This window comes from Ciceribacter sp. L1K22 (genome assembly GCF_017599385.1).
GTDB lineage: Bacteria > Pseudomonadota > Alphaproteobacteria > Rhizobiales > Rhizobiaceae > Allorhizobium.
Genome location: NZ_JAGFPK010000001.1, coordinates 3,402,213 through 3,459,629 on the forward strand (window position 1 = coordinate 3,402,213; position 57,417 = coordinate 3,459,629).

Annotated in this window: 53 protein-coding genes and 1 pseudogene (2 of these 54 running past the window's edge); 28 read left to right on the forward strand and 26 right to left on the reverse strand. The window is 59.9% G+C overall.

Annotated elements, in window-relative coordinates:
- The 8 genes and pseudogenes from J5J09_RS16830 to J5J09_RS16865 form a co-directional block, all read right to left on the reverse strand.
- On the reverse strand, positions 1-1,698 hold the 5' portion of the coding sequence (locus J5J09_RS16830) for a hypothetical protein (protein WP_208552509.1). 165 nt of this gene lie to the left of the window's left edge; the window shows 1,698 of its 1,863 coding nt (coding positions 1-1,698); its start codon is at positions 1,696-1,698; the stop codon falls past the left edge of the window.
- A gap of 144 nt (positions 1,699-1,842) precedes the next feature.
- Positions 1,843-2,238: pseudogene (locus J5J09_RS16835) on the reverse strand (helix-turn-helix transcriptional regulator); the annotation flags it as partial.
- A gap of 220 nt (positions 2,239-2,458) precedes the next feature.
- Entirely contained in the window at positions 2,459-4,390 is a 1,932-nt protein-coding gene (locus tag J5J09_RS16840; protein WP_208552513.1) for a beta-galactosidase, read from the reverse strand.
- Positions 4,390-5,481: a sn-glycerol-3-phosphate ABC transporter ATP-binding protein UgpC gene (gene ugpC, locus J5J09_RS16845; protein WP_208552515.1), complete on the reverse strand. Its 1,092-nt coding sequence runs from the start codon at positions 5,479-5,481 to the stop codon at positions 4,390-4,392. The genes J5J09_RS16840 and ugpC overlap by 1 nt, the downstream gene beginning before the upstream one ends.
- Positions 5,474-7,582, reverse strand: a complete 2,109-nt coding sequence (locus J5J09_RS16850) for an alpha-galactosidase (RefSeq protein ID WP_208552517.1) — start codon at positions 7,580-7,582, stop codon at positions 5,474-5,476. Before J5J09_RS16850 ends, ugpC begins: the two co-directional genes overlap by 8 nt.
- On the reverse strand, positions 7,579-8,430 hold the full coding sequence (locus J5J09_RS16855; protein ID WP_113458995.1) for a carbohydrate ABC transporter permease: 852 nt from the start codon (positions 8,428-8,430) through the stop codon (positions 7,579-7,581). Before J5J09_RS16855 ends, J5J09_RS16850 begins: the two co-directional genes overlap by 4 nt.
- The gene (locus J5J09_RS16860; RefSeq protein WP_208552519.1) at positions 8,430-9,338 is read right to left on the reverse strand and encodes a sugar ABC transporter permease; all 909 of its coding nucleotides are present in this window, start codon (positions 9,336-9,338) and stop codon (positions 8,430-8,432) included. Before J5J09_RS16860 ends, J5J09_RS16855 begins: the two co-directional genes overlap by 1 nt.
- Positions 9,339-9,424: 86 nt before the next feature.
- The gene (locus J5J09_RS16865; RefSeq protein ID WP_208552528.1) at positions 9,425-10,657 is read right to left on the reverse strand and encodes an extracellular solute-binding protein; all 1,233 of its coding nucleotides are present in this window, start codon (positions 10,655-10,657) and stop codon (positions 9,425-9,427) included.
- A 263-nt stretch (positions 10,658-10,920) separates the two neighbouring features.
- Between J5J09_RS16865 and J5J09_RS16870 the strand changes: the two genes are divergently transcribed.
- Entirely contained in the window at positions 10,921-11,730 is an 810-nt protein-coding gene (locus J5J09_RS16870) for a helix-turn-helix domain-containing protein (protein ID WP_246745864.1), read from the forward strand.
- A gap of 64 nt (positions 11,731-11,794) precedes the next feature.
- On the opposite strand, the gene J5J09_RS16875 is transcribed toward J5J09_RS16870, so the two are convergent.
- Both J5J09_RS16875 and J5J09_RS16880 read right to left on the reverse strand, forming a co-directional pair.
- Entirely contained in the window at positions 11,795-12,622 is an 828-nt protein-coding gene (locus J5J09_RS16875) for a transporter substrate-binding domain-containing protein (RefSeq protein WP_208552533.1), read from the reverse strand.
- 160 nt (positions 12,623-12,782) lie between these two features.
- The gene (locus J5J09_RS16880; protein ID WP_208552535.1) at positions 12,783-13,712 is read right to left on the reverse strand and encodes a LysR family transcriptional regulator; all 930 of its coding nucleotides are present in this window, start codon (positions 13,710-13,712) and stop codon (positions 12,783-12,785) included.
- A gap of 149 nt (positions 13,713-13,861) precedes the next feature.
- Here J5J09_RS16880 and J5J09_RS16885 point away from each other — a divergent pair, with 149 nt between their 5' ends.
- From J5J09_RS16885 to J5J09_RS16920, 8 genes are all read left to right on the forward strand, one after another.
- Positions 13,862-15,037, forward strand: coding sequence for an FAD-binding oxidoreductase (locus J5J09_RS16885; protein WP_208552536.1), 1,176 nt, complete (start codon positions 13,862-13,864; stop codon positions 15,035-15,037).
- A complete protein-coding gene (locus J5J09_RS16890) occupies positions 15,034-15,288 on the forward strand; it encodes a 2Fe-2S iron-sulfur cluster-binding protein (protein ID WP_208552537.1) in 255 nt (84 codons plus the stop codon). Before J5J09_RS16885 ends, J5J09_RS16890 begins: the two co-directional genes overlap by 4 nt.
- Entirely contained in the window at positions 15,281-16,624 is a 1,344-nt protein-coding gene (locus tag J5J09_RS16895; RefSeq protein ID WP_208552538.1) for an FAD-dependent oxidoreductase, read from the forward strand. Before J5J09_RS16890 ends, J5J09_RS16895 begins: the two co-directional genes overlap by 8 nt.
- A 4-nt stretch (positions 16,625-16,628) precedes the next feature.
- The gene (locus J5J09_RS16900; protein ID WP_208552540.1) at positions 16,629-18,029 is read left to right on the forward strand and encodes an aldehyde dehydrogenase family protein; all 1,401 of its coding nucleotides are present in this window, start codon (positions 16,629-16,631) and stop codon (positions 18,027-18,029) included.
- A gap of 168 nt (positions 18,030-18,197) precedes the next feature.
- The gene (dapA, locus tag J5J09_RS16905; RefSeq protein WP_208552543.1) at positions 18,198-19,115 is read left to right on the forward strand and encodes a 4-hydroxy-tetrahydrodipicolinate synthase; all 918 of its coding nucleotides are present in this window, start codon (positions 18,198-18,200) and stop codon (positions 19,113-19,115) included.
- Positions 19,116-19,303: 188 nt separating this feature from the next.
- On the forward strand, positions 19,304-19,969 hold the full coding sequence (locus J5J09_RS16910; protein ID WP_208552547.1) for an amino acid ABC transporter permease: 666 nt from the start codon (positions 19,304-19,306) through the stop codon (positions 19,967-19,969).
- An 18-nt stretch (positions 19,970-19,987) separates the two neighbouring features.
- Positions 19,988-20,770, forward strand: a complete 783-nt coding sequence (locus J5J09_RS16915; RefSeq protein WP_208552549.1) for an amino acid ABC transporter ATP-binding protein — start codon at positions 19,988-19,990, stop codon at positions 20,768-20,770.
- Positions 20,767-21,855 (forward strand): saccharopine dehydrogenase C-terminal domain-containing protein, encoded by a 1,089-nt coding sequence (locus tag J5J09_RS16920; protein ID WP_208552551.1) that lies wholly within the window; start codon positions 20,767-20,769, stop codon positions 21,853-21,855. The genes J5J09_RS16915 and J5J09_RS16920 overlap by 4 nt, the downstream gene beginning before the upstream one ends.
- 79 nt (positions 21,856-21,934) lie before the next feature.
- Here the strand turns inward: J5J09_RS16920 and J5J09_RS16925 are convergent, their stop codons facing one another.
- Genes J5J09_RS16925 through J5J09_RS16950 form a run of 6 tightly spaced genes read right to left on the reverse strand, consistent with a single transcriptional unit; the run spans position 21,935 to position 26,177 of the window.
- Positions 21,935-22,735, reverse strand: coding sequence for an IclR family transcriptional regulator (locus J5J09_RS16925; protein ID WP_208552552.1), 801 nt, complete (start codon positions 22,733-22,735; stop codon positions 21,935-21,937).
- A gap of 18 nt (positions 22,736-22,753) precedes the next feature.
- The gene (locus tag J5J09_RS16930; protein WP_208552553.1) at positions 22,754-23,143 is read right to left on the reverse strand and encodes a RidA family protein; all 390 of its coding nucleotides are present in this window, start codon (positions 23,141-23,143) and stop codon (positions 22,754-22,756) included.
- An 18-nt stretch (positions 23,144-23,161) separates the two neighbouring features.
- On the reverse strand, positions 23,162-23,932 hold the full coding sequence (locus tag J5J09_RS16935; RefSeq protein WP_208552554.1) for an amino acid ABC transporter ATP-binding protein: 771 nt from the start codon (positions 23,930-23,932) through the stop codon (positions 23,162-23,164).
- A gap of 13 nt (positions 23,933-23,945) precedes the next feature.
- Positions 23,946-24,611, reverse strand: coding sequence for an amino acid ABC transporter permease (locus J5J09_RS16940; RefSeq protein WP_208552555.1), 666 nt, complete (start codon positions 24,609-24,611; stop codon positions 23,946-23,948).
- A gap of 2 nt (positions 24,612-24,613) precedes the next feature.
- The gene (locus J5J09_RS16945) at positions 24,614-25,276 is read right to left on the reverse strand and encodes an amino acid ABC transporter permease (RefSeq protein ID WP_208552556.1); all 663 of its coding nucleotides are present in this window, start codon (positions 25,274-25,276) and stop codon (positions 24,614-24,616) included.
- A gap of 55 nt (positions 25,277-25,331) precedes the next feature.
- Positions 25,332-26,177 (reverse strand): transporter substrate-binding domain-containing protein, encoded by an 846-nt coding sequence (locus tag J5J09_RS16950; protein ID WP_208552557.1) that lies wholly within the window; start codon positions 26,175-26,177, stop codon positions 25,332-25,334.
- Between the two features lie 184 nt (positions 26,178-26,361).
- Here J5J09_RS16950 and J5J09_RS16955 point away from each other — a divergent pair, with 184 nt between their 5' ends.
- Entirely contained in the window at positions 26,362-27,441 is a 1,080-nt protein-coding gene (locus J5J09_RS16955; RefSeq protein ID WP_208552558.1) for a D-TA family PLP-dependent enzyme, read from the forward strand.
- A 22-nt stretch (positions 27,442-27,463) separates the two neighbouring features.
- Here J5J09_RS16955 and J5J09_RS16960 read toward each other — a convergent pair whose 3' ends face one another.
- The 4 genes from J5J09_RS16960 to J5J09_RS16975 are packed head-to-tail and all read right to left on the reverse strand — an operon-like array spanning position 27,464 to position 32,021.
- Complete coding sequence (locus J5J09_RS16960) at positions 27,464-28,303, reverse strand: alpha/beta hydrolase fold domain-containing protein (RefSeq protein ID WP_208552560.1); 840 nt, start codon at positions 28,301-28,303, stop codon at positions 27,464-27,466.
- Positions 28,304-28,316: 13 nt separating this feature from the next.
- Complete coding sequence (locus J5J09_RS16965; protein WP_208552561.1) at positions 28,317-29,780, reverse strand: NAD-dependent succinate-semialdehyde dehydrogenase; 1,464 nt, start codon at positions 29,778-29,780, stop codon at positions 28,317-28,319.
- Between the two features lie 13 nt (positions 29,781-29,793).
- Positions 29,794-30,993 carry an iron-containing alcohol dehydrogenase gene (locus tag J5J09_RS16970; RefSeq protein WP_208552563.1) on the reverse strand — a complete coding sequence of 400 codons (1,200 nt, stop codon included), beginning with the start codon at positions 30,991-30,993 and terminating at the stop codon, positions 29,794-29,796.
- A gap of 23 nt (positions 30,994-31,016) precedes the next feature.
- Complete coding sequence (locus J5J09_RS16975) at positions 31,017-32,021, reverse strand: Ldh family oxidoreductase (RefSeq protein ID WP_208552567.1); 1,005 nt, start codon at positions 32,019-32,021, stop codon at positions 31,017-31,019.
- A gap of 105 nt (positions 32,022-32,126) precedes the next feature.
- On the opposite strand from J5J09_RS16975, the gene J5J09_RS16980 reads away from it, so the two are divergent.
- The 5 genes from J5J09_RS16980 to J5J09_RS17000 all read left to right on the forward strand — a co-directional run bounded on the left by J5J09_RS16980 (position 32,127) and on the right by J5J09_RS17000 (position 37,013).
- Entirely contained in the window at positions 32,127-32,813 is a 687-nt protein-coding gene (locus tag J5J09_RS16980) for an FCD domain-containing protein (RefSeq protein WP_208552570.1), read from the forward strand.
- Positions 32,810-34,402, forward strand: coding sequence for a sugar ABC transporter ATP-binding protein (locus tag J5J09_RS16985; RefSeq protein WP_208552572.1), 1,593 nt, complete (start codon positions 32,810-32,812; stop codon positions 34,400-34,402). Before J5J09_RS16980 ends, J5J09_RS16985 begins: the two co-directional genes overlap by 4 nt.
- The gene (locus J5J09_RS16990) at positions 34,368-35,363 is read left to right on the forward strand and encodes an ABC transporter permease (RefSeq protein WP_208552574.1); all 996 of its coding nucleotides are present in this window, start codon (positions 34,368-34,370) and stop codon (positions 35,361-35,363) included. The genes J5J09_RS16985 and J5J09_RS16990 overlap by 35 nt, the downstream gene beginning before the upstream one ends.
- A 30-nt stretch (positions 35,364-35,393) precedes the next feature.
- Positions 35,394-36,362, forward strand: a complete 969-nt coding sequence (locus J5J09_RS16995; protein WP_208552575.1) for a substrate-binding domain-containing protein — start codon at positions 35,394-35,396, stop codon at positions 36,360-36,362.
- A gap of 63 nt (positions 36,363-36,425) precedes the next feature.
- Positions 36,426-37,013 (forward strand): DJ-1/PfpI family protein, encoded by a 588-nt coding sequence (locus J5J09_RS17000; protein ID WP_208552577.1) that lies wholly within the window; start codon positions 36,426-36,428, stop codon positions 37,011-37,013.
- A gap of 145 nt (positions 37,014-37,158) precedes the next feature.
- Here the strand turns inward: J5J09_RS17000 and J5J09_RS17005 are convergent, their stop codons facing one another.
- From J5J09_RS17005 to J5J09_RS17015, 3 genes are read right to left on the reverse strand one after another with little or no spacing between them, the layout of a single operon-like run.
- On the reverse strand, positions 37,159-38,160 hold the full coding sequence (locus J5J09_RS17005) for a LacI family DNA-binding transcriptional regulator (protein WP_246745865.1): 1,002 nt from the start codon (positions 38,158-38,160) through the stop codon (positions 37,159-37,161).
- Positions 38,161-38,210: 50 nt separating this feature from the next.
- The gene (locus J5J09_RS17010) at positions 38,211-39,200 is read right to left on the reverse strand and encodes an ABC transporter permease (protein WP_208552579.1); all 990 of its coding nucleotides are present in this window, start codon (positions 39,198-39,200) and stop codon (positions 38,211-38,213) included.
- Positions 39,201-39,214: 14 nt separating this feature from the next.
- On the reverse strand, positions 39,215-39,955 hold the full coding sequence (locus tag J5J09_RS17015) for an ATP-binding cassette domain-containing protein (protein WP_208552581.1): 741 nt from the start codon (positions 39,953-39,955) through the stop codon (positions 39,215-39,217).
- Positions 39,956-40,102: 147 nt separating this feature from the next.
- Between J5J09_RS17015 and J5J09_RS17020 the strand changes: the two genes are divergently transcribed.
- From J5J09_RS17020 to J5J09_RS17040, 5 genes are all read left to right on the forward strand, one after another.
- Positions 40,103-41,083, forward strand: coding sequence for an NAD(P)-dependent oxidoreductase (locus J5J09_RS17020; RefSeq protein ID WP_208552583.1), 981 nt, complete (start codon positions 40,103-40,105; stop codon positions 41,081-41,083).
- Between the two features lie 42 nt (positions 41,084-41,125).
- Positions 41,126-42,118 carry a sugar-binding protein gene (locus tag J5J09_RS17025; RefSeq protein ID WP_208552584.1) on the forward strand — a complete coding sequence of 331 codons (993 nt, stop codon included), beginning with the start codon at positions 41,126-41,128 and terminating at the stop codon, positions 42,116-42,118.
- A gap of 126 nt (positions 42,119-42,244) precedes the next feature.
- On the forward strand, positions 42,245-43,192 hold the full coding sequence (locus tag J5J09_RS17030; protein WP_208552585.1) for a sugar-binding protein: 948 nt from the start codon (positions 42,245-42,247) through the stop codon (positions 43,190-43,192).
- 69 nt (positions 43,193-43,261) lie between these two features.
- A complete protein-coding gene (locus J5J09_RS17035) occupies positions 43,262-44,767 on the forward strand; it encodes a sugar ABC transporter ATP-binding protein (RefSeq protein WP_208552586.1) in 1,506 nt (501 codons plus the stop codon).
- An 11-nt stretch (positions 44,768-44,778) separates the two neighbouring features.
- Positions 44,779-45,789, forward strand: a complete 1,011-nt coding sequence (locus J5J09_RS17040; protein ID WP_208552587.1) for an ABC transporter permease — start codon at positions 44,779-44,781, stop codon at positions 45,787-45,789.
- Positions 45,790-45,886: 97 nt separating this feature from the next.
- On the opposite strand, the gene J5J09_RS17045 is transcribed toward J5J09_RS17040, so the two are convergent.
- From J5J09_RS17045 to J5J09_RS17055, 3 genes are all read right to left on the reverse strand, one after another.
- The gene (locus tag J5J09_RS17045) at positions 45,887-46,312 is read right to left on the reverse strand and encodes a response regulator (RefSeq protein ID WP_208552588.1); all 426 of its coding nucleotides are present in this window, start codon (positions 46,310-46,312) and stop codon (positions 45,887-45,889) included.
- Between the two features lie 10 nt (positions 46,313-46,322).
- A complete protein-coding gene (locus tag J5J09_RS17050) occupies positions 46,323-47,432 on the reverse strand; it encodes a PAS domain-containing protein (protein ID WP_208552590.1) in 1,110 nt (369 codons plus the stop codon).
- Positions 47,433-47,778: 346 nt separating this feature from the next.
- Positions 47,779-48,246 (reverse strand): Lrp/AsnC family transcriptional regulator, encoded by a 468-nt coding sequence (locus J5J09_RS17055; RefSeq protein ID WP_208552593.1) that lies wholly within the window; start codon positions 48,244-48,246, stop codon positions 47,779-47,781.
- A 122-nt stretch (positions 48,247-48,368) separates the two neighbouring features.
- On the opposite strand from J5J09_RS17055, the gene J5J09_RS17060 reads away from it, so the two are divergent.
- From J5J09_RS17060 to ehuB, 8 genes are all read left to right on the forward strand, one after another.
- The gene (locus J5J09_RS17060) at positions 48,369-49,847 is read left to right on the forward strand and encodes an NAD-dependent succinate-semialdehyde dehydrogenase (RefSeq protein ID WP_208552596.1); all 1,479 of its coding nucleotides are present in this window, start codon (positions 48,369-48,371) and stop codon (positions 49,845-49,847) included.
- 14 nt (positions 49,848-49,861) lie between these two features.
- Positions 49,862-51,265, forward strand: coding sequence for an aspartate aminotransferase family protein (locus J5J09_RS17065; protein ID WP_208552599.1), 1,404 nt, complete (start codon positions 49,862-49,864; stop codon positions 51,263-51,265).
- A 174-nt stretch (positions 51,266-51,439) separates the two neighbouring features.
- Positions 51,440-52,888 carry a PLP-dependent aminotransferase family protein gene (locus tag J5J09_RS17070; RefSeq protein WP_208552601.1) on the forward strand — a complete coding sequence of 483 codons (1,449 nt, stop codon included), beginning with the start codon at positions 51,440-51,442 and terminating at the stop codon, positions 52,886-52,888.
- Between the two features lie 66 nt (positions 52,889-52,954).
- Entirely contained in the window at positions 52,955-53,974 is a 1,020-nt protein-coding gene (eutB, locus tag J5J09_RS17075) for a hydroxyectoine utilization dehydratase EutB (protein ID WP_208552602.1), read from the forward strand.
- Positions 53,971-54,984: an ectoine utilization protein EutC gene (gene eutC / locus J5J09_RS17080; RefSeq protein ID WP_208552603.1), complete on the forward strand. Its 1,014-nt coding sequence runs from the start codon at positions 53,971-53,973 to the stop codon at positions 54,982-54,984. The genes eutB and eutC overlap by 4 nt, the downstream gene beginning before the upstream one ends.
- On the forward strand, positions 54,981-56,159 hold the full coding sequence (gene doeA / locus J5J09_RS17085; protein ID WP_208552604.1) for an ectoine hydrolase DoeA: 1,179 nt from the start codon (positions 54,981-54,983) through the stop codon (positions 56,157-56,159). The genes eutC and doeA overlap by 4 nt, the downstream gene beginning before the upstream one ends.
- Before the next feature lie 4 nt (positions 56,160-56,163).
- On the forward strand, positions 56,164-57,183 hold the full coding sequence (gene doeB, locus J5J09_RS17090) for a N(2)-acetyl-L-2,4-diaminobutanoate deacetylase DoeB (RefSeq protein WP_208552605.1): 1,020 nt from the start codon (positions 56,164-56,166) through the stop codon (positions 57,181-57,183).
- Between the two features lie 56 nt (positions 57,184-57,239).
- Positions 57,240-57,417: the 5' portion of an ectoine/hydroxyectoine ABC transporter substrate-binding protein EhuB gene (gene ehuB / locus J5J09_RS17095; RefSeq protein ID WP_208552606.1), read on the forward strand. The gene runs 674 nt beyond the window's last position; 178 of the gene's 852 nt are visible here — the first part of the coding sequence; the start codon lies at positions 57,240-57,242; its stop codon lies off the right edge, out of view.

Below are 57,417 nucleotides of genomic sequence, written 5' to 3' on the forward strand. Positions count from 1 at the left end.
ACACGCTGCCGCAAGCCGGGTGATCGCCGAGCTGTCTTCCATCCTGTCGATGCAGGATAGCGCTGTTTCATACCGCTCGAGACAGTAGTTGGCTCCAGCCGCCGTCCACCAGTACACGTCAGGGCACAAGGGATTGAGATCGATCGCGCACTCGATCTTTTCGAGCGCGCGGTCCGGCTCGGAGGCGTGCACCAGCGTGTCGGCATAGTCGGCTATGAGATCGGCGTGCGATGGTGCGATATGTTCGGCCTCCTCGAAGACTTCGAGACTTTCATCGAAGGCACTATGATAAAGTTTCACGACACCCAGTTGATGGTAACCACCCGCATTGCCAGCATCGGTACGGATTGCGTCAAGCGCATGATGCTCCGCCGAGCGAAGTAGGTCGCCATCCCCGCGCGCGGTTACCAGCCATTCAAGATGTTCCGTCCGGGAAAGGCCGCTGAATGCGCTGGAAAGCGTAGGCGCCTCGTTGAGGGCAGAACGAAACGATCGCTTTGCGCGCCGTAGGTTCGGCAGGTCGATCTTCTTTAGGTGATATTGGCCCAGCAAGTAGTGCTGATAGGCGTCTGGCGCAGCAACGAAACGGATCTTGCGGAACTCTTGCTGCTCCACCTGATCCGCGGTCGCCGAGACGATCCGCTGTACGATGTCGCGATACGAGCGGCTCAGTTGTCCCGCGGACAGATCGAAACGCTCCGCCCATACGAGATGATCATTTTCGACGTCGGTGAGGGACGCAAACAGCATCGCTGCATCACGTCCGGAGCCAAGCCTGGTCTCTAGCGCGTATGCGACGTTGTGCTTTCTGTAGAGTTCCGCGGTGGGCTCCCCCTGAAGCGCTACCCGACGCGCGGTGTGGGAGGCGACGACGGAAACGGAGCGTGCGCGACACAAGCCGATGGTCACGTCATCGACCAGAGCGCCGGCAAGGCGACCGTCAATGTCCGCGACCGGGCCGGGCGGGACAAGCAGTACTCGAGGGAGGTTCGCGAGACTGCCGGGTGGTCGCATGGGTCGCGGGAGATGCTCGTCCTGAGCCCGAACCGTTGGCGTAACCGCAGAAACAGCAGCGGCTCGGACAGGCAGGTCCAGATCGCGTCTCAACCGGTCCTGGTACTGAGCCGTCAGGACGCGGGCCTGGTTATGCTGACCGGTAAGCGCGTAGAGCGAGAGTAACGCTTGGAACGCCTCTTCATTGTGGCGATCAAGCGCAAGGACATGATTTCCGGCATCCCTGAGCAGAGTCGCGTGAGTTTGCGCATCGCTGCGAGCAAGCGCAGCTGCGAGCGCAGCCGTCATTTTTTTGATCTGAGTCGAACGTTCGGCTTCCACCCAAAGGTTGCACGCCATCGAGTTCATCCGGCAGCCATCGAGAAAGGGACCCTTCACGATAAGCAGATAATTTCTCAACGCGTTGATCGGGTCGCTATGATCCACAGCCTCGAATTCGAGTAGATCGCAGTCCAGACCTTCAGCATTCAAACGGATGTCTGGACCATCCGCGGCAAAAAGAGAAGCGGTCCCCGATCCTTGCCGTTGTCTGGTGCGTGCCAGCATCTGGCGCAAATTCGCAAGGCTGTCGGCCTGCTCGTTCTCGTCCCACAGGAATTCGGCTAGGGCGGCTCGCGAAATCGTCCGCAAGCCACGACTTAGAAGATAGGCCATCGCGACGATGGCCTTCTCAGGCAGGTTCACCACCTCTCCCGCCGGACCGCGAACGACCGGCGTGGAGAAGGTCGCTACTGTCAACCCCATCCGCGCCCCCCGACGTCGTTGTTATTGTGGCATTACCTTCGCATCGCTTTTTACGCTCGATTCGGCAACTTCAACAACCTCTGCCGTATCTGCTGGGCCGGCCAATGATTTGGCTAGAGAAATCAACGCTCGCCGAACCTTTGGATCATCGATAGCCAGAAACGCGCGGTTCAGCTCCAGCCCCTCACTTGAAGAGACGAAACGGGTGAACCGGTCGCTGAGCAGCGGAGAGGATTCGACAGGTCCCGATGCCCCTTCTCCCTGTTCGAAAAAGTATGATACGGGAACCTGCAGGATCGTCGCAATCGCCTGAAGCCGTGATGCGCCGACGCGATTGGCGCCCTTTTCATACTTCTGTACCTGCTGGAACGTGATGTCGAGCTGATTGGCAAGGCGTTCCTGGGAGAGGCCGAGCATGCTTCTCCGAAGGCGTATGCGGGCACCCACATACGCATCAATTTCATTCGCCATTCTTGCCATTGAACTTCCTTTACAACTGCATGTTTCGATTTGCTTGTGTTACTTTAGCGCGAGAACATGAGCTTGTACAAGTGATCATGCGCGTTTGATCGAGGAAGTTTGGTACTTCCTCGATGTTCTGCCGCGATGGTAAAACGCTGATATCCGTCTGAGATTCGAAGCTTAAGCTTTAGGGAGCACCGCAAAGCCAGGCCGACAGACTTGGGACGCAAGATGAAGGTTAAATGCGCCAGGCGGCAAGCGCCTGCGGCTTCAGTACACTCTCTCCGAGCACGGGATCTGCGTCTTCGGGGAGCGCCCAGTCTTCCGTCCCGTAGTTGAAGGCAAAGACGAGATTGCCGCGGCGTCTGATGCGGATGAAGTCGGGCACGCGCAGCGTCGCGACACCGGCCTTCTTGGTGGCGAGTTCCAGCACTTCGGCGAGAAGCCCAGCATCGGCCCAGCAGGCGAGATAGAGCACATTGCCTTTCTCGGTCAGTGCCGGATCGCCGTTGTCGAAGGTGGCGAGCACCGAGGCCGAGGTCTCGACATATTCCCGCCAGCGGATGGCAGAACCCGCAACCGCGCCGGATACGCTAGCCGAGAGCCCGGGACGCAGGGAGGAAACCTGCACCACGCGATTGCCCGTCAGATCGCCAAGCGGTCCCGGCGGCAGGTTTTCCGGGATGCGGAAATTGCGGTCGCGTGAACCCGTGCGGGCGCCGATCACGACAACACCCTTAGCCGTTTCGAGCTCGGCGCGCACTGCCTCGGTCACTTCCGTCATGCAGGGCACGACAACCAGCGGATATCCCTTGAGCGACGCGCCCGGACGGACGAAATCGACATTGAGGCCGAGATGGCGCAGCGCCTCGTACCAGCGGAAGCAGAGTTCCTCGTAGCGGAAATCCTTGCCCTGCGGCTGGATCATCGTCGACCAGTAGCTCTGGTAATCGAAGACAAGCGCGACGGGCGCCTTGCTCGTTTCGGGAAGCGTGCCGAGAGCGGCGAGTTCCTCCGAAACCTGCATGGCTTCCTTGCCGCCCGGCGACCATTCGTCGAGGCCGGGCAGATTCAGACCTGCATGCATCTGTTCCTGTGCAAACGGTGCCTGACGCCAGCGGAAATAGCTGACGACATCGGCCCCATGTGCCAGCGCCTCCCAGGTCCACAGACGCACCATGCCGGGCTTCGGCACGGGGTTCCACGGCGCCCAGTTCACCGGGCCCGGCTGCTGCTCCATCACCCAGAAGCGACCCTTGCCGACGGCACGGTAGAGATCGTGGTGATAGGGCGCGATATCGGGATGCGAGGTTTCGGCCCAGCGATTGCGCTCTTCCTCCGAGAACGGGAACTTCTCGACGAAGCCGATCGGATAGCTGTCCCAGGAGGCGAGATCGAGATTGTCGCCGACCTTGAAGTGGTCGAAGTCGGACACGAAGCCCATGAAATTATGGGTAATCCAGCGACCGGGCGAATGCTTGCGGATGATCTCGCACTGCATCTTGTCATAGGCCGCGACCTGATCCGAATGAAAACGCCAGAAGTCGAGACGCGTCGCCGGGTTCGGCTCGGTCACCGTCAGGTTCGGCAGTGCAACGTCGTCGAAGCTGGTGAGCTCCATCGACCAGAAGACCGAACCCCAGGCTTCGTTCAGCTGGTCAGTCGACTGGTAGCGCAGCCGCAGCCACCGCTTGAAGCTCTTCAGATCCTCAGGCCCCCAGGAGAGCGTGGTATCATGACAGCCATATTCATTGTCCGTCTGCCAGCCGACGATGCCCGGGTGTTCGCCATAGCGCTCGGCGACGATCTCGACGATCCGCGCGCTTTCCTTCCACCAGGTCTCCGACGAGAAGGTATAGTGACGCCGCGAGCCGAAGCCGCGCGGGCGGCCCTGTTCGTCATAGGGAATGATATCGGGGCATTCGTCCACCAGCCACTTGGGCGGCGTAGCCGTCGGCGTGCCGAGCACGACCTTGAGGCCCGCTTCATGCAGCACGTCTATCGCCCGGTCGAGCCATTCGAAGGTGAATGTGCCGCGCGACGGCTCCAGACGGGACCAGGCGAATTCACCGATGCGTACGAAGGAAATGCCGAGTTCGCGCATCCTGCGCGCGTCGGTTTTCCACCGGCTTTCGTCCCAGTGTTCCGGATAGTAGCAGACGCCCAGCATTATCGTGTCAGATCCCCATTGATGACGGCTTTGCCGTCCTTGTCGAACAGATGGCAGGCCTTGGCATTGATGCCGAGGCGCAAGGTCTGGCCGGGCTTCTCGCTGGCCAGACCATCGGCCTTCACGGAAAGCTCCGAACCATCGGCAAGCGTGACGAAGAACAGCGTCTCCGAACCGAGATATTCGGCGAGCTTCACGGTCGCCTCGATGACGACATCGCCCTGGCCGGTGGCATCGATATGCTCGGGCCGCAGGCCGAGGGTCAGGTCGCCGGCCGGAACGCTCGCGCCATGCGTCGGGATCGAGATCTCTGCCCCGGGCAGCCGCACCACGGCAGCACCGTCGGCGGTCGAGGCCTGAACCTTCAGGAAATTCATCTTCGGCGAGCCGATGAAGCCGGCAACGAAGAGATTGTTCGGGCGGTGGTACAACTCGAGCGGCGAACCGACCTGCTCGATCTGGCCAGCCGACAGCACGACGATCTTATCCGCCATGGTCATGGCCTCGACCTGGTCGTGGGTCACGTAGATCATCGTCGCCTTGAGATCCTGATGCAGCTTGGAAAGCTCGGTGCGCATCTGGACGCGCAGCGCCGCATCGAGGTTCGACAGTGGCTCGTCGAACAGGAAGACTTCCGGATTGCGCACGATCGCACGGCCGATGGCGACACGCTGGCGCTGGCCGCCGGAAAGCTGGCCGGGCTTGCGCTGCAGGAGCGGCTCAAGCTGCAGCATCTTGGCGGCAACGGCAGTGCGCTCCGCAATCAGAGCCTTGGGCTGACCGGTCATCTTCAGACCGAAGCCGATGTTTTCCTCGACGGTCATGTGCGGGTAAAGCGCATAGGACTGGAAGACCATGGCAACGCCGCGCTCGGAGGGGCCGATGCTGGTCATGTCCTGGCCACCGATCGCAAGCGAACCGGCGGTGATGTCTTCAAGGCCCGCAATCATGCGCAGAAGCGTGGACTTGCCGCAGCCGGAGGGGCCGACGAAGACGCAGAACTCGCCGTCCTTGACGTCGAGATCCACACCCTTGATGACGCTGAGCGCGCCGAACTGTTTCTTGACGCCACGCAGGCTCACGTCAGCCATGGGTCTTGCCTCCCTTGATCGGTTCGAGTTCGAGGAGAAGTGCGCTTTCGGGCATCAGCATCGGCAGCGGCAGGCCGGCAAGTCCGGCACTGGAAAGCGCGAAACTGACACCGCCGGAAAGCAGCGCTTTCTGCCCCTCGGAGATACGGATGAATTGTGGTTCTGCCGGCAGCACGGTCTTGATCCGCCACTGGCCGCCAAACTGGGTCACGTGCTCAGGCAGACGCAGCGGTGCTGGCTGTTCGCCCACCATCTGCGGCCCCTGAGCGACGATCACCACGATCTTCTCGTCCGAAGCCGCACCCCAGACATAGCGGCCGTCGATCGGCTCCATGCGGAAATTGGCGCCCGGCGCATGGAAGAGATCGCGCAGCCGCTTGTAGGTCTCGATATAGACCTTGAGTTCGTCCCGCTCCTGATCGGTGAGTTCGAGCGGGTTGAGCTCCACACCGAGATGATAGGCAATGGCTACGAGCGCCCGGAACGCGAGCGTATGACGACGACCGGTCTGATGGTTCGGCGAGGCCGAGATATGGCTTCCGAGAATCTCCGGCGGCACGAACACGGACGCGCCGCGCTGGATCTCCAGCCGCTCCAGCGCATCGGTGCAATCCGACGTCCAGACGCGATGGGTGCGCTTCAAGGCACCGTAATCGATACGCCCGCCACCGGAAGCGCAGCTTTCGATTTCGACATCGGGATGGGCCGCACGAACACGGTCCATCAGCGCATAGACGGCGCGGGTCTGGGCTGATGTTTTCGCCTTGCCGTCGCGACCGGCCGCATGCGTCAGGTCGCGGTTCATGTCCCACTTGATGTAGGAGACGGCATGGTTGGACAGCACCGCGTCGATCTTGCCGAAGAGATAGTCGGAGACCTCGGGACGGGTCAGATCCAGCACCAGCTGGGTGCGTGATTCCAGGATAGGGCGACCCTCGATGGTCAGCGCCCAGTCGGGATGCGCCTTGTAGAGCTCGGACACCGGGTTCACCATCTCGGGCTCGAACCAGATGCCGAACTGCATGCCAAGCCCGGTCACGTGATCGACCAGCGGCTTCAGACCATCAGGGTATTTGCGCGCATCGATATCCCAGTCGCCGAGGCTCGTCGTGTCGTTGTCACGCTTGCCGAACCAGCCGTCATCCAGCACGAAGCGCTCGATGCCGAGCTCGGCAGCGGCTGTCGCCTGGGCTTTCAGCGAGTCCATCTGGTGGTCGAAATAATTGCCTTCCCAGGTATTCAGCGTCACCGGACGGGGCGTCATCCGGCCGCCCGGCCAGCTGATCAGCTCCTCGCGTACGAAGGCGTGGAAGTCTTCCGTATCCGCACCGGCATAGGCAACCGGGCTCTCATAGCTTTGACCCGGACCAAGGACGATCTCGCCCGGCTCGAACAATTCGCCAAGATGCACGAGGCGCTGGCCGTCATCGGTGCGGTCGATCACCATCTGATGGTTGCCGCTGAAGCCGAGCGTCACGCCGAAGATTTGGCTCTCGCTCTCGATGAACAGCATCGGGAAACGATCATGCGAGGTGCGCCCGCGTCGGTTCTCCTGGATCCAGGTGCCATTGCCGAGAAGCTCGCGCCGCGTCTGGAATTCACGTCCCCAGATGCCGGTGAAGCTCATCACCTGCAGGTCGCCAGCCGGCGCGAGGAAGGTGCCGGCCATGCAGCGATCGAGCTGATAGTCCGTCTCGCCGCGATTGGTGAGCTTCGTCGCCATGGAAATCAGGCCGGACGGATGAGCCGTCAGCGTGATCGACAGCGCCAGCTTCGCCACCGGGTCGAGGCCGGCAAGCACGGTCTGGTTCTGATCCCGGAAATATTCCCACTGACCGAACTGGGCGACGAAATCACGCCCGCCGCGATGTCCGGCAATCGCCGGCCAGCCGAAGAACCCCATGCCGCCTGTCGGCAGAAGAACGGACGAGGGCACGGCCACGTCCATGCCGTTGACGCGGCTCGAGCGCTCGATCTCGAACAGCGGATCGGCTTCCGCAGGCTCCGCCCCGAAGGAGATGATTTCCGGCATGCCGAGTTCGGGTAGGCGCAGGCTCAGCGCCAGTTGCCCCGAGTCGATGGTGATAATCTTGCTCGTCATCCCTTGGTCGCTCCGAGTGTGAGGCCAGCGATGAAGTGGCGCTGCATGAGGAAGAACATGGCGACCGGCGGCAGGGCCGCAACGATCGATCCGGCGGAAACGAGGTGCCAGGCGGCAACCCACTGGCCATTCAACGAATAGAGGCCAGCCGTGACCGGCATGGCATGCTGGCCCTGCACCAGGACCGTTGCCCAGAAGTAGTCGTTCCAGACAAAGGTGAAGATCAGCACGGACAGCGCCGCGATCGCCGGACGCATCAGCGGCAGCACGATATAGCGGAAGATCCGCCATTCGGAGACACCCTCAACGCGCGCCGATTCAATAAGCGCAAACGGCAGGCCCTTGATGAAATTGCGCATGAAGAGCGTGCAGAAGCCGGTCTGGAAGGCGACATGGAAGAGCACGAGGCCCATGGTCGTGTCGTAGAGCCCCGCGCGCAGCGTCATGTCGCGCACCGGTACCATCAGGATCTGGAACGGGATGAAGTTGCCGGCGACGAACATGAAGAAGAGGACGAGATTGCCCTTGAACTTGTAGACCGCGAGCGCAAAGCCCGTGAGGCAAGAGAGCGCCACCGCGCCGATCACCGTCGGGATCGTCACCTTGAACGAGTTCAGGATGTAATAGCCGATCGGCGAGTTGTTGAAGACCGCCGAATAGTTCTCGAAGCCGGCAAAGCCTGAGGGGATCCCGAAGTAATTGCCCGCGGCGAGGTCGCCTGCCGGGCGAACCGAGGTCACGGCCACGCCGATCAGCGGCAGCAGCCAGAGGAAGAGCGCGACCGGCAGCAGGATCTTGTAGGCCGTCTGCGCAAAGGGCGAGGCCTTCTGGATCGGAGTGGGGAACATCAGGCGTTCCTTTCCTGGGCGAGCATGCGGACGATGAAGAGCGAGATGAAGACCATCATGATGAGGAACAGCACGACCGCGATCGATGCGCCGTAGCCCATGCGGAACCCGTATTCGGAGAGCGCCTGCTCATACATGAAGTAGGAGAGCACCTGGCTCGACCCGTAGGGCCCACCGGCGGTCATGATGGAGACGAGGTCGAAGGAGCGCAGCGAGCCGATGACGGTCACGACCATGGCGATGAAGGTGGCGGGTGCCAACTGCGGCAGGATCACATACCAGAGCAGCTTCAAACCCTTGGCGCCATCCATGCGCGCGGCTTCCACCTGCTCCGGATTGATGTTGTTGAGACCCGTCAGATAGAGGATCATGCAATAGGCCGTCTGCGGCCAGAGACCCGCAACGATAATGCCGTAGGTGACGTAGCGTTCGTCGGCCAGCACGGCGATCTGCTCACCGAACAGCATTTCCGTCAGCTTGGCAAACAGGCCGAAATCCGGCGCGTAGAACCAGGTGAACATCAGACCGACGACGACCTGGCTGATCACGAAGGGGAAGAAGAACAGGGACTTGTAGAGCCGGATGCCTGCGACGGTCTGGTTGAGAAAGAGGGCGACGGCAAGACCCGCCGGGATCGACAGGAGATAAAGCACCAGCCATATCACGTTGTTGGAAAGCGACGTGTAGAAGGCATCGTCGTCGATGAGCTCGGCATAATTGCCGAAGCCGATCCAGGTCATCGCGCCGAGACCGTCCCAGTCGTGAAAGCTGATCCAGATGGACTCGAAAATCGGCACGAGCACATAGATCAGGAACATCAGCATGCCGGGCGCCAGGAACAGGAAAGGCGCAAGCGTCTGCTGGTTTCGCTTCCAGAAACCGGACGACGAAGGAACGGTGTTGCTCATGGCGGAACCTCAGATTGACGGGGAATGGCAACCGGATGCCGAGACCCCAGGGTCATCGACATCCGGCGCAGGGAGGACCATGGTCCTTATTTGTGGACGCGCGCGCGAACCTTTTCGAGGCGCTCGAGGATCGCATCCAGTCGGTCAGGCTTGACCATGAATTCCTGGAAGCCTTCCATGCCGGCCTTCGCCATTTCGGCATTGGCGTCACGGTCATAGAACTGAGCGAGCGCATAGGCATTCGACAGCATCTCGAAACCGGCGCTGAGGAACGGATCCGACGGCTTCTCGGCCTTGTTGTTGACCGGCAGCTGGCCGAGCGTCGCGTTCATCTTGGTCTGGGCTTCCGGCGAAGCGAGGTAGGCGAGGAACTTCTTCGCATCTTCCTTGTTCTTCGCGCCTGACGGGATGTGGAAGGTGTCGGTCGGCGCTTCCTCCGCCATCGGGATGCCGGCCGTGATTTCCGGGAACTGCATGAAGCCGATCTGCTCTTCCGTCAGGCCGCCGTCCTTCATCGTGGCAACGGCGAAGTTGCCCATCAGATACATGGCGGCCTTGCCCTGCACCATCTGCGGGATGGCATCCTGCCAGTCGATCGCCGCATGATTCTCGTTGAAGTAACCGGCCTTGACCAGCTCGCCCCACTTTTCGAACACGGCCTTTACGCGCGGATCGGTGTAGGGAACCTTGCCCGAGGTAAGCTCCATGTGGAACTCGTAGCCGTTGACGCGCAGGTCGAGATAGTCGAACCAGCCGCCCGTCGGCCACAGAGCCTTGGTGCCGATCGTGATCGGAGTGATGCCGGCAGACTTCAGCTTCTCGCACGCAGCCAGGAATTCGGCCCATGTCTTCGGCGGCTCGATGCCCTGTTCGGCAAAGATGTCCTTACGGTAGTAGATACCCCACTGGTAATAGGTATAGGGCACGCCCCACTTCTTGCCGTCGATGGTCATCGAGGCGGAGGCGGACTTCAGCTGTTCGTTGAAGCCGTTCGCTTCCCAGACATCCGTGACGTCTTCGAAGAGACCTGCCTTGACGAAGGGCTCCATGCGGTTGCCGGCATACCAGGCGGCAACGTCAGGCGCATCGGCGGTCAGGAAGTTGCGGATGGCGGACTTGTAGCCTTCGTGGTCGAAGTTGTTCCACTTCACCGTGATATCAGGATTGGCCTTTTGGAAATCGGCGATCAGCTCTTCCATCGCCTTTTTCGGCGCCGGATCGGAGTGGTCGGAGTTGATGACGATTTCACCGGCGAACGCGGTAGACGACAGAAGGGCTGCACCCAGAGCAAAGCTGCTCAGGCTTTTGAAAAAGGTCATGTTTTCCTCCCTATGACCGTTATGCATCGCATTGCGGAGCTTGAAGCCCCGGATCCCACCAGGGCAGATATCTCAGCTCAACTTGATAATCGGACCCAAACCCGTAATAATCTACCGAGTTTTAGCAGAACTTTTCCGGGATCCTAAGGTTGGAGCCGTTAGAAACAGAGCTTCGTGATGAATCGGTGCCAGTTCACCCCGACCACGATCCGCGCCATCCGCTTGTGATCTTCGGCGACCATCGCTTTTGCGCTGGCGAAAGCATGACCGTGCACAAGATGGCTGGGCCGCACATGCATAGCCAGATCGAGCTGAACTTCGTCCTTTCGGGCGCCATGACCTATTGGTTCGATGGTCGTGAACTGACGGTCGATGAGGGCAGGCTCTGCCTCTTCTGGGGTATGATCCCGCATCAGGTCATCGACCGGCGGGAGGGCACTCAGTTCATCTGTCTCTATGTTCCCATGTCCGTTTTTCTCGGCCTCGCCAATCTCAACCGATTTCGCGACGCTGTTTTCCGGGGCGCCATGATCGAGGCACTGGAGATTCGGTCCTATGACCGGGACATTTTCGCGCGCTGGCGCCAGGAACTGCTTGAGGGGGACCCCGATCTCATGGAGATCGTCCGCAATGAACTGACCGCCCGCGTTCTGAGAATCGAACGGGACGGTTGGCGAGATCTGCGCGAGGAAGGCTCGGCGATCGCCAGTTTTACCGCTAACGACAGCGAGCGTGTCGAGCACATAGAGCGCATGCTGCGCTTCATCGCCGAACATGCACTGGAAAACATCTCCGCGGATGACGTCGGCAACGCCGTAGGGCTTCATCCGAATTACGCCATGTCGATCTTCAAGCGTGCCGTGGGCCACACGATAAACCAGGCAATTGTCCGCCACCGACTCGACACGGCGCAGTCGCTTCTGATCTCGACAGATCTCTCGATCACGGACGTTGCCTTCGAGAGCGGCTTTGGATCGGTCTCCCGCTTCTATGAGGCCTTCAGCCAGCGTTTCGTTGAAAAGCCAACTGCCTTTCGTCGCCGCATGCGGTCAAAGGGGTTGCCGACGGCTTAGGCCTTACCGGAAAGGCCTGAGACCCTCCCCTTGAGCAAAAGGGGAGGGTTCTTGACGATCGATACTATCCACCGAAACCGAAGCCGACCGGCATGTCCGTCAGGGTGATGCCAAAGGGCTCAAGGCTCTTCAAAATCCAGGTTTGGTTGTTGCCGATGCGGCGGTTGTATTCCGCCCATGCGGATACGAAGCTCTTGAAGGTTTCGTCCGCACCGTAGTTAAGGGCGACGACAGACGGGGTCGACAGAACAGGCGTCGGCACCTTGACCGCGCCGATGGTCGGGGCCTTCTTGGCGATGACCAGGCCATTCAGCATCGTGTTGACAAGCGCGTCGGCCTTGCCGGTCGTGACGGCAACGATCGCTTCGTCGCGGGTCTTGAATCGAAGCACGTTGGCCTTGGGCAGATACTGTTGCGTGATCAGGTCCTGCGCCGAGCCGAGATCGACGGCGAAGGTGTATTTCGGATCATTGAGGTCCGTCCACGCCTTGCCTGACAGCTCTTCCTTGGCGGAAACGAGGACAAAGCTGTTGTAGTAGGTGGGGTCCGAAAAGGAGACCGACATGGCGCGTACCGGCGTTGCGGTCACAGCGAAAGCCATGTCGACCTTGCCGCTTTGCACGTCGAGAATTGCGTTGGCCCAGCTCGACTCCACCACTTCCAGTTTTACATCCAGGGTTTTGGCAATGTCGTTGGCCATATCGACGACGAAACCCTGCCACTCGCCGGTACGCGGATCCTTGTTGAAGTAAGGCGTCTCGTTCAGGATCGCCGGGATGCGCAGGACCCCACGGCTGCGGATGTCGTCAATGGTACCGGCGATGGCGGCACTGCCAACAAACAGCGACAGTGCCATAGCCGCGCCGCTACAAATCTTTAAAAACAATGTCATGGTTTGCTTCTCCGTTGTTCCCCAATATTTCCTTGTCGCCCGTCTCCCGCGTCCGGGCCCTGGCTCGCGGTTTTTCGGTCGGAAACGAGCCTATCGGCGAATTGGCCGGGAACAATGCTAGAGAGTCCGTCGCACTTATCGGCTTTTTTGTATGTCAGCATTACAGCGACGGAAGGGAAAGCTCACTGCTGCGCGACGGATCCAGTATGGGGCCTACCAATTCGCGTCGGCAATCCTCAAATAGCTGCTGCACCATCGGATGCTTCTGCAGAAAGCCCGCATTGCCAAAGTAAACCCGCACTTCGGGGAGATTGGTCAGTTTCGCGCTGCTGATCGTTCGGTCTTCGGGACCAACGCACCAGGACGGAATGATGGAAAACCCGAGCCCCTCCTCGACGCAGCGCTTTACGCTCGAGCTTCCGGAGGTCGAGACGGCTGGCTGGACGATAGCCCCATCGCGGCCGAGGAAATCAACCGCCAGGTTTCTCAGCGTCTGACCCGGCTCATAGGTGATGAACGGGCGACCTTCCGCCCAGCGCGGGATATCATGTTGTTGAGGCGGCTCACCCCACTCTTGAGGGTAGACCAGGCTCAGCCGATAGCTTCCCAGCAGTCGCTGCGGGACAACGGGGTCTCCGAAGTAACGTTCGGATATACAGACGTCGAGACTGCCGTTCTTCACCAACTCCGCCAGCACCGTGTCGCGCTCATAAACCGCGAACTCCATCTCGGGGAAAGCTTCTCGAAATCGCGACAGAACTCGCGGGAACAGATAGAAGAAGATCGCTTGCGGCATGCCGACGCGCAACGATGAGCGCTGGTTCTCGATGAGCTTCGTCAGTCGTTCCAGCATGATGTCGAGTTCGGGATGAAGCAGGCTGTAAAGAGCGCGTCCGCGCGGTGTAAGCGAGATGCGCTTGGCTCCCTGCTCGGAGTCGATCAGTTTTCCCTGCAGAATCTGTTCCAGCCGACGAACGTGGTTCGCCGCTGACTGGTAGCTCAGGTTGAGGTCGCGCGCTGCCCCGGAAAATGATCCGTGGCGGGCAACCTGATAGAAGGTCTGGATGAGCGTAAGGCTGATCTTTGCCATGAAGTCGGTCCCCCTCCTTCCCTGTTAAGGGGTGGGGACTTTGTATCGGATACAAATTTCGTGAACAAGCAAGGCCGTCATCTTGTATCGACGGGCAAGCCCCGCCGCCGCCAATATTGGTTCGTCACCAACAAGGCCGGCCTGAACCTATGCTATCCCGTCCACCGTCCAGCGTCATCGTCGTCGGCTCCGGCATTGTCGGAGCGGCGACCGCCTATTTCCTCGCAGAGCGGGGTATTGACGTCAGGCTCCTTGATACTTCGGCGCCCGCGGCCGAGGCGACGGGTGCGGCGGATGGTGCCGTCTCTGTAGCCAGCAAGCGCCCGGGCCCCATAATGACAGCCGCCCTCAAAGGCGTTGCCCTTTATGGCAAGCTTGCAGACAAGGGCCTTTTTGCCGGCGCCTTCAAGCGTCGTTCGACCTTCATCGTCGCCATTTCCGAGGAGGAGTGCGCGGTCCTCGATGCCCATTCCGCCGCACTGGCTAGCGCTGGCGTCAAGGTTGAGATCCTACATGGTGTGGCTCTGAGCCGGAAATCTCCAGCGCTGTCACCTCGGGCAAGGATGGCGGTCGAGGTTCACGGGGAAGGTCATGCGATCGGCTACCAGATCGTGCACCGGCTGCTGAGTGCATCCGGTATCGTTGTCGATCGGAATACGTCCGTTGAGGGACTATCGCTCGTCAACGGCGGCAAACGGATCGGAGCGGTTGTGACGAGCCGAGGCGAGCTTCGTGCGGACGCTGTCGTTATCGCCGCGGGCAACGGTTCCGCACGACTGCTTGGCCTCGGAGACGTCCTGACTCAGCGCAAGGGGCAGCTTCTAGTGACGGAACGGGCTCCTGCTCTCAATGGCTCCTTGCCGGGCGCGATCATGTCCGGTCGGTACCTGTTGAGCAAGGGTAGCCAGAAGTCCACCCATACTCCTCCACCGCGGGGTCTGGGCCTCGTTATTGATCCGCTTGTGACAGGCCAGTTCCTGATTGGTGGAACACGTGAAGATTCCGGGTCTCGCGAGACGACAGACATCGATGCTGTCTCGCGCATGCTGGCCGATGCGGTTGATCTTGTTCCGGGACTCTCTGGGGTACGGCTCCTCAGGAGCTTTGCGGGTGTCCGAACCGCCGTTGCTGACGGTCTGCCAATCGTGGGGCAAATTCCTGGTCTCGAAAACGGCTTTGTCGCGACTGGGTTCGAAGGCGATGGCATCTGTCTTGGACCGATCGCCGGCAAAAGTCTCGTCCAGTTGATGTGCGGCGACGAACCGGACCTCAGGCTCTCGTCTTTCGATCCTGGTCGATTTGCCGACTGTGGAGTTGCCGCATGACAGTCCAGGCCTTCGACTGGATGGGAAGAAGCATTCCCTTTCGTGCGGGCGAAAGCATCGCATCTGCGCTGGACGCTGCCGGCATCCGGACCTTCGGTGCCGACACGTCTGGCCAGGAGACGCGCTATTTCTGCGGAATCGGTGCGTGCCAGTGCTGCGTGGTTCGCGTTGATGGTGTGGTGCGAGAAGCATGCGTGACGACCGCCACTGCAGGAATGCGGGTCGAAGCCTTGGAGAAACGCCGTGGCTGATCCGGAAGTTCTCGTCATCGGTGGCGGCCCGGCAGGACTGGCTGCGGCGATCGAAGTTGGCCGGTCAGGCTACAGCGTGTGCGTGGTGGAGCAGAGAGATACCCTTGGCGGCGCAATCTACAGGCAGCCGATCAAAGGCGTCGAGCCAATGGCGCAAGGAGCCGCACCACTGGCTCGATGGCGAGCTCTTTCGGAAGCGTTTCGCCACGCGGCTATTCCCGTGCGGTTCAATTCTGTCTGCGTAGGCGTGGACGGTGACGGGCTGGTCCTGGTCGAAGACCGCAATGCCAGACGAATTGAGCAGGTGAAGGCGAAGGCCGTCATTATCGCCACCGGTGCCGTTGAACGGGTTCTTCCCCGGCCTGGCTGGCAGATGGCCGGCGTTGCGACCGCAGGTGGCCTGCAGGTAAGGATGAAGGAGACAGGGCGGGCGCCCGAGGGACGTGTCCTGCTTGCCGGCAGCGGTCCGCTACTCGTTGCGGTCGCGGCGCAGATGGCACGGCTTGGAAATCCGCCTGTCGCGATCGTCGAGGCTGGCGATCCATTCCGGCGGGTTAGGTCTGGTCTGGCCATGCTTGGGCACCTGCCGTTTTTGAAAGAAGCCGGCGGCTATCTTGTAGGCACTTTCCTGAAACGCGTGCCTTGGATACGTGGCGCGACACTGGTTGCAATCGAACGTGAAGGAAGGAGCCTCAAGGCGACCATCCGACGCCGCTGCGGACAATTGCAGCGGTTAGACGTCGATCGCATCGGTCTCCACGACGGGATACGCCCGAACAGTTTCGGTTTTCCGATGCAGGCGAGCAGTCCTGCCATCGGCCCCCTCATCCTTCATGCCGGCGATTGCCGGGAAGCACTGGGCGCCCTTGCCGCTTCGGATGATGGACAGCGGGCAGGCCGCGCCGTGGCGGGCCTTCTTTCCGGCAGACCAAAGAGTAGGGGACTTGACCGGACGATCGACCGTGCACGCGCAGCGCAGGCGACGTTGGCGGCACTCTTTGCCCCCGTCGATGCTACATCGCCCTTTGCTCAACTTCCGGACGAGACGGTCCTTTGCCGATGTGAAGGCAAGACTGTCGGTGAGCTGCGTCAACTCTGCCAACGGAAGGACCGACTGTCTGGGCGCGAAGTGAAGCACAACGGTCGCTTCGCCATGGGGTCCTGCCAGGGACGCTTCTGCGCGGACAACACAGCGGCCCTCATGGCCGAAATCAATCCGGACATTGCGCCACCTTCGGCGGAGGACCTCACTGGTCGTCGCTGGCCCATACGTCCGATCTCCATAGCGACGCTGACGGGCGTCATCACCACGAACACAGATGCGAACAAGGATTGATGAGATGACGCAAGTCCAGAGATTGGCCAAGGAAACGAGCAACGCGATTGTCGTTCGCAATCCCTTCGATGGCGCCTGTGTCGGTGAAGTTGCATCGAACACCGTTGGCGAAATTGTTGATGCTGTTATCCGTGCGAAGACAGCGCAGTTGGAGTTTCGTCGCTCGACACCTGCGATACGCCGAGCCATGCTCAATGGCCTCGCGGCGGAAATCGCTACGGACGCCGAAAATCTGGCACGGATCATTTCAAGCGAGATGGGCAAGACCATCCGCGAGGCTCGCAACGAGGTGCGCCGCGCTCAGAACACGCTGAAACTGTCGGGAGATGCGGCGACGTTCCTGGATGGCGAGGCCTTGCATTGCGCGATCGTGGAAGGCGGTGCCGATCGGCTGGCGACCATTACCTATGAGCCCGTCGGTATCGTCGGTGCGATCACCCCCTTCAACTATCCGCTCAATCTGCTCTGCCACAAACTGGGCCCCGCAATCGCGGCGGGCAACGCCGTCGTGGCGAAGCCGTCTCCGAAGGCGCCGCTCGCCGCTGCGAGACTTTGCGAACTGGCGCTGAAAGCCGGTTGGCCGCCGGAACTCTTCCAGGTCGTCCACGGCGCGGCAGAGGCTGCCGTTTCGCTTGCGAGATCACCGATCGACCTGCTGTCTTTCACCGGAGGGCCGACAGCCGGGCTTGCGCTCAAGAATGCCAGCGGGCTGATCCGTTGCCTGATGGAGCTCGGCGGCAATGATCCGCTGTTCGTGCTGCCTGATGCTGATCTCGACAAAGCGGTCGCTACCGCGATCGGGCACCGTTTCGAGATTGCCGGACAAAGCTGTGCCGCGGTCAAGAAGCTGTACCTCCACGAGGACATCGAAAAACCATTCACTGAAAAACTGCTGGCCGCTGTCGACGCCGTCGAATTCGGTGACCCATCCGAAGACGATACCGACATGGGTACAGTGATCGACCTCGCTGCAGCCACAACCGTTGCTGAACGCGTCAATGCGAGCATTGCGGGCGGCGCAGCCAGACTGCTGACCGGCGGCACGCACGACGGGACCGTCTTCGCGCCGACAGTCCTGGCTGACGTGACTGTCGACGCGCCGGTGATCGCCGACGAGACTTTCGGGCCCGTTATTGCAATCCGTTCGTTCAGCGATCCGCGTGAGGCCATCGCAGAGGTCAATGCGGGTGCATACGGACTTCAGGCGGGTGTCTTCACCAACGATCACGCCCTGATCAAGACCTTCTCCCGTGATCTCGTCGTCGGCGGCGTCATGATCAATGAAGGTCCGGATTTTCGCGCTGAGCACGTCCCCTTCGGAGGGGTCAAGCGCTCAGGCCTCGGCCGCGAGGGTGTCCGTATCGCACTGCGCGAGATGTCCGAGCCGAAGGTCGTCATCGACTGATGAGGGGAGAAATCACGCGCGTCGCTGTCATGGAGGCAGGGGAGACCGGTTGGCAGGCAGCTCTTCGATTTGATGCTAGCAAGCGGGGGTGGGCTTCCCGCTGCTTTCGCCTCGTTGCCTAAACCAGACGGATACGTTGAACGACTGACTACAACAGAGGGAATTGAGATGCAGGATATAAGCCATCGCTTCAACGGGGTCTTCACCGCCCTTATTACGCCATTCAAGAACGGCGCCATCGATCTGGCAGCCTTTGACGCTCTGGTCGACCGCCAGCTCGAAGCAGGTGTTGCGGGCCTTGTTCCCGTCGGAACGACGGGCGAGGCCGCTACGCTCTCCGAGGAGGAAGCGGCGGAGCTGATCGAGCGCACCGTAAAACGCGCAGCCGGGCAAGCCCTCGTCATGGCGGGAGCGGGGGCCAACGACACGAGAAAGACCATCGAAAAGGTCAAGCGTGCAGAGGCGGCGGGTGCTGACGCTCTCCTGATAGTGACCCCGTACTACAACAAACCAACCCAGGAAGGCCTTGTTGGCCATTACCGTGCAGCGGCGGAGGCCAGTTCCTTGCCGATCATGCTATATTCTGTTCCCGGTCGCTGTGGGGTGGAGATTGCGCCGGAAACCTGTGCGCTTCTGCTGGAGCGACACGAAAACATCATTGGCATAAAAGAAGCCGGTGGCTCGGCGGCTCGGGTGACGCAGCTGCGCATTGCGTGTGGCGAACGGCTGATCATCCATTCCGGCGACGACGGGCTGACCTTGCCTTTCCTTTCGCTCGGAGCCGTCGGGGTTACCAGTGTCGTTGCCAATGTAGCGCCGCGCGAAATGGTAGAACTGGTGAACGCCTGGAAAAACGGTGACACCGTGCGTGCGCTGGCCCTGCATGAACTGATCGCGGAACTGACGGATGGCATGTTCATCGAATCCAATCCGGGACCGGTGAAAGCGGCTCTTGCGCTGGCGAACCTTGCCGGGCCGGAAATGAGGCTGCCCATGGTCCCGGTCTCGGCGGAAAACCGGGAAAAACTCGCCGGCATTCTCGGACGGTTTGCCTCTGCTGCCGCCTCCTTCCAAGAAATGCGGTAAGTGGCGGCATCAGCTTTGCATTGTCCGTTGCGAACGGACGTAGGACTATCGATTGCTGGCGTCGCATCGGTGGCGGGCGGCACAATAAGCAAGGGAACAGGAATGACAAACGGGATTGATCAGAAGGCTGAGACCCATTGCGGGAAAGGCCGGTCTCGGACGTCGATCAGCACTGTCGGAGGTGACCGGTGAACTACACATGGGACTTCCATTCGGTATGGCAGTATTGGGATCTTTTCCTATGGGGCCTTTGGATCACGGTCGTCTACACGTTCGGCTCGATTGCTTTTGGCATTCTGATCGGGTTCGTCACGTGTGCAGCGCGGTTGTCAGGCTGGAAAGTTCTTTCAGGCGTAGCAAGGGTCTACCAGGAAATATTCCGCTGTACGCCGCTCCTCGTCCAGCTTCTCTGGTTCTATTACGCATTCCCGCTCCTCATCGGTGGGTCGATCGACAACCGCATTGCGGCAATGCTGACTCTGTCACTTTACGTGGGCGCCTTCTACGCGGAGATCTTCCGCGGTGGCATCGTATCGATCGACCGCGGACAGCGCGAGGCGGCGGCGGCGATCGGAATGAGCTCATGGCAGTCGATGCGGCGGATCATCCTGCCGCAGGCCATGAAAAGGGTACTGCCATCCTTCATCAACCAGTCGGTCATTCAGTTCAAGAACACCTCGCTGGTGTCGGTCATTTCAGTCGCCGACCTCGCCTACATGGCGGCGGTCGTCAACGGACAAACCTACCGGCCGCTGGAATCCTACACCCTGATGGCGGGCCTCTATATTGCCATGCTCCTGCCTCTGACCCAGGCCGCGGACTGGATCGAGCGGCGTCTGAGGGTCAGCGACTAACGGAACGGATTGACGGACATGACAAACAAACCAGCAGCCAGTGCGACGGTCATCGAAGCGGTCGGCTTGCGCAAGAGCTATGGGACGCACGAAGTTCTCAAGGGTATCGATCTTGGTCTTCACCGAGGTGAAGTGGTCGCCTTGATCGGCCCGTCAGGGTCGGGAAAGTCGACCTTCATCCGATGCTTCAACATGATGGAAACGCCGACCGGAGGAAAGATCCGCTTCCGCGAGAAATCTGTCGGCGAGAGCTTTCGCGACAAGGGCGACAAAATCGGTATTGGTACGCTTCGCCGCCATGTCGGAATGGTGTTCCAGCATTTCAATCTCTTCCCGCACAAGACGGTTCTCCAGAACGTCACGGAAGGACCTATCGTTGTTTGCAAGCGACCGAAGCGGGAGGCGGAGGCTTTGGCGATGGATCTGCTTTCTCAGGTCGGACTGGCTGACAAGCATGCCGCCTATCCGGCCCACCTTTCCGGCGGCCAGAAACAGCGGGTAGCAATCGCCCGGGCCCTTGCCATGGAGCCCGAAGTGCTGCTGCTCGATGAAGTCACGAGCGCGCTCGATCCAGAACTTGTGGGAGAAGTTCTTGCGGTCATCCGCAGGCTGGCGGAGAACGGCATGACGATGGCGATCGTCACGCACGAAATGGCATTTGCAGCCGAGGTCGCGAACCGTGTGATCTTTCTGGATGGCGGCATGATCGCAGAGACCGGAACGGCAGAGGAGGTTATTCTGAACCCTAAAAATCCGAGGCTGCAGGGTTTTGTTACCCGGTTCCGGGGACAGACCCTATGACGAGACTGAAAGTCAGCATCTTCGGCGCTGGCGAGATGGGCAGGGCCTTGGCCGAAGTGTTGTCGAAGAGTGGCAAGTTTTCGGTACATGTCATTGATCGCTCCGAGGATGCGCTCGACCGTTTGCGATCGATGGACCTCGACGTGACATTGAAGTCCCTCGGTCATTCGGATGATCTGCGGGGGCTTCTCTTGAACCAGGATGTCGCGGTCGCTGCCGTTCCTGAGACGGCTACGAGCGACATTGCGCATGCCGCCGCCAACGCAAAGGTCCATTATCTGGACTTCAACTGCCCCAATCCAAAGACGCGGGCGATCCTAGACGATCTCTCCAAACATCGCGCTGTCTTCAGCGGATGCGGGGTCTCGCCAGGCCTCATTGGCAACATCGCCTGCGGACTGCTGGACGACGTCTCAAATGTTTCGGATCTGACGATCCGCGTCGGAGCGATACCACGTTATCCAACCAATCGTCTTGGCTATGGCCAGATATGGAACATTGATGGCCTGATCGATGAGTACACTCGGCCGAGCGCCGCCATTCGTGATGGCGAACCTGTCCTGCTGTCTCCGCTCGAGGGGTGCGAGCGGCTAAGTATCGACGGTGTCGGTTATGAGGAATTCGTGACCTCCGGTGGGGTCGAGGACCTGTCGATCTTTTCGCACGCTGCACCAAAAAACGTAACGTTCAAGACAATCCGCTATCCGGGGCATCTGGACTATATTCGCTTCCTGTTGGACGATCTCAACCTTCGCCATCGGCGGGATATGTTGCGATCGCTGTTCTATAACGGGCTTCCGGTCGTGGAAGAGGATCAGCTACTTCTTGTGGTCACCGCGCGCGGCTACCGTGGCAGGCAGCCGACCGAGCGGACGTGCTGTCATCGTTTCGTGCCGAGCAGTCAACTGCGGCCATTCAATGCGCTGATTTCCACTGCCACCGGTTATGCGGCGACGCTTTTATCGATGCTGAGCCAGGGAACCATCGCACCCAAGGGCTACGTCGCGCATCATCGCATCGACACCAATACCTTGATGTCCGGGCCTTTCCTTAGGCCACTTTTGGCATCCTTAGCGTCTGTTTGAGTAACTGCGGAAAAACGCCCGCTGAGAAAGCACGAAATGCCCCCGTGCAAGGCGTTGTCCCGCCCTGCGAGCCGTAGGTTCAGCCAGCGATCCGTGTACGCGTATTGTTGAAACCCAGCTTCTCTGAAATCTCGTTGGCGGCCTTGAGCAGGCTGTCGAGGTAGGCGTCACGATTGCGCAGTCCGTCTTCGCGCGGTGTGACGAGGCATAGCGTGGCGATGCAGGCGCCGTCTGCCTGGAAGATCGGCACTGCAAAACAGTGGGTGAAGTTCTCCACCTCGCTGTTGAACGTGAAGAAGCCGTCGCGGCTTGCCTGCCGGACCTGTGCGATGAAGTCAGTGGGATCCATGCGCCGGCCGTTCGGAAGCACAAAATCCTCCGGCGGGATGAGCTCGAGGATTTGCTGATCGCTCAGATGAGAGACGAGGAGGCGTCCTGACGCTGTCCAGACGATGGACACGAGTTCGCCGACATTGGACGAGATACGGAACGGCCGGATGCCCTCGCGCATCATCGCGACCGTATACTTCCGGCCCTCAAGCAGACACATCTGCGCCGTCTCGCGGGTTTCTTCGGCAAGCCGCACCAGCATCCGGTCGCATTCCCGCATCAGGTCGAACTGCTCCGCATAGGCAGTCCCGAGGAAATAGAGACGGCGGCCGAGATAGACGCGGCCGTCGCCTCCCTGATAGTCGAGCATGCCGTGGCGAAGCAGCAGGTTGACCAGTTCGTAGACGGTGGAACGAGGCGCGCCGATCTCGGAGGCGATCTCGTTCGGCCGCATGGGTTGCCGCTTCACGCGCAGGAACTCAAGGATCTCGAACGCGCGATCCAGTCCCCTTGTGCGTCGCGATACCATGTCGGCTGCCGCCTCGGTCATTCTTCTCTCCAAATCGCCTCAGGCACGATCCGCGCGATACGCCACGCAGTCGACTTCTACTTTGCAATCGACCATCATACGCGACTGAACACAAGCGCGAGCTGGCGGGTTGGCACCAAAGTATTCGGCGTAAACCCCGTTGAAGCTCCAGAAGTCACGCGGATCGTCGAGCCATACTCCGACACGGACCACGTCCTCTACGCCGTAACCGGCCTCATGCAGAATGGCAATCAGGTTTTCGATCGCCTTGCGCGTCTCGGCCACGATGCCGCCGCGGACGATTTCGCCGTTTTCCATCGGTACCTGGCCAGAGACGTGCAGCCAGCCATTGGCTTCGACAGCGCGGGCAAAGGGGAGGGGTTGTCCGCCAGCCCCGGTTTCGCCGGCACCGTAACGTTTGATCGTCATCAGATTCTCTCTTTTCTTCTAGTTGAAGCTCGATGTTTTCAGGAATTCCGCCAGACGCTCGGTCTTCGGGTTGACGAACATTTCCTTCGGGTCGCCCTCTTCGCAGATGACGCCCTGGTTCATGAAGATCACTCGTGACGAGACTTCGTAGGCGAAGCGCATCTCGTGGGTGACCAGCAGCATGGTCATGCCATCGGCCGCGAGCCCCTTGATGACCTGCAGCACTTCGCCCACCAGTTCGGGGTCGAGTGCGGACGTCACTTCATCGAACAGCATCAGTCGCGGGTTCATGGCAATCGCGCGGGCGATCGCCACGCGCTGCTGCTGGCCGCCGGAGAGCTGGCCGGGATAGTGGTCCGCCCGCGCGCCAAGCCCGACCCGTTCCAGCCAGCTCTCCGCGATGCCGCGGGCTTGCTTGCGGCCCATCTTCTTGACCTTCACGAGGCCCAGCATGACGTTCTCGGCCGCAGACATGTGCGGAAAGAGGTTGAATTGCTGGAAAGCCATGCCGGTCAGGGCACGCTGACGGGCGATCTCCCTCTCGCCTTTACGCCGGCGCTGGGAACCTTCTACGTGATAACCGATCTCCTCACCGTCGAGACGGATAGTTCCGCCCTGGAATTCCTCCAGCATGTTGATGCAGCGGAGCATCGTCGTCTTACCCGAGCCGGAGGAGCCGATGATCGAGATCACCTCTCCCTCCTTGACCGTGCAGTCCACGCCCTTGAGCACTTCGAGCGGTCCGTAGGTTTTGTGCAGGCCGGCGATTTCGAGAATTGTCTTTGCCATCGGTTCCAGATCCTCAGGTCGGTACGGCGGTCTTGCGTTCGACGTATTTGCCGAAGCGCTCGATGCTGAAATTGACGACGAAATAGAGCAGGCCAGCGAAGAAGTAGAACTGGAGGCTCATGAAGTTGCGGGAGATGATTTCCTGCGTACGCAGGAGAAGTTCGGCCACGCCGATAACGGACAGAAGCGTCGACGCCTTGACCATCTCGGCTGCCGTGTTGACCCAGGCCGGCAGAAACTGGCGCAGCGCCTGCGGCCACAGCACATAGGCAAAGGTCTGCGTGAACGTCAGTCCGATTGCCTTCGCCGCCTCGGTCTGCCCGGCCGGGATCGTCTGCAGGCCACCGCGAACGATTTCGCCGATATGCGAGGAGCAGAAGATGGCGAGCGCCAGAACGCCGGCGGAAAAAGGACCGAGGTCGAGCCCTGCGGCGGCCGACACATAGTAGCTCGCCAGAACGAGCACCAGAACGGGTGTGCCGCGAACGATGTCGGTATAGGCCCGCACGAGGAAACGAAGCGGTGCCGCGCCGTAAACCAGTGCCAGACCGACAAACACGCCTAAGGCCGAGCCGGCGAGAATCGCCAGCAGCGAGATCGAGACCGTGATGCCGAGCCCGTTCAGGATGACATACCGGGCAATCCACAGCTGATCGAGGAAGGTTTGGAAGTCTGTCATGGTTACCTCGGCACGCTCAGGCGTCGCTCGACCAGGCGCATCAGCGCGGCGAGCACGGTACAGGTCACGACATAGAGACCGGAGACGACGAGCCATGTCTCGATCACGCGGAAGGTCTCGACATTAATCTTGCGGGCCTCGAACGTCAGTTCGGGAACGGCGATCGCGGCAGCAAGCGAGGTGTCCTTGAACAGCGAGATGACTGTAGACGACAGTGACGGCAGCACATTGCGGAACATCAGCGGCATGACGATCGAGAGGCGGATCTGCATCGGCGTGAGCCCGATCGCCAATCCCGCCTCCGGCAATCCTTTGGGGATGGACAGCAGTCCCGCGCGAAACACCTCGGCGAGATAGGCGCCTGAATAGATCGCCAGCACGGCGACGAAGCTTTCGATCTTGCCGAGCCTGACGCCCATCTGCGGCAAGGCGAAATAGGCGAACAGCACGAGTACCAGGATCGGTAAGTTACGAATAACCGTTACGTAGAGTGTGGCCGGCCATCTGGCCGCCCGGTGCCGGGATATCAGGGCAAACGCCACCACAAGGCCGATCACGACGCCGATCAGGATGGAGCCGACCGCAAGTCCGAGGCTTAGCGCCAGTCCGGCTAGTAGCTGGTCAAAGCTGCGCCAGACCGCCGCGAAATTCAGTGTATATCCCATGACAATCCGTCGCTGGCAGGAGGGGAGCGGGGGCGAGCCCCCGCGCCATTGTTGCTTACTTGTATTCGACCGGGAAGCCGATCTGCGGCGGAGCGAGTTCCTTGCCGAACCAGGTCTTGAACGAGGTCGCGTAGAAATCGAACTCGACGCCGGTCATGGCTTCATGGAGCGCGGTGTTGACGAAGTTGAGCCAGTCCTGATCGCCACGCTTGACGGCGCAGGCGTAGGTCTGCGGGTTCCAGCCGTAGCCGGCATCCTTGTAGCGGCCCGGGTTCTGGGTCATGTACCAGGCAAGCGACGACTGGTCGGTGGCGGCTGCGTCAGCGCGCCCGGATTCGAGAGCCTGGTAGATCAGGTCGACGGAATCGTACTGGTCTACAGTGGCTTCCGGCAGTGCCGCGTGCACCATGTCCTCGGCATAGACGTTCTGCAGCACCGAAACCGTGACGGACGATCCAGCAGCCTTCAGCGCCTCATAGTCCGCATACTGGCCACCATTCTTGAGCATCAGGCCGACGCCTTCCCGGTAGTAGGGGATGGTGAAGGCGACCTGCTGGGCGCGTTCGCCGGTCACCGTCATGAACTGGCAGGTCAGGTCGACCTTGTCGGTGGTGATGTTCGGAATGCGGGCATCCGACGACTGGTTCACGTATTCGATCTTGTCCGGATCGCCGAACAGCGCCTTGGCGACGATGCGGCCCATGTCGACGTCGAAACCTTGCAGCTTGTCGTCGGCGCTCTTGAAGTGCCAGGGCGCGTTGGTCGAGCCGGTGCCAAGCACCAGATGGCCGCGGGCCAGAACTTCATCCAGCTTGCTGCCCTGCTGGGCGAGAGCTGGCACGGAAATCAGGAAGGTTGCGGCAGCCAGCGATAGCGTGGCGACGCGTAAGGAAATGGTCATGGCGTTCCCCTTGAAACTGAGCGCTTCTATTAATCCAATATATCGGACATGTGTCTGCTTTATCGGATTGACATATCAAGTCGTATGGACGATGTCTTGTCAATAGCCACTGCCGAGAATTGATGCAGCCCCGCGCGGCGACGTCATTTGCGGCAGCAAAGCCGTGATCAACAGCGGGGACACCATGCCGTTTTCGTCAGCCGATATCGCCGTGATCAATACGCCAGCCGTATTGATCGACCTCGACATCGCCAGGGCAAACATCGCGCGATTTCAGGCCTATGCGGATCAACACGGTCTGCACGTGCGGCCTCATATCAAGACGCACAAGCTGCCTGCCATCGCCGAAATGCAGCTTGCCGCCGGTGCTGTCGGCATAACCTGCCAGAAGGTGTCGGAAGCTGAGGCAATGATCGCTGGGAGCAGTGCGATCACAGACGTTCTCATCACCTACAATATCATCGGCGAGGAGAAACTTGAGCGTCTGAAAGCGGTCTCCCGGAAAGTGCGGCTGTCGGTGGTGGCCGACAGTGAGGCCGTCGTCAACGGTCTGTCTGTCGCGTTTCAAGGCGAAGCCGGGCCGCTTTCCGTATTGGTGGAGTGCGATGCGGGTGCAAACCGGTGCGGCGTTTCTTCGCCGGAAGCTGCGGTGGCTCTTGCCCGAACCATCCATGCGGCGCCGGGGCTCGTGTTCGGCGGGTTGATGACCTATCCTCCGGCCGGCGCGGAAGAGGGTGTCGAGCGTTTCATGACAGCGGCGAAAGCCGGGATCGAGGCATCAGGGACACCGGTCCCGGTCGTCACCTCCGGCGGCACACCCTCCATGATGCACGCAGCCGAAGCGCCGATCACCACGGAGTACCGTCCAGGGACTTATGTCTACAATGACCGCTCGCTGGTTGCTCGCGGAGTATGTGAGTACACCAACTGCGCCTTGACCGTGCTTGCGACCGTTGTTTCGGTACCTGCCGAAAACCGAGCCATCATCGACGCCGGTTCGAAGACGCTGACGTCGGACCTGTTGGGGCTGACCGGATATGGACACGTCCTCGGCCGCGACGATATTGCCATCGATCAGCTTTCGGAAGAACACGGTCGGCTCGTCAGCAGCGGTCCTATCGGACTTGCGGTCGGCGACAAGGTGAGGATTGTTCCCAACCACGCCTGCGTCGTTACCAACATGGTCGATGCCGTCTTTGTTTTCGGCGAAGGCATGGAGGCTCCGGAAGTCTGGCCAGTTGCCGCGCGTGGGAAGATCGTCTGATCGAGGTGTCGATGGTCTGCTGTCAGTTCGACGAGATCAAATCCATCATCCTCTGTCCGAGCTGGCCTTGGGGATCGGCTAGATCAAGAACGACGTTCATGTGATTGAGACCCTGCAGGGTCAGCAATTGTGCGGGCTCGCCTGCCATGGTCAGGCGCGATTGCAGAGACGCCGCCTGTGAGTGGAACGGCTCGGTTTCGTCCGCTCCGACAGCGATGATGCGCGAAGGGCAGGGCAGTTGTCTTGATGTCAGCGGCGACCATGATGCGGCTTCCGCATCTGTCATCCTGGCTTCGTCACGCAGGAAACTTCCGGGAATGCCGGACAGGTCGTAAATGCCGCTGACAAGCAGGAGGCCACGGATTGCGGGCAATGAAGGCCGGTTTTGCTCATCAGGTCCGCATGCAGCAAGAAAGGATGAGAGATGGGCTCCCGCCGAATGGCCGCTGACGGTAATGCGAAGAGGATCGGCGCCAAACCTTCCTGCATTCGACTGAAGCCAGAGCACGGCGCGCCGAACCTGATCGACCAGCAGATCGAGTCGAGATTGCGGCATGAGGTCGTACTCGATGATCGCGGCGACAGCGCCGGCCGCGACGATCGGCTCGGCAACCAGGCGATAGTTTTCCTTTTCGCCTGAACGCCAATAGCCGCCATGAACGAAGACATGAAGCGGCGCGCCAGCCTTCACGTTATTCGGCAGGACGATATCCATGACCTCGCGAGCGCGGTCGCCGTAGCGAATGTCGGAAAGCACGTTCGCGCTTGCCGTCAGGGCCTGACTGCGTGTCGTGAACTCGGCGGAAATCGCATCGAAATCCGGGACGAAGTCACGAATTCTGTAAAGATCTTGATGTGACACCGATTCCTCCCGCTCAGTAATCGACTGCGTAGTACTTTGCCTCCATGAAATCCAGGATGCCAGTGACTCCACCCTCCCTGCCCAGACCGCTCTGCTTGACGCCCCCGAACGGCGCGGCCGGGTCCGACATCAGCCCTCTGTTGATGCCGAGCATTCCAGCCTCCAGTCGCTTGCCGATCTGAAGGGCGCGTTTCAGGTCGCGGCTGTAGACATAGGCAGCAAGGCCGTATTCCGTGTTGTTGGCTAGTCTAACGGCGTCGTCATCGCTTTCGAACTTGTAGACGGGAGCGACCGGTCCGAAGATTTCTTCCCGAGCGATCGCAGCGTCGGCAGGCACGTTTTCGAGCACGGTCGGGGGGTAAAAATAGCCGTCCTGACCAAGTGGTTTGCCGCCCGTTACCGCGCGGGCGCCAGACGCCATGGCATCGGAGACGAGGCGGTCGATTTTCCGAACGGCCGCTTTGGTGATCATCGGCCCGCATTGCGTCGATGGATCATATCCCGGGCCGATTTTCAGCGCAGCCATACGGGCGGCGAGGCCAGAAACGAAAGCGTCGTGTATTCCCGACTGGACATAGAACCGGTTGGCGGCGGTGCAGGCTTCGCCTGCGTTGCGCATTTTGGCGATCATGGCGCCATCAAGTGCCGCGTCGAGATCGGCATTGTCAAAGACGATGAAGGGGGCGTTGCCGCCGAGCTCCATCGAGCAACTGACCACCGACTTGGCGGCCTCGGCCAGAAGGGTGCGGCCGACACCGGTCGAGCCCGTGAACGAAAGCTTGCGCACTCGCGGATCGGCGAGCATGGCGTTCGTCACCGCGGCTGGATTGCTCGTCGTGAGAACGTTGACCACGCCTGGTGGAACACCGGCCTCTTCGCCGAGCCGGGCCATCGCATATGCCGTGAGCGGCGTCTCCGAGGCAGGTTTCAGGATGACCGTGCAGCCGGCGGCGAGTGCCGGGCCGATCTTGCGCGTTGCCATTGCCGCCGGGAAATTCCAGGGCGTGATTAAAACGGCGATGCCGATCGGTTCATGATCAACGAGGATGTGGTGCGAACCCGACGGCGTGTGCCGGAACTCGCCGGGGATGCGTGTTGCTTCCTCGGCGTACCATCGGAAGAACTCGGCGGCATAGGCGACCTCTCCGCGTGCATCAGGTAGGGCTTTTCCGTTTTCCAGGGCGATGAGTGTTGCAAGCTCTTCGGCGCGCGCGCTCATCAGTTCGAACCAGCGCCGGAGGATCTCCGAACGCTTGCGCGATGGCGTTGCGCGCCATCCGGCGGCCGCTGCCTCAGCCGCATCCACAGCGCGGAGCGCGTCCTCGACAGAGGCGTCCGCGACTTCGACAAGCGGCTCGTCCGTCGACGGGTTCATGACGGTGAGGCCGCTGCCTTTCACCCATTTGCCGCCGATATAGAAGCCTTCGGCATGGAGAGCCGGATCCGCATATCCGTTGATCTTGGCGTGAAACGTCATCTCAGAGATCCTTTCAGCTCAGGCTGGACCGGTCGCCTCTATGGGCGGCGGCGACGAGGTTGTGCATGTCTTCCGGAGTGAGGGGCCGGGGATTGTTCTGGATAAGGCGTGAGATGCCCATGCTTTGTTCCGCCACCCAACCGATCCTGCTTTCTTCGAGACCGAGTTCGGAAAGCGTCGATGGAATCCCGATCCGCGCGAAAAGCGATGCGAGCTCGGGGATGACCTCTTCAGGGCCGTCGAGCCCCGCCGCTTGAGCTATTCTTGCAAGCTCATTGCCAATGACAGGCGCGTTCCATGTCATGACATAGGGCATGAGGCACGCGACCCCGAGGCCGTGGGCGGTATGGGTGAGGGCGCCCACCGGATACTGGATGGCGTGGGCGGCGGCCGTGCCGGCGACGCCGAAGGCAAGACCCGCCAGCGTTGCGCCGAGCATGACCTTTTCCCGCGCGGCCCGGTCTCCGCCGTTCCGGCAGGCAGGCTCAAGTCCCTGCCAAAGAAGCGTTATGGCACGCAGTGCGAACTGGTCGGACAATTCGTTCTTGCCGATAAACACACGCTGCCGCGTGATGCCCGGAACGGGATCGCGACGGATTGCGGTAAAGGCCTCTATCGCATGCGTTAGAGCATCCGCTCCGGCGATCGCCGTCAGGGACGGCGGGCAGGACATGGTCAGATCGGGATCGCATATGGAGACTGTCGGAATCAGGTGCGGGCTGGAGATGCCGACCTTCAGGCTGCGTTCGGAATCCGAAAGAACGGCGACCGGTGTGACCTCTGAGCCCGTGCCTGCCGTGGTCGGAACGGCGATTATCGGCAACACCGGTCCCGGTACATTGTTCTCGCCGTAGTAATCCTGCGAGCGCCCGCCATGCGCAAGCAGCAGCGCCACGCATTTGGCCATGTCGAGGCAAGAGCCACCTCCGATTCCGATAACCAGATCCGGAGCAAAGGAGCGGGCCTCTTTCGCGCTGGTCGACGCCGCTTCGACCGGTACGTCGGGGAGAGTGGAACTATCCACCAGGACGGCGAGACCGGCGTCTCTGACTTTTCCCACCAGGGCGACGAAATCGTCATCGGCGGCCAATCTCGCGTCTGTGACGATCAAAGCCCTTTGTCCGAGCGCGGCGGCAATGCCGCCCAGTGCATGACGTTGCCCGGCGCCGAACAACAATTCCTGCGGCGCCCTCAACGTGCCGAAAAGGTTCATTCCCTGTCTCCTCCGATTATTGTTTAGGCGGCCTCAAGGGCCAAGAGTTGTTCCAGAAGCGGTTGGGGCAATTCGATCCCGATGCCCGTCGTCGTCGCCTTGCGATCACGCGCGCCATCACCTGGAATCGCGACGGGACGCGTTGGATCTGCCGGTCGTGAAGTCCGCAAGCTGTCAAGATAGGCCACAAGTGCCGGTACGCTGCCGGCGCCAGCAGCTTTGTCGATCAAGATGACTAGGTCGCCCTTGTTGGCGGCATGGATGTCGTCGAGCGTCCCACGGACGTCGGGCGCGACGTTTGAACCCGCCAAAATCGCTACAATCAACTCGAACGCCAGGCCCAATCCATAGCCCTTCGCCCCACCGAACGGGGCAATGGCCCCTGCTTTCGCGGCCTTCGGATCCGTGGTCGGTCGACCGTCGATATCCACCGCCCAGCCTTCGGGGATCGGCTCGTCACGCATGGCATGGCTATGGATCTTTCCCATGGAAACGACGCTTGTTGCCAAATCCAGCACAAAGGGTCTGTCATCCAGGGGGATTCCGATAGCGATGGGATTCGTGCCCAGCATCGCTTGTGTTCCACCAAACGGGTGGACGAGGGCCTCGCTCGTGGACATGACGATGGCAATTTTCTCGTCTCTGGCTGCCGCCTCCGCGTAGTACGCAAGCATGCCGATGTGGTTGGCATTGCGGATTGCGGCAATTGCGATTCCGTTCTGGTCGACCGCGTGTTGCAAAGCGTCGATCGCATGCATGATGACGACCGGGCCCAACCCCCGGTCGCCGTCGATCGCAAGAAACGACTTTCCACGCCAAGTGCCGCGGCCCTTAACGGTCCCGTCGGACAGACCCTTTTCCAGCCGCGAAAGGATAAGCGGCAATCTCAGCAGGCCGTGTGATGGCGCACCTTTCAGTTCCGCCTCGATCAACACCTCCGCCTGGAGGCGCGCGTTGGCAACCGGTACGCCTTTTAGCTCCAGAAGGTTGGTCGCGAGATCTCTCAGACGAGTGACGGGAAGCCTCATTTCGAAATCCTATATCGGATCGTATACGATATTGTATTTGACATACGATATCTTATTTGCAAGGAATGCATCTCTGTCAAGGCGCTGTTTCGGGAGAATACGAACGTGGTGATTGCGGTTGAACGGGAAGGCAGGTCGGCGATTGCGCGACCCAGCAGCGTCGTCGACGGAGTTTACGACAGCATCTACCACCGCCTGATGTCGCTGGAGATCGCGCCCGGTGCGCGGATTCCGATCGATGTGCTGGCTCGCGAACTCACTGTGTCGCAAACGCCGGTTCGCGAGGCGTTGAGCCGGTTAGAGCGCGAAGGTCTGGTGCGCAAGGAGCACCTTATCGGCTACAGCGCCGCACCGCTTTGGACCCGGAAGCAATTCGAGGACCTCTATGCCTTTCGTCTTCTGGTGGAGCCGGAAGGTGCGCGCCTTGCGGCCGTCAACATGACGCCCGAGGCGCTCGAGCGGCTCGAAACTTCGGCTGCGGACATGGGCAACGGCGAAGCGCCGGTCGATCGCAACACGCGTTATTCGCGCTTTGCCCGTGCCGATGCGCAGTTTCACGATGCCATTCTCAAGATCGGTGGAAACGAAGTGATCCGCAGCGTGCTGTCCAACCAGCACGTTCACCTTCATATCTTCCGTCTCATGTTCCATACGCGCGTCACGCAGGAGGCGCTGGAGGAACATGAAAATCTGCTCGCGGCATTTCGTGCGAGGGATCCGCAGGCGGCATTCGACGCCATGCGTATCCATATCGAACGTTCTCGCGATCGACTGCTTTCGGCCTTCGAATGAACGCGGCTCTCTCGAGAAACGTCGCCGGTCAGCCGCTCGCTCCTCTCGCGGTCGCGTTGAGAGCTGAGGCTATCGGAAAGACCTATGGGCCGATCACCGTCCTGACGGATGTCACCCTGGACGTCCGCGCCGGGGAAGTGCATGCGATCATTGGTGAAAACGGCGCGGGCAAGTCCACGCTGATGAAACTCCTGTCGGGCCATGTCCAGCCGACTGCGGGACGGCTTCTGATGGCAGGCGCGCCGGTGTCTTTTCGCAATGCCGTGGAAGCTGAGGAGGCGGGGGTCGTCCTCGTCCACCAGGAAATCCTCCTTGCCCCTGATCTGACCGTCACGCAAAATCTGTTTCTCGGTCGGGAGCTCGGGACTGGGCTGATGGTGAACGATCGGGCGATGAATGCCCGGACCGCCGAATTGCTTTCCCGGGTGGGCTCCGTCGCCAGGCCGCGTGACCGGGTCGGCGACCTGCCGCTGGCGCAGCGGCAGCTGGTGCAAATCGCCCGCGCGCTTCTGAACGACCACAAGATCATCATCCTTGACGAGCCGACGGCCGTTTTGGCAAATGACGAGGTCACGGCGCTTCTCGATATCGTGCGAAGCCTTCGAGCACACGGCGTTGCCGTTCTCTATATCTCCCATCGCCTCGACGAGGTTCAGGCACTCGCCGACCGGATCACGGTGCTCCGTGACGGGCAAATGGTCGGTACCTGGCCGGCAGTTGATCTTGGGCAGCGCGAAATGGCCGAGCTCATGGTCGGTCGAAAGCTTGAAATGCTCTATCCGCACAAGCGGCCGGTGCCGACAGCGGAGCCTATCCTTGCTGTCAGCGACCTTGCCGTCGATCACGGTTCGGAGACCTGCTCGTTCAGTGTCCGCCCCGGGGAAGTCCTCGGCATCGGCGGCATGATCGGCGCCGGTCGTACAGAACTGATGGAGGGACTGATGGGCCTTCGCCCGTCAACGGCCGCCAGCGTCGAGCTCAACGGCGCGGCCGTCGGTGACAGGTCCGTGCAAAGTCTTATGAAATCCGGCCTCGTCTACCTTACCGAGGACCGTAAGGGCAAAGGGTTGCTGCTTGACGAAAAGCTCGCGGCCAATCTGACCTTGCAGGCGCTGGATGAGGTGAATCCGAGCCCCTACCTCGATCGGAAGGGCGAGCTCGCACGACTTCAGGCCGCAGTGGACGGCTACGACATCCGTGTTCGCTCATTGTCGCTGGAAGCAGGGAAGCTGTCGGGAGGAAACCAGCAGAAACTGCTCCTGGCCAAGGTGATGATGGCCGATCCGTCGGTCGTCATCATCGATGAGCCGACGCGTGGCATCGACATCGGAAACAAGAGCCAGATCTACGACTTCATCGACGCGATGGTGCGTGCCGGGAAGGCCTGCATCGTCATCTCGTCTGAAATGCAGGAACTCGTCGGTCTTGCCGACAGGGTTCTCGTGATGCGCGCAGGGAGGATCGTTGCCGAGCTTATCGGTGACGAGATCAATGAGGAGAACGTCGTCTACGCCGCGACCACGGGCGGATTGGCGCATGTTGAGGAGGACAGACATGAACACAGCGACAATCGCCGCCGCGACGGTTGACGAGGGACCACGAATTCGATGGGCTGATCTCGCGCCTTTTATAGCGCTAGCGTTGATCGTGCTGTTCGGCGCTCTGGTGAATTCCAATTTTATCGCATCGGCGAACCTGATCAACGTGATCACGCGCAGTGCCTTCATTGCGATCATCGCCGTCGGCGCAACATTTGTGATCTCCTCCGGCGGCCTCGATCTTTCCGTCGGCTCGATGATGGCATTCGTCACCGGCATCATGATCATGACGATGAACTATCTGGCGCCCAGTTTCGGGAACCTGGCAATTCCGATGGGCGCAGGCGTCGCCATTGTCGTCGGTTGCCTGTGCGGTCTGTTCAACGGTCTGATCGTCACCCTCGGTCGGATCGAGCCTTTCATCGTCACGCTAGGGACCATGGGCATCTTCCGCGCCTTCATCACCTTCATGACGGATGGCGGCTCCCTGCCTATCGACCGCGGACTGCGGGAAGCGTACCGGCCGGTGTATTTCGGGAGCGTGTTCGGGATTCCTTATCCGGTGCTCATCACCTTCGTCGTTGTCTTGGCGGGCGCCTTTCTTCTCTACAAGACCAAGTATGGCCGACGTCTGACATCGACAGGGTCCAATGTCGAGGTTGCGCGGTTCTCAGGTGTCAACGTCGCTGCCGTGCGCACCATGGCCTACGTCATTCAGGGATTTTGCGTCGCGATCGCCGCGATCTGCTATGTGCCACGCCTTGGCGCCGCTACCCCCACGACAGGTCAGCTTTGGGAACTTCAGGTGATCACTGCCGTGGTGATCGGCGGCACTCTTTTGCGCGGCGGACGCGGTCGCATCGGGGGGACGATTGCCGGCGCACTGATTCTCGAGGTCATCGCCAATGTCATGGTCCTGTCGGACATGGTCTCGGAATACCTGGTAGCCGCCGTCCAAGGCGCAATCATCATCATCGCCATGCTGGCGCACCGTTTCACTGCCAACCGCTGAAAACAGCACAGACTTCAAAAGGAGGAGAAAATGAAGTCGATTATCCAGAAAACAGGACTTTTGATGTCCACGACCGTCATGGTCTTGACCGTTGCGTTGGGAGGCGCCTCGGCTCAGGACAGGAATGTCACGATCGCTGTATCCATACCGGCAGCAACGCACGGATGGACGGGTGGCGTCGTCTATCACGCAGAGCAGGCGGAGAAGGAAGTCGAGGCGGCCTATCCGAACATCGATGTCGTTCTTTCGACCGCGTCGTCCGCGCCCGCCCAGGTTTCCGCGCTCGAGGATCTCGCGGCGAGCCGCAAGCTCGATGCACTTGTCATTCTTCCGTTCACATCGGAGGAACTCACAGGCCCCGTCGAGCAGATCAAGCAGAACGGCACCTTCATTTCAGTGGTGGACCGTGGCCTCACGGATCCGAGCGTGCAGGATCTCTATGTAGCCGGCGATAACATCGCCGTGGGCGCCAACACTGCTCACTGGCTCGTCGACAAGCTTGGAGGCGAGGGTGAGATCGTCGTGTTGCGTGGCATCCCGACGGTCATCGACGACGAGCGTATCAAGGGCTTTTCGGACGTCATCGCAAAGTCCAACATCAAAATTCTCGATATCCAGTATGCCAACTGGAATCAGGACGAGGCTTTCAGCCTGATGCAGGACTATCTCGCCAAGTATCCGAAGATCGACGCGGTGTGGGCGAACGACGATGACATGTTGCTCGGCGTTCTTGAGGCGGTCGACAATGCGGGCCGGACAGACATCAAGTATGCGCTCGGCGGAAACGGGATGAAACAGGTTATCGAGATGGTGAAGGAAGGAAACGAGCGCACGCCCGTTTCCACACCCTATCCGCCATCAATGATCAAGTCTGCAGTCTACATGACGGCGGCGCAGTTCGCGGGGCAGGCGCCCATGCGGGGATCCTTCCTGCTTGGTGCTCCGCTGATCACGCCTGAAAATGCCGACCAGTTCTACTTCCCGGACTCCCCCTTTTGATTTCAAATGGCGCCCGGTCCTGGCCGGGCGCCGCATCCAGTTCAAGACCATAGGAGATGTGACATGAGCGGCAAGAAGATCCTCATGCTGACCGGCGAATTCACCGAAGAATATGAAATCTACGTATTTCAGCAGGGGATGGAGGCGGTCGGACATACCGTTCACGTCGTTTGCCCTGACAAGAAGGCGGGGGACCGGATAAAGACGTCACTGCATGATTTCGAGGGCGATCAGACCTACACTGAAAAGCTTGGCCACTATGCCGATATCAACAAGACGTTTTCAGAGGTGCGCGTCGAGGAATACGATGCCGTTTACGCGGCCGGTGGGCGTGGCCCGGAATACATCCGAACCGACAAGCGCATTCAAGACATGGTTCGTCACTTCCATGACACCGGCAAACCGATTTTTACCATCTGCCACGGTGTGCAGATACTTATGGCGGTGCCGGGCGTGCTTAAGGGCAAGAAAGTCGCCGGCCTCGGCGCCTGCGAGCCGGAAGTGACGGCGGTTGGCGGGGTCTATATCGATGTGAAACCGACCGAAGCCTATGTCGACGGGAACATGGTTTCTGCCAAGGGTTGGACAGGGCTTGCCGCCTTCATGCGCGAGTGCCTGAACGTTCTGGGCACGAAGATAACGCACACCTGAGGCGATCTTCCAGTTGCATATGCCCCCATGTGTCCACGTGGGGGCATTTTCTATCCGGGAACGTTGGCGATCCATGTGCCGTCTAGAGCCGCAGACTCCGGAGCTATCCTGCTCGGAATAACTTTTCACGGCCCGATATTCGAATTCATGCCGACTGGCGTTCGACAAGCCGGCACTCGACTTTCAGCTGATCATGCGAGCTGTTCAGGCCGCCGGCAATGTCTGCCAGCATTTCGACGGCCATCGATCCCATCTCGAACATCGGAAGATGGAAGGTTGTCAGTGGCGGCATAGTGAACTGGGCTATGTCGCGATTGTCGAAGCCCACGACCGCGACGTCGGTCGGGATCGATTTGCCCAGCTCCTTGAGCGCCTCGATGCAGCCAAGCGCCATCAGGTCGTTGGCGCAGAAAATGCCGTCCGGCGGGTTCGGCAACTTCATCAATGCATGCGTCTTTTCGTAGCCCGACGAAGGCTCCCAGTTGCCGTAGTGAACGAGTTCCGGATCGTAAGCAAGGTCGTTGCTGGCTAGCGCCTGCTTGTAGCCGCGCAGCCGGTCGCGTGGATTGTCTAGACCTTCCTGACCGTTGATCAGCGCGATGCGCCGGCAGCCGGAGGCGATCAATCGTTCCGCTGCGGCTCTTCCTCCCGCAACGTCTCCAGGGATGATCGAGGGAAGACGCCGCTCCTGATCGTAGCAATTGACCAGCACGGAGGGAACCTTGAAAAGAGGTTCGGGCGGATCGATTTTCCGCGTCAGAATAGTCCCGAAGATATACCCGAGCAGGGACTGACTTTCGCAAACGGAGAAGATGCCTCCCTCAGGGTCCTCGTCCTTCCGGAAGACCCCGAGAGTGACCATGATGCCGAGTTCCAGCGCCTTTTCGCGCGCGCCTTCAAAGGCCATCGACATCCACGGGTCTGTCGTCAACTCGTCTACGACGAAGACGATGACCTTGGTGCCGGAGTTTGCCGGAGACGCTGCCGATCTGTTGGACAGGCGGTAGCCGAGCTCCTGCGCGGCATCAAGAACCCGCTTCCTGGTCGCTTCGCTGAAGCGGGCCCCCGAGCTGCCATTGAGAATGAGAGAGACGGTCGCCTGCGATACGCGCGCCAGCGCGGCAACATCCATCATTGTTGGTTTCAAGGCATTCTCCCTGGCGAGCACCATGATTTCCGGCGCTACGCTCCGGCCCTTCAGGATCTGAAGTGCCGGACGCGATCGAATGCGACGGCGACCACAATGAAGGTACCTATGAACATTCCTTGCCAGAATGTCGAGATGCCGAGCAGGATCAGGGAGTTGCGAATGACCTCTATCAACAATGCTCCGATCACGGCACCGAGCGCATTGCCTTCGCCGCCGGCGAGGTTTGCGCCACCGATGACAGCCGCCGCAATCACCGTCAACTCCATCGACTGACCGAGGTTGGTCGTCACGCTGCCCAGCCAGCCTGCCATCAGAATTCCCGCAAGCCCAGCAGTGAAGGCGGAGAACATGTAGATGCTGACTTTCATTTGCCGCACCGGTATTCCCGTCAGCAGGGCCGCGTTCTCGTTGCCGCCGATGGCGAAGAGATGCTGTCCCCAGCGTGTCCACTTGAAGGCGCACGACATCACCACCGTCAGTGCCGCAAGCACGAACAGGGGATGGGGAATTCCGAGCGTAGATCCGCCGCCGGCCCAAAGCAGGAGATCATGATCGGGTCCGAAGTCCCAGATCATCTTGTTGTCGGAGAGGACCATGGCCAAAGAGCGTGCAGCCGACAAGGTTCCGAGCGTCACGACAAACGGTGGCATGCCCGCATAGGCGACGAGCAGTCCGTTCAGCAGGCCAACGAGGAGCGCGGCACCCAGTGCCAGGGGTGCTGCCAGCCAGAAGGGCGCGCCGGCGGCCATGGTAATGCTGATGATCATTGCGCTTAACACCACGCTCGATCCGACGGATAGGTCGATGCCGCCAGAGGCGATCACCGCCGTCATGCCGATGGCGATGATCGCCACAAAAGCGAAGTTTCGCGCGACGTTGAACAGATTTCTTTCGCTCGCGAAGGAATCGGTAAGCAGACTAAGCGCAATGCAGGCGGCCACGGCAGCGATAAAGACCCAGAACGACTGTAGGCCTGCGATCCGTGACAACCAGTTTTTGTGTTCTGTTCGTGAAATGACATCGTCGAGTGTGGTCATCGGGTTTTCCTCCCTCACGCTGTTTCGATCGCGCCGGTAATGAGACCGGTGACTTCTTCAGGTGACGATTGATCGGCCTTCTTGTTGGCCACCAGTTCGCCACGTCGAAGAACGGCGATCCTGTCAGAGACGCCAAAGACATCGGGCATGCGGTGGCTGATCAAGATGACGCTGATGCCGTGGTCTCTCAGACGACGAATGACATCGAGGACCTCTGCCACCTGCCGCACCGATATCGCAGCCGTTGGCTCGTCCATCATCACGATCTTCGGTTCGGAAAGCAGCGTCCGGGCGATCGCCACCGCCTGTCTTTGACCTCCCGACATGCGGCGGACGAGATCGCGGGGTCGCGTCTCCGACTTCAGGCGGCGGAAGAGCTCTCCGGCGACCCGGTTCATGTGCGCGTAATTAACATAGCCGAACGGACCGATCCGCTTCACGGGTTCGCGGCCGAGGAAAACATTGGATGCCGCGGTCAGGTTGTTACAGAGCGCCAGGTCCTGGTAGACGACCTCTATCCCTTCCCGCTGCGCGTCGCGTGGATTGTGAAACACGACTGGTCGGTCATCGATCCGTAGTTCGCCCGCAGACGGGGGAAAATTGCCGGCGATGATCTTCACGAGCGTGCTCTTTCCGGCTCCATTGTCTCCCATCAGACCGAGAACCTCTCCGGCTTCGATCGAAAGAGACACCCCCTGAAGGGCTTGTATGGCGCCATAATGCTTTGAAATTCCATTAAGTCTTAATCGCGTCACCGCGCACCTCCCGTTTTTCCTCCCGAGCAGACGCAATTTGTGGCGTCCGTCTTTCACCAGAGCGGCCCAATCCTATTAATCGCGTCTTGACTTAATATTATTACTAAATATTAATTGCTTCAATGATGAATGTTTAGGGAGGAAGAAATGAAGCTGCTTGTGACCGGTGCTTCCGGAAAGGTGGGCCAGGCCTTCCTGCCCGCATTCCTCACCGAGCAGCGATTTTCGAACTGGGAAATGGTGGCGCTCTGCCACAACCGTCTCGTGGAGCCTTCTGAAAGATTGTCGGTTGTGCAGGGATCGATTGCCGATCCTCAGGTCGTTTCGCGGGCTCTGGAAGGGGTCACGCATGTTCTCCACCTTGCCGCGGTGAAGGAGAGCCCGGATCATGTGATCGATGTGGCGCTGAAGGGGCTTTTTCTACTGCTCGAACGTTTTCGACGGATCGCTGATGCCAGGCAGTTCATCCTGTTGAGTGGCGACTGTGTCGTCGGTCACATCTTCCAGAAATATGCCGATCCTATTACCGAGCAGTCGCCTCGCCGAGCTTATGAGGGCAGCTACGCTCTCACGAAGGTCCTGGAAGAGGTGATGCTCGAGCAATTCGGTATCCAGTACGGGCTCAACTGGACCACGCTTCGGGCGCCCTGGATCATGGAGAAGGATGATTTCCGATATGCGTTCGATCTCTCCGATGCCCAATTCGGAGGCCCGCCGTGGGAAAGCCTGGTCGGCGCTCGGCAGCTCGCACAGATGCGAGACCGGCGAGCTTTTCCGACAATGCGGGACGCGGAGGGGCGGCCTCTCCGTCGCAATTTCATTCACGTCGACGATCTGGTTCGCGCGATCCTGACGAGCATCGACAACGAAAGCGCCTTCGGCCAGCTTTTCAATATCGCCATGAACGAACCTGTCGACTACGGCACGGCGGCGGAGCTTGTCCGTCGGGCCGGAGGGTTAGTGCCATCCGAAATCGACACCCCGTTTCACAGCAACTGGCTCGACAACTCCAAGGCTCGCAAGGTGCTCGGTTGGGAACCCGAGATCGACCTCGCAGGCCTTGTTGATCGGGCATGGAGTTATCGACGCGCCGAGGATGATCCGCGCATCGTTTGGTATCCCGGCTGAGCAGGAGGGCTTTCGCCGGAGACTTGGAGGAGGAAAAAGGCAATGAAATTCAAATATTTGGCATTCACTGCACTACCGGTTCTCATGCTTCTGGCCGGCGAGACGATCGCGCAGGAGAAGAAGACCCTTGCCATCGTCGTCAAGGGACTCGACAACCCGTTCTTCGAGCAGATCAATCTTGGCTGCAAGAAATGGCTGTCCGAAAATCCGGACAGCGAATACGAATGCCTCTATACCGGTCCAGCCTCGTCAGCCGATGAGGCTGGCGAGGTTCAGATCGTTGACGATCTTCTTACCCGCGGCGTTGCTGCGATTGCGATATCGCCATCGAACGCTCCGGCGATGGCCAACCGGATACGCGAAATCGCCCCGACCGTACCGGTCATGACCGTTGACGCGGACTTCCTGGAGAAGGACCACGATCTCCGCAAGACGTATCTCGGGACTGACAACTATCTGATGGGCGTGAAGATGGCTGAGGAGGCCAAGAAGCTCAAGGCGGAGGGCGGCTCGGTCTGCCTGCAGCTCGGCAACGTGGCGGCCGCCAACATCAATGCCCGTGCACAGGGCTTTCGCGACACGATCGCGGGCGCCAAGGATATCGAACGTCTGACGGGCCAGAACGGTTGGACGGAAATCGAGGGTTGCCCGGTCTACACGAATGACCAGGCCGACCTCGCAAACCAGCAGATGTCCGACGTCTTTACTGCCAACCCCGATCTCGATGCCTTCATTCTCGTCGGTGGCTGGGCCCAGTTCGCCCCACAGGCCTACACCCAGGTCACCGACCAGGTGATGGACAAGTTGAAGTCGAAGGATCTGATCATCGTCGCCGGCGACACGCTGCCGCCCCAGACCCAGGCCTTCCGCGAAGGACGCAGTCACGCTCAGGTCGGTCAGCGTCCGTTCGAAATGGGCTACAAAGCGCCCGACGTGATGATCCAGTTGATCAATGGGGAGAGCGTTGAGGACCCGTTGTTTACCGGCCTCGACGTCTGCAACACGGAAGATCCGGGCTTCTGCAAGGACAATTAACGGATGCGGGGGAGAACCGACCCTCTTCCCCGTCCCAATCAGTAGCGTCATCCGGATGGCCGAGACGGTCTCCGGGTGTTCCTTGAAACAATGGCGGCCCTGAGGAGAGGGCTGCGGGAGGAACATATGAAACGACTTTCAATCACGGCCCTCGCGGCCATCATGGCCATGGCCACCACACCAGTCCTGGCTCAGGAAAAACAGGCACTCGCGTTCGTCGTCAACGCGGCATCCGATTTCTGGAAGCTTGCGGAGGCAGGCGTCAAAGCGGCGCAGGCGGAGCTTCCTGATTTCGATCTGCAGTTCCGGTATCCGGCGCAAGGCACGGCAGCGCTCCAGAACGCGCTGATGGACGATCTCGTTGCGGCGGGCACCGATGCCATCATGATCTCGTCCGTCGATCCGAAGAGTTCGGTTGACGCGTTCAACCGGATCGCCGCACAGGTGCCGCTCTTCACCACCGACAGCGACGCACCTCAGTCAAAACGCATCGCCTATCTTGGCTCCTCGAATACATTGGCGGGGGTCCAGGCCGGTGAAATCGCCGTCAAGGCCCTGCCCAATGGTGGGAAATGCATGGGCTTCGTCGGTTTCCTCGGGGCGGATAACGCCAAGGAGCGGATCGACGGCTTCCGCAAGGCCGTTGAAGGCAAGGGCATCGAACTCGTCGATGTCCGCGGCGACGATGTCGATTTTGCCCGCGCCCGCTCGAATGTCGATGACGTGCTTGCGGCCAACCCGGAGATCGACTGCATGGTCGGTTTCTACTCGTACAATCCGCCAAAGATCTACGAGGCGTTGCAGGCCGCCGGCAAGCTCGGCGCGATTACGGTGATAGCCTTCGACGAGGACCCGATCACTCTCGGCGCCGTCCGCGAGGGATCGTTTGCCGGGACAGTCGTGCAGGACCCTTATCAGTGGGGCTATCAGGGGATGAAACTGATGGCGGCCTACCTCAAGGGCGACAAGTCCCAGATACCGGCCGATGGTCTGATCATCGTCCCGACGCAGGTTATCGACAAGGCGAACGTCGATGCGTTCGAAAAGCAGCTGAAGGAACGTGTCGGCGGCTGACCCCGTGTAAAGTCCGGGCCTGCGTGGACGCAAAGCCACGCAGGTCGCTTCTGTGAAACGGGGGTGCGTATGGATCATCGACCAGATACGCCGATCAAGCTCGACCTGCTCGGCATAACCAAGATCTATCCGGGGGTAGTCGCGCTTAACTCCGTCTCCCTTTCGATAAAAGGTGGCGAGGTTGTCGCGCTGATTGGAGAAAATGGTGCTGGCAAGTCCACCCTGATGAAGGTCCTGGGTGGTGCCATAAACCCGGACGAAGGGGAAATCGTGATCGATGACCGCAGGCTATCTGGGCTTACGCCAGCGGACGCTGCCGGTTACGGGATCGCTTTCGTTCACCAGGAACTCAATCCGCTGACCAATCTCGACGTTGCCGGCAATATTCTGCTTGGTCGCGAGATACGTAAACGCCCGTTCGGTCTCATCGACCAGAGCGCCATGGAACACAGGGTTCAACCGTTGCTCGAGCTGCTCGGCGCGCGGTTCTCGCCCTCCACAGCAGTGGACGAACTGTCGCTCGCCGATCTTCAATTGCTGGAGATCGCCAAGGCGCTTTCGATCAATGTCCGGCTCCTCATTCTTGATGAGCCAACGTCGAGCCTTACACTTTCTGAAACTCAACGCCTGCTGGGTGTTGTCCGCAGGCTTCGCGACGATGGGGTCGCCGTCCTCTTCATCACCCATCGCCTATCGGAGGTGGAGCAGGTTGCCGATCGGGTCGTTGCTCTTCGCGACGGAAAAAATGCCGGGGAATTGCCTCGTGACGCCATCGACAGGGACGCGATGGTTCGCCTGATGATCGGACGCGACATCAAGCAGTTCTACGAACGACCCAATCTGGAGAAGGGGCCTGTCGTGCTTTGTGCAAAAGGTTTGAGGACCCGAACCTATCCAGAGGCGGAGGTTGATCTCGTGGTGCGGGCGGGGGAGATCGTTGGTCTCGCCGGCCTCATCGGTGCCGGAAGAACCGAGCTTGCAAGGACTATCTTCGGTATCGCGGCACCAGAGGCGGGTGTTGTCGAGGTGAACAACAAACCCGTTGCGCCCGGATCGGTTCCGGATGCCATCGGAGCTGGCATTTGTCTTGTTCCTGAGGACCGGAAGGGCGAAGGGCTCTTCCTCGACTTCTCGATCTCCGAAAACATCGTCATGCCGAACCTCTTCGCCGTTTCGCGAAGGGGTTTCGTCGACCGTCGGGAAGAGCAGGCACTTGCTGAAGGGTTCCGGAGGCGACTGTCGATCAAGGCGCGTCGTCTCGACCGACCGGCGGGAGAACTATCCGGCGGCAATCAACAGAAGGTGGTCCTTGCGAAGTGGCTGGCGATGCAGCCTGGTCTCGTTATCCTCGACGAGCCAACGCGCGGGATCGATGTCGGCGCCAAGGCCGAGGTCTATCTGCTGATGCGCGACCTCGCGGAGCAGGGCGTCGCGATTTTGATGATCTCGTCCGACATGGAGGAAATCATCGGGATATCGAGCAGGGTCGCGGTCATGTGCCGTGGCAGGATCGTCGGGACACTGGATCGCGACAACCTCTCCGAAGAAGCCATTCTCAAGCTAGCCGTGGAATGAAGGGGCATCAGATGCAGAAGAAAGACATCGGCCTCGGCCTGCTCGTCATCACCGTCGGGGCGGTCGTCGCTCTCGTCAATCCCAGGTTTCTGTCGCCGATCAATCTGGCAAACACCGCCAACCTTATCGGCCTCTTTGGTCTCTTCTCGATCGCCGAGGCCTTCGTCATCGTCACGGCCGGGATTGAGCTTTCCATCGGCTCGGTCATCGCCTTGCTCGGCGTGATCTTCATCGATCTGATCGCGTCGCATGGAGTTCCTTGGCCGATCGCGCTTGTCATCGTGCTGGCGTTGTCGATCGTCATCGGCCTTCTGCATGGCAGGCTCATCACGCGGCTGAAGCTCCAACCCTTCGTCGTCACGTTGTGCGGGCTTCTCATCTATCGGGGCATTGCCCGCTTTTACACGAAGGATGGGACCGCCGGGTTCACATTTGGAACCGACCTTCCTATGCTCGACTATGTGTTTGTCGGGCGCAGCGCCGGGGTGCCGCATTCCGTCATCGCCTTCGGCATATTCGCCGTCGCCGCCTGGGTGCTCCTGCATCGCACCGTGTTCGGCCGCCACCTCCTGGCAGTGGGCAAGAACGAAGAGGCGGCTCGCTACTCCGGAATAAACACGAGAAGGGTCATCGTGACCGCGTATGTGCTCTGCATGTTCCTGACCGGCGTCTCCGCCGTGTTTTTCGCCATGTACACGAAGTCCGTGCAGCCGTCCTCGCATGGAAACTTCTATGAACTCTATGGCATAGCCGCCGCCGTGCTCGGTGGATTCTCACTGCGTGGCGGGGAGGGCTCGATTATTGGCGTTGTTCTGGGTGTGGTTCTCCTGCAGATGCTGCAGAACCTCGTAAATCTGCTGGGTATCCCATCATCCCTTAATTTCGCGGTGATGGGGACAGTGATCCTTTTTGGTGTGATCGCTGACACCCAGTTTCGAACCTATCGCGAAAGACGACGCCAGGCGATTGCCCGGTCGGCGTTGACGGAGAACAGTTCCGCACCATCGGGCATATCCGCTTGATGCCTTGATTAACGAATGGGGCTCGACCGGGTTCTCCCGTCAGGCAAAGCGCATGAACCAGGCTGGCAGGGTTACATCGTGCTCTTTGCGTGCGGAATTACGCGCCATTCTCGGTATAGCTGTCCGGAGGCATAACCAGGCTTGGCGGAGGCTCTCTGTTGGCCGCGGTGCCTCCCACATAGCTTTCGATAAAGGCGAGGGCGTTGTTAAGGCCGTTCATCGTATAGGGCTTTTCGATGGCGCCCAATGCACCGGCGAAATCCTCCGGTATTCGTTTCAGATTTCCGGACACGAAAACGTAGGGAATGCCGCGCTTGGACAGCTGACGACCGACATCTATGCCGGAGGGACCGTCGCGCAGCGTGATGTCGACGAAGGCGAAATCGAGCGTAGAGGAGTTTATCATCTCCAGAGCACTCTTGCTATCGGCTGCAATGCCCACCACGTCGTGACCCGCCGCATCGATTTCGCTTTCGAGCTCCATCGCCAGCAGCATTTCGTCCTCTATAATCAAGACTCTCACTGTTTCTTCCTTAATCTTTGACGAGCAGGGTCACACGCACATCCGTGGAATGTCCTTCCACCTTGCGTTCGAGTGTCGCCTTCAGCTGTGTTACGCAGGCCTCAAGCATCTTCCGACTGAAGGCGTCCTCCTCCTCGTCAACCTTTACGGGGGTGACGGTGTCAACGACGCGTATCAGGAAGTGTCCATTGAGACGTCTGACCTCCACGTGAATTTGGCCACCGCCGTCACTCAAACCTCGCCGAACCGCGTCTCCTATGAGCTCGTTTACAATCAGCGCGAGGGGAGAAGCCTTGGTTGCGGGGACCACCACTTCATGCAAATCCGTGGTCATTACGATATCCGTCCGCTTGAGTGCCCCCACGACATCCATCACCAGCGTCTTGGCGAAATCCGCGACGTCGAAATGGCCAACGTCCTCGTCATTGAGCAGCTTGCGTTGAACAGTGCTCAGCGCTTCAACCCTGTTGAGGACTGACATGAGCGTGCGCTCGACTACGTCGCTGCGCGTCATCCGTGCCTGGAGCTTCACGATGGAGGCGATCGTGAGGAGATTGTTTTTCACGCGATGATCGACCTCGTGAACAAGGCTTGTCTTCGCCTTCAGCGCTTCCGATAGCGCCGCCGTTCTCAAGGCCACTTCCTCCTCAGCAAGGTGGCGTGCCCGCGCAAGCTCGGCCTCCTTGCTTTTTATGTTGGTGAAGTCGAGTTGTGACGCGAAGAAATAGATCACATCGCCGGCCTCATCGCGAACAGGGCTGACGAAAAGTGCATTCCAGAATTTTGACCCGTCTTTTCTGTAGTTGAGGATATCCACCGCTATGTCGCGTTCCGCCGCGATCGCGTCACGAAGCGTATCCACGGCCCGCCGATCCGTCTCCGGTCCCTGCAACAGCCGGCAGTTTTCGCCGACAAGTTCCTCAGAGGTGTAACCGGTGAGATCGCAAAAGGCCCTGTTGCAGAAGATGATGGGGTTGTCAGCCTGATGCGGGTCGGTGATCAACATGGGCATTCGCGTTGCCTTGAAGGCAGCTGCAAACGGGTCTTCAGACGCGTGACTGGACACCAGCCGCTGTCCGGCCGTCCGAGCATCTCGTCTGGAAGTGTTGTTTTCAGCCATCTGTTGCCCCAAATGCAGCTTCGTAAGAATGGGCCAGGTCAATCTTTGTTCCCGGTCGCTCCTGGTTATTGGTCAACGCATGTAGTGCTTAAAACCAAGTGAAGAAGGGTGTTCGGGTCGCGGAACGCGGGGCACGTTGGATGCAGGTTATCACACAATGAAGACCAGCCGCGCCAGCTCCGGCCGGATCTCCGTAGTTTGGAGATCACTGCTGCCGTGGGTGACACATGAGAACCTCGAAATGGTTCCATAATACATATTATGAAATCATGACGTGTACGGGGGCACATTCTATTTCCAAGTGCGACAACGCCTTTGCTAATGCTCCAGTCAAGGTCGTGTCCCCCTAGTCGCCGATGGGAAAGGAAAAACCTGCCTTTACGCGATCCATAACAACCATGGTCTTGAAACCCTTGATATCGTGGTTTTCATAGAAGAACCGACGAGTGAAGGCTTCGTAATCCTCCATGTCCTTTGCCGTGATCACAAGGATGAAGTCGGCGTCGCCGGTGACATAGTAGCCGATCATAACTTCCTTCGTGCTCCGTATCGCTGCCTTGAACCGATCAACGATGTCGGCGCGTTCGCGCTCCAGTGACACCAGAACGATCATCGTGATCCCGCGTCCGACGGCCTTGGGCGACACGATCGCGACGTCGGCTTCGATCACCCCCTCCTCGCGCAAGCGCTTCAGTCGTCGTTGGCAGGCGGTTGGCGAGAGATTGACCAGCCGAGCAAGTTCTTCCGACGTGAGGCGATTGTTCTTCTGGACGGCATCAAGCAATGCCCGGTCGGCTCGATCAAGGGTGGTCATGCAGAAATCCTGCGTCAAAGAGAGAGTTTAAGACTGATTTCTGCATAGGTTCGATTTCATATGCCGTCAAATGATTGGTTGCTGCCGTTAGACTGCTCACTGAATGAAATGAGGAGTGACGTATGAACGGTATCGCCAGCGCGGCGCTCAAATCCTTGCGGCGGCCAGATCTGCTCGAGCACCGGGCCTTTCTCAATGGAACCTGGATTGAGCGCGACAACACGATCTGCGTCAATGATCCGGCAACGCAAGAATGGCTTGGCGAGGTTGCGGCCTGTTCACTCGAGGACGCGGACGATGCAGTCGATGCTGCGGGACAGGCGTTCCTGGTCTGGCGAGACATGCTGCCGGTGGAACGAGGCACCATTCTGCGTGCTTGGGCAACTCTGATGCGTGACAATGCACGAGACCTCTCCGTCATCATAACCGCGGAACAGGGAAAGCCGCTGGCGGAGTCGGAGGGGGAGATATCCTATGCGGCGAACTTTCTCGATTGGTTCGCCGCCGAGGGCGAGCGAGCCTATGGTGAAACTCTTCCCAGCCATCTTCCAGAAGGCCGTATCTCAGTACAGATGCAGCCGGTGGGGGTCACTGTTGCCATCACGCCGTGGAATTTTCCGTCCGCTATGATCACCCGAAAAGCCGGTGCAGCACTTGCCGCCGGCTGCACGATGATCGTCAAACCTGCGCCTGAGACACCGCTTTCGGCACTGGCGCTCGCAAAACTTGCCGAGCAAGCAGGCTTGCCGTCCGGTGTGTTCCAGGTCCTGACTGGCGAAGCGGCCCCTCTCTCGCGACGACTGCTCGAACATACCGAGGTCCGGGCATTCTCCTTTACCGGTTCGACTGAGGTGGGGCGACTTCTGCTCACCCAGTCGGCCGCGACGATCAAGAAAGCCTCGCTTGAACTCGGCGGCCATGCGCCCTTCATTCTGTTCGACGATGCTGACCTGACGTCAGCGGTGAAAGGCTGCATCGGTGCGAAGTTCGCGACGTCGGGGCAGGACTGCCTCGCGGCCAACCGCATCTATGTGCAGCGCGGACTCTATGAGCGTTTTGTTGACGCTTTCGCCAAGGCGACTTCCGAACTCAAAGTCGGTCATGGCCTTGAGCCTGGCGTCGACATCGGGCCGATGACGCGCCCTTCTGTTGCCGAAAAATGCCGGCAGCAGATTTCTCAGGCCCTGTCGGCCGGAGCGCGCCTCGTGTGCGGTGGCCAGGACAGTCCCTTGGGCGGCGATTTCGTCATGCCGACGGTGCTGGCCGATGTCAGCGACGACATGCTGATCGCACGGGAGGAAACGTTTGGTCCCGTCGCGGCGATATTGCCCTTCGAGGACGAGCGAGAGGTTCTGGCTCGCGCAAACGATACCGAAATGGGCCTGGCGGCTTATCTCTATACCAATGATCTAGGACGAGCCATGCGCCTCACGGACAGGCTCGAATATGGCATGGTCGCCGTCAATACGCCAAAATTCACCGGCGCGCCGATACCCTTCGGGGGTTGGAAACAATCTGGCCTCGGTCGCGAAGGCTCGCGCCACGGCCTCCTTGAATATCTCGAGGCAAAATACGTCTGCTTCGGCAATCTTGCTGCTTGAAAGGATTTTCTCTCATGAACGTCAATCTGACCCAAATCGCCGAGATGGACCGGAACGCCGTCCTGCATCCCTTCACAAATCTCAAGGATTTCGCCAGCGGCAAGATCGGTGATCCCACCATCGTCGAGACGGGCAAGGGCATCCGGATTCAGGATGCCCACGGCAACCAACTGATCGATGGTTTTGCAGGCCTTTATTGCGTCAACGTCGGATATGGCCGGACCGAGGTCGCGGAGGCCATCTCTCGACAGGCCTATCGTCTTGCCTACTACCACTCATACGCCGCCCATACGACGGATGAACTTGCAATCCTGTCGGACCGCTTGGTCAAGATGGCGCCCGGAAATATGAGCAAGGTCTTCTACGGCATGTCTGGGTCTGATGCGAACGAGACACAGGCCAAGCTGGTCTGGTACTACAGTAATCTTCGCGGCAAGCCGAACAAGAAGAAGATCATCTCCCGCGAGCGCGGCTATCACGGCTGCAGTGTCGTCTCCGGCTCGATGACCGGGATGAGTTTTTACCACGACCACATGGACCTGCCGCGAGCAGGTATTCTTCATACCGGCGCACCGCACCATTATTGGGGCGCCGAAGCGGGCGAGACAGAACTCGAATTCTCCAGACGCCGCGCGGACGAACTTGAAGCGCTGATCCTGCGTGAAGACCCCGATACTATCGGAGCATTTATCGCCGAACCTGTTCTGGGAACCGGTGGCATCACGCCGCCGCCTGAGGGTTACTGGGAGGAAGTCCAGAAAGTTCTCCGGAAGTACGATATCCTTCTGATCGCCGATGAAGTCATCACCGGCTTCGGCCGCACCGGCTCCATGTTCGGATCGGAGCACTATGGAATCGAGCCGGACCTTATCACTGTGGCCAAGGGCCTGACATCGGCCTACTTCCCTCTCTCTGGCGCGATCGTCGGCGAGAAGGTCTACAAGGTCATGGAGGATGGCGCCGGACGCGTCGGCGCCTTTTCACATGGCTACACATATTCCGGTCATCCGATCGGCGCGGCGGCCGCGAATGCGGTTCTCGACATCGTCGAAAAGGAAGACCTCCCGGGCAACGCCCGCGAGGTCGGCGCTTATTTCCAGGCGCAACTGAAGGAGAAGTTTGCCCAGCTTCCCATCGTCGGCGAGGTTCGCGGCGTCGGGTTGATGGGCGCGATCGAGTTCGTCGCGGACCGTGAGAGGAAAACGCGTTTTGCCCCTTCGTTGACGGTTGGCGCGCGCGTCTCGAAGGCAGCCCGCAGCCGCGGTTTGATTGCAAGAGCCATGCCCCATGGCGACATCCTGGGCTTTGCCCCTCCCCTTGTCACGACGAAGGAGGAAGTCGACGAGATCGTCGCCATCGCCGAATCTGCCGTTCGCTCCGTCATGGACGAATTGGTGCGGGATGGGGAGAGCATCTGACGCAGTGCCAATCCGGCGGAGGATGCCGATCCCTGCAGTGGCATACCCCCGTGGAAGAGCGGTAGCTGTGATTATTTGTAAGGCAATTGCAGCTTAGGATGCTTATCGCTTCATCTTTTGATATGAAGCGTGCATAATGTCATGAAATTATCGTCCGTAGAATGGGACAATTTCATGCGCCGCGAAGCCAATCCTCCGATCCGCGATATCCTTACCGTCGCCAAGCCAGTGGTTTGGCGGCCTGTCCTTGCCAAGCAGAAGGGCGAGACGAAGCATGCCGCGCTGACGGAGCGCCTTATCGCGGATATCGAAGCGGGTGTTCTCAAGCCGATGGACCGTCTCCCGACGCATCGTGATCTGGCGCGCGATCTTGGGCTATCGGTCCAAACCGTCAGTCTTTCCTACAAGGAGGCTGAACGTCTCGGCTATCTCAGCGGCGAGATCGGTCGCGGTACCTTCGTAAAGGCGCGCGTGACAGATCGTGCCGGGCGCATGATGCTGGATCATAGCGCCAATGAGGTGCTCGATCTTTCCATCATTCGCGGTGTCTATCTCGACGCGCATGAAAGTGCGTCCCGCGACGTCCTTCGCGAACTTTCAGATAGTGACAATGCGGAATTCATGAGGCCCTGCCGTCCCATCGCGGGTCTTGATCGGCATCGGGAAACGGCCCGCACCTGGTTGCGAACGCTGAACGTCGATGCCAATGCCGAACGGATACTTGTCACCAACGGGGCGGCTCACGGCATCTTCCTCGCCTTGAGTTGCATCATACGTTCTGGTGACGTCGTCCTGTGCGAAAATCTGACCGATCACGGCATCATCGGTCTTTCCAACGTCCTTGGTTTCAGCCTCAAGGGGTTGCTCACCGACGATGAAGGTATCGTGCCGGACGCGTTGTCTGCCGCCTGTGCGGCAGGCGGCGTGCGGGCGTTGGTGCTCATTCCGACACTGAACAATCCGACCGGCCACGTGGCGGGCGCGGAGCGTCGGCGCGAGATCGCCGCGATCGCCGAACGATATGGTGTTTTCGTTGTCGAGGACGAAGTCTATCGACCGATGATCGAGGAGGATCTACCTTCGATCACGGACATGATTCCCGATCTCGGCTTCTTCGTCACCAGCTTCACCAAGGCCGTCTTGACGGGTTTGCGTGTCGGTTATCTGGTCGTGCCGCGCGCCTATTCCATCCGGGCGGCCTCCATTCTGCGCGTCACGAGCTGGAGCGGCACCTATCTCAGCGGCGAGATCGCAACGCGCTGGATCGAGAACGGCGTGGCTCAGCGGTTGGTGGGCATCCAGCGCGTGGAAGCGCGAAAACGTCAGAAGGTCGCGATGGATATCCTGGGAGGCCATGTCGCCTCCAGCCATCCGCTCTCGCTTTGCGCCTGGCTTCGGGTTCCCCCTCACTGGACCGAAGAGAGCCTTGTTCGTTCGCTCGCCAACCAGAATGTTGCAGTTACGCCCTCTGAGCCCTTCATCGCCGGACCCGGCCACGGCGGCGGCATCCGCATTTGCCTCGGCGGGCGTCTTAATGATGCCAGCCTTGTCAAGGCATTGACGACCGTTCGCCAGGCATTCGAGCAGTTGCCGCCAGTCTACGACATAGGCTCTATTGGTTAATGGGGATCAGACAATGATTGAATCATTACAATATAATAATTGACATGATTTTACTTCGCTCTCAACATGACAATCATGAAGAGCGCGAACCTCAGCCGATTGACTGACACGGACATTCTGCCGGTGACCCTGGCGGACGTCAGGCGGGCGTCGCAGAGAATTAAGGGTCGCGTCGTCCGCACTCCTCTCGTTCACTCCCGCTCCCTGTCCGACCTTTCCGGTCACCCGGTGCATCTTAAGCTCGAAACCCGTCAGCCTATCGGCGCTTTCAAGTTGCGCGGCGCCATGAATGCCATTCTTGCTCTCGACGAGAAATCCCGCCGACGGGGCCTCGTGACGGCATCGACCGGCAATCACGGACGTGCGGTCGCGTATGCGGCGAGCGAGCTTGGCGTGCCGGCAACCATCTGCATGTCTTCCCTTGTTCCTGCCAACAAGGTCGATGCGATCCGCGCCCTTGGCGCGGAGGTCCGGATCGTCGGTGTCTCGCAGGACGACGCTCAGGAAGAGGTCGAGCGCCTCGTTGAGGAACGAGGCCTGACCGCCATTCCGCCTTTCGACGACGTTGACGTTGTCGCGGGTCAGGGCACGATCGGCCTTGAAATCCTGGAGGAATTCTCGGATGTCGGCGTCTTGCTGGTTCCGCTGTCGGGTGGCGGTCTGGCCGGCGGAATTGCCGTGGCGATCAAAGAATTGCATCCACAGGTGCGCCTCATCGGCATCTCCATGGAGCGCGGCGCTGCCATGAATGCATCGATCGCTGCCGGACGGCCGGTGGCGGTTCGAGAGGAGGAAACACTCGCGGATTCCCTGGGCGGCGGGATTGGTCTCAAGAACAAGGTCACCTTTCCGCTGTGCCGCAATCTGCTCGATGACATCGTCCTCCTGACTGAAAGCGAAATTGCAGCCGGTATCCGCCATGCCTGGCATGACGAAGGTCTGTCCGTCGAAGGTGCTGGGGCAGTCGGCATCGCGGCCATTCTGGCGAAGAAGGTCAAGCTGCCAGGTCCAACTGCGGTCATCGTGTCGGGTGCTAATATCGATCCGAAGCTTCATCAAAGGATTTTGGAAGGAGCCGAGGCATGAGCCGCATCGCGATCCTGACGGAAAGCGATCTCCGATCGGTCGTTCGACTGGACGTCACTGCGGTCGATTGTGTTGAGCAGGCGTTTGTGGCACTTGCGACCCAGGCCGTGGCCATGCCGCCTATCCTGCGGCTCGACATCCCCGAGTTTCGCGGAGAGGTCGACGTCAAGACGGCCTATGTCCCTGGTTTCGACGGTTTTGCGATCAAGGTCAGCCCCGGCTTCTTCGACAACCCGAAGCTCGGTCTCCCAAGCCTCAATGGGTTGATGATCCTCTTCAGCGCCAGAACAGGTTTGGTGGAAGCGCTTCTGCTGGACAACGGCTACCTCACGGATGTGCGCACCGCTGCGGCCGGAGCGGTTGCCGCGCGGCATCTATCGCGGAAAGACGCTTCCGTTGCAGCAATTTTCGGTGCCGGCATGCAGGCACGCCTGCAGTTTCAGGCCCTGATGCTGGTTCGCTCGGTGAAATCAGCGCGCATATGGGCGCGCGATCGCGCAAAGGCAGGCAAACTGGCAGCGGATCTGGCCAGGGAGTACGGGATTGAAGTGGATGCAATCGCCGACGCGCGTGAAGCTGTAAGACACGCGGATATCATCGTCACGACAACGCCCGCCGAAAAGCCCGTCCTGATGGCTGACTGGTTGGAACCCGGCCAGCACCTGACGGCGATGGGATCCGATGCCGAGCACAAGAACGAAATCGATCCAGCCCTCTTTGCCAAGGCTAGATACATCGCCGACCGCCTCAGCCAGACGCGCCTTCTCGGCGAACTGCATCACGCGATCGAGGTTGCTGCAGTCAACCCAGACCAGCACTTCGATGAACTCGGCGCGGTCATCGCTGGAAAGGTGCCAGGCAGAACGAGCGCCGAAGAAATCACCTTCGCCGACCTGACGGGCACGGGGGTGCAGGACACCGCAATTGCCAATCTGGCCGTCAGCCGGGCGCGGGATGCCGGATACGGACAGACAATCGATAACAAAATAGCCAAGGGAGACGCCGCGTGAGCGTGACGCTGAACTTTACTCGCGAGGAATACGCCGAGCGCCTTTCGAAAACCCGGCATGCCATGGAGGCGCAGGGGATCGATCTTTTGATTGTCACCGATCCGTCGAACATGCATTGGCTGACGGGATATGACGGCTGGTCCTTCTATGTTCATCAGTGCGTGCTCGTTCCGCCGAGCGGTGAACCGATCTGGTATGGCCGCAAGCAGGACGCCAATGGCGCCAAGCGCACCGCTTATCTCGATCATGCCAACATCATCGGCTATCCGGATCATTACGTGCAGTCGACCGAGCGTCACCCGATGGATCTCCTGTCGCAGATCATCGACGAACGCAAATGGTCGAGCCTCACGGTCGGCGTCGAGATGGACAACTATTACTTCTCGGCGGCAGCCTTCGCGTCATTGCAAAAGCACCTGCCAAATGCCCGCTTCAAGGATGCAGCAGGTCTCGTCAACTGGCAGCGCTCCATCAAGAGCGCAACCGAACTCGACTATATGCGCAAGGCCGGCAAGATCGTCGAACTGATGCACAAGCGGATCGTCGACGTCGTCGAACCCGGCATGCGCAAGTGCGATCTGGTTGCCGAGATCTACGATGCCGGCATTCGCGGCACTTCCGAATTCGGCGGAGACTACCCGGCCATCGTGCCGCTCCTGCCGTCCGGCGCCGATGCCTCTGCGCCCCATTTGACCTGGGACGACAACCCCATGCGTCTGGGCGAAGGGACATTCTTCGAGATTGCCGGCGCCTACAAACGCTACCATTGCCCCCTCTCCCGTACGGTCTTTCTGGGCAAGCCAACACAGGCCTTTCTCGATGCCGAAAAGGCAACCCTCGAAGGCATGGAGGCGGGACTTGCGGCTGCCAGACCCGGCAACACCTGCGAAGACATCGCCAACGCCTTCTTTGCCGTCCTCAAAAAGTACGGGATCATCAAGGACAACCGCACCGGCTACCCCATCGGCCTCTCCTACCCGCCGGATTGGGGCGAACGCACCATGAGCCTACGCCCCGGCGATAGAACCGAGCTCAAGCCTGGCATGACCTTCCACTTCATGACCGGCCTCTGGCTGGAGGACATGGGGCTGGAGATCACCGAAAGCATCGCGATTACGGAGAGTGGTGTTGAATGCCTTTCGAATGTTCCGCGGCAGCTGTTCGTGAAGGGCTGACATCATGTTGACCGCCCTTCCCCGCCCCTCGCCGATCACCCCTTCCGTCGACTTCAACGCGAAGGGCGTACAGCACGGTCATTTGCGCCTGCCCTATAGCCGCGACGACAGCGCGTGGGGATCGGTCATGATCCCGATCTGCATCATTGCCAACGGGGAAGGTCCGACTGCTCTTCTCACCGGGGCCAATCACGGTGACGAATACGAGGGACCGGCGGCCCTCTTCGAACTGGCACAAACGCTTGATCCGGCTGAGGTCAACGGTCGTGTCGTTATTGTTCCGGCGCTCAACTATCCGGCCTTCCGCGCCGGCACTCGCACCTCGCCGATTGATCGCGGAAATCTCAACCGCAGCTTTCCGGGTCGCCCCGACGGATCTGTGACGGAGAAGATCGCCGACTATGTAACACGGTATCTCGTCCCGCTTGCCGACTTCGTACTCGATTTCCATTCAGGCGGAAAAACGCTCGATTTCTTGCCCTATGCGGCGGCCCATGAGCTGGCCGACAAGACCCAGGAGGCACGCTGTTTCGACGCCGTTGCGGCCTTTGCAGCACCCTATTCGATGAAGATGCTGGAAATTGATGCCGTTGGAATGCTCGACACGACCGTCGAAGAGATGGGCAAGGTCTTCGTCACCACGGAACTGGGCGGTGCCGGCACAGCAAGTGCCGCTTCCATACAGATTGCCCGGAAGGGCAGTCTCAACCTTCTACGCCACGCGGGAATATTACCCGGCGCTCCCGACGTTCAGCGGACCCAGTGGTTGGACATGCCGTCGAGCGACTGCTTCGCCTTCGCCGAGGACGACGGTCTTGTCGCCTTTGTGCGTGACCTTGGCGAACAGGTCAAAGCTGGCGAAACCGTTGCCCGCGTCTATCCCGTGGGCAAGACCGGCCTTGCGCCGATCGACTATCGAGCCGCCATCGATGGGGTGCTCGCGGCACGTCACGTGCCCGGCCTGATCAAGGCCGGCGACTGCCTTTCCGTCATCGCTACGGTGACGGGAGAACCTGGCCGGTAAAACGGCACAAGATCCGAAATGGACAAACAAAAACAATGAACCAGAGGAGAATTCAAATGCATTACACAAAGATAACCGGGCTTTCCGCCCTTGCACTCATCGCCTCGATCACATCGGCAGGCGCGCTCACCCTCGAAGAGGTTAAGGAGCAGGGTTATATCCGTGCCGCGACTGCGAACGAAGTGCCCTACTCCTATATGCAGCCGGACGGCACCTCCGCTGGCATTGGACCCG

Coding starts and splice junctions, on each gene's coding strand:
- J5J09_RS16870 (WP_246745864.1), top strand. CDS start 10,921: ATGACCGTGCACAAGATGGCTGGGCCGCACATGCATAGCCAGATCGAG.
- J5J09_RS16875 (WP_208552533.1), bottom strand. CDS start 12,622: ATGACATTGTTTTTAAAGATTTGTAGCGGCGCGGCTATGGCACTGTCG.
- J5J09_RS16990 (WP_208552574.1), top strand. CDS start 34,368: ATGAACACAGCGACAATCGCCGCCGCGACGGTTGACGAGGGACCACGA.
- J5J09_RS16855 (WP_113458995.1), bottom strand. CDS start 8,430: ATGTTCCCCACTCCGATCCAGAAGGCCTCGCCCTTTGCGCAGACGGCC.
- eutB (WP_208552602.1), top strand. CDS start 52,955: ATGACAATCATGAAGAGCGCGAACCTCAGCCGATTGACTGACACGGAC.
- J5J09_RS16995 (WP_208552575.1), top strand. CDS start 35,394: ATGAAGTCGATTATCCAGAAAACAGGACTTTTGATGTCCACGACCGTC.
- doeB (WP_208552605.1), top strand. CDS start 56,164: ATGTTGACCGCCCTTCCCCGCCCCTCGCCGATCACCCCTTCCGTCGAC.
- J5J09_RS16940 (WP_208552555.1), bottom strand. CDS start 24,611: ATGACAGACTTCCAAACCTTCCTCGATCAGCTGTGGATTGCCCGGTAT.
- J5J09_RS16965 (WP_208552561.1), bottom strand. CDS start 29,780: ATGACGTTTCACGCCAAGATCAACGGATATGCGGATCCGGCTCTCCAT.
- J5J09_RS16890 (WP_208552537.1), top strand. CDS start 15,034: ATGACAGTCCAGGCCTTCGACTGGATGGGAAGAAGCATTCCCTTTCGT.
- J5J09_RS17020 (WP_208552583.1), top strand. CDS start 40,103: ATGAAGCTGCTTGTGACCGGTGCTTCCGGAAAGGTGGGCCAGGCCTTC.
- J5J09_RS16840 (WP_208552513.1), bottom strand. CDS start 4,390: ATGCTGGGCGTCTGCTACTATCCGGAACACTGGGACGAAAGCCGGTGG.
- J5J09_RS17065 (WP_208552599.1), top strand. CDS start 49,862: ATGAACGTCAATCTGACCCAAATCGCCGAGATGGACCGGAACGCCGTC.
- J5J09_RS17055 (WP_208552593.1), bottom strand. CDS start 48,246: ATGACCACCCTTGATCGAGCCGACCGGGCATTGCTTGATGCCGTCCAG.
- J5J09_RS16955 (WP_208552558.1), top strand. CDS start 26,362: ATGCCGTTTTCGTCAGCCGATATCGCCGTGATCAATACGCCAGCCGTA.
- J5J09_RS17030 (WP_208552585.1), top strand. CDS start 42,245: ATGAAACGACTTTCAATCACGGCCCTCGCGGCCATCATGGCCATGGCC.
- J5J09_RS16885 (WP_208552536.1), top strand. CDS start 13,862: ATGCTATCCCGTCCACCGTCCAGCGTCATCGTCGTCGGCTCCGGCATT.
- J5J09_RS17025 (WP_208552584.1), top strand. CDS start 41,126: ATGAAATTCAAATATTTGGCATTCACTGCACTACCGGTTCTCATGCTT.
- J5J09_RS16945 (WP_208552556.1), bottom strand. CDS start 25,276: ATGGGATATACACTGAATTTCGCGGCGGTCTGGCGCAGCTTTGACCAG.
- J5J09_RS16920 (WP_208552551.1), top strand. CDS start 20,767: ATGACGAGACTGAAAGTCAGCATCTTCGGCGCTGGCGAGATGGGCAGG.
- J5J09_RS16915 (WP_208552549.1), top strand. CDS start 19,988: ATGACAAACAAACCAGCAGCCAGTGCGACGGTCATCGAAGCGGTCGGC.
- J5J09_RS17010 (WP_208552579.1), bottom strand. CDS start 39,200: ATGACCACACTCGACGATGTCATTTCACGAACAGAACACAAAAACTGG.
- J5J09_RS16850 (WP_208552517.1), bottom strand. CDS start 7,582: ATGACGAGCAAGATTATCACCATCGACTCGGGGCAACTGGCGCTGAGC.
- J5J09_RS16900 (WP_208552540.1), top strand. CDS start 16,629: ATGACGCAAGTCCAGAGATTGGCCAAGGAAACGAGCAACGCGATTGTC.
- J5J09_RS17035 (WP_208552586.1), top strand. CDS start 43,262: ATGGATCATCGACCAGATACGCCGATCAAGCTCGACCTGCTCGGCATA.
- J5J09_RS17000 (WP_208552577.1), top strand. CDS start 36,426: ATGAGCGGCAAGAAGATCCTCATGCTGACCGGCGAATTCACCGAAGAA.
- eutC (WP_208552603.1), top strand. CDS start 53,971: ATGAGCCGCATCGCGATCCTGACGGAAAGCGATCTCCGATCGGTCGTT.
- J5J09_RS16880 (WP_208552535.1), bottom strand. CDS start 13,712: ATGGCAAAGATCAGCCTTACGCTCATCCAGACCTTCTATCAGGTTGCC.
- J5J09_RS16985 (WP_208552572.1), top strand. CDS start 32,810: ATGAACGCGGCTCTCTCGAGAAACGTCGCCGGTCAGCCGCTCGCTCCT.
- ugpC (WP_208552515.1), bottom strand. CDS start 5,481: ATGGCTGACGTGAGCCTGCGTGGCGTCAAGAAACAGTTCGGCGCGCTC.
- J5J09_RS16975 (WP_208552567.1), bottom strand. CDS start 32,021: ATGAGGCTTCCCGTCACTCGTCTGAGAGATCTCGCGACCAACCTTCTG.
- J5J09_RS16935 (WP_208552554.1), bottom strand. CDS start 23,932: ATGGCAAAGACAATTCTCGAAATCGCCGGCCTGCACAAAACCTACGGA.
- J5J09_RS16930 (WP_208552553.1), bottom strand. CDS start 23,143: ATGACGATCAAACGTTACGGTGCCGGCGAAACCGGGGCTGGCGGACAA.
- J5J09_RS16970 (WP_208552563.1), bottom strand. CDS start 30,993: ATGAACCTTTTCGGCACGTTGAGGGCGCCGCAGGAATTGTTGTTCGGC.
- J5J09_RS17050 (WP_208552590.1), bottom strand. CDS start 47,432: ATGGCTGAAAACAACACTTCCAGACGAGATGCTCGGACGGCCGGACAG.
- J5J09_RS16860 (WP_208552519.1), bottom strand. CDS start 9,338: ATGAGCAACACCGTTCCTTCGTCGTCCGGTTTCTGGAAGCGAAACCAG.
- J5J09_RS16950 (WP_208552557.1), bottom strand. CDS start 26,177: ATGACCATTTCCTTACGCGTCGCCACGCTATCGCTGGCTGCCGCAACC.
- J5J09_RS17040 (WP_208552587.1), top strand. CDS start 44,779: ATGCAGAAGAAAGACATCGGCCTCGGCCTGCTCGTCATCACCGTCGGG.
- J5J09_RS16865 (WP_208552528.1), bottom strand. CDS start 10,657: ATGACCTTTTTCAAAAGCCTGAGCAGCTTTGCTCTGGGTGCAGCCCTT.
- J5J09_RS16925 (WP_208552552.1), bottom strand. CDS start 22,735: ATGACCGAGGCGGCAGCCGACATGGTATCGCGACGCACAAGGGGACTG.
- J5J09_RS17070 (WP_208552601.1), top strand. CDS start 51,440: ATGCGCCGCGAAGCCAATCCTCCGATCCGCGATATCCTTACCGTCGCC.
- dapA (WP_208552543.1), top strand. CDS start 18,198: ATGCAGGATATAAGCCATCGCTTCAACGGGGTCTTCACCGCCCTTATT.
- J5J09_RS17060 (WP_208552596.1), top strand. CDS start 48,369: ATGAACGGTATCGCCAGCGCGGCGCTCAAATCCTTGCGGCGGCCAGAT.